This is a genomic window from Myroides guanonis, assembly GCF_900114085.1.
GTDB classification, from domain to species: domain Bacteria; phylum Bacteroidota; class Bacteroidia; order Flavobacteriales; family Flavobacteriaceae; genus Flavobacterium; species Flavobacterium guanonis.
This window is the reverse complement of record NZ_FORU01000002.1, coordinates 171,231-228,901: the sequence shown is the minus strand read 5'-3', so window position 1 is coordinate 228,901 and position 57,671 is coordinate 171,231. Positions and strand designations below refer to the sequence as shown.

Below are 57,671 nucleotides of genomic sequence, written 5' to 3'. Positions count from 1 at the left end.
CAATGATGTAACGAAACACTAAAATATTGTAACGAATATTCTAAACCTTGGTTAAAAAGTCTGATTTAAAGGCTACACCGAGTGTTAGTACGATAGGTTTTCCTTGTTCTCCTAACAGCGTTGTGGTAATCTCATCATGACTAAAGTAGTGGATGGTTTTAAGCGAGATTATTTCACTTTTATTGATTCTACAGAAATCTCTTTTAGGTAGGTCTTGGAGAAGTTTGTCTAAAGAGATATTCTTTAATATAATTGGGTTGCTATCTCCTATTAGATATACTAATTTATCTCTACTATCTAATTCGGAAGTTTTAATGTATTGTATTGCTTCAAAGTGTAATATTACTTTCCCTTTATTAGAGTTCGTCGTTATATAGTTGTTTTTCGGCTTAGCTTCCGTAAATCGTAAGGCTTTGTGGATTGCTTTTTGGAGGCGTTCTCTTTTAATTGGTTTCTGAATGTAATCTATTGCGTCAATTTCAAATGCTTCTACAGCAAACTCTTTGTAAGCGGTTGTGAAAATCACCGCCTTATCTGATAGCAATTGTGCTAAACTTAAACCATTTATTCCAGGCATTTCAATGTCTGTTATAATAGCATCGAAATCTAGTTGATTGATTTCCTCTAAAAAATCTGAGGGGTCATTAAATGATTTTACTACTTCGATTTCTGGTACTTGTTCACATAGCATTTTAAGGTATGTCAGTCCAGGTAGTTCGTCATCTAAGAGTATGCATCTTAGTTTTGAAATCATTGAGTTGAATTTTTAAATGCATTGAGAAAACGTCTTCATTTACGAAACGTTCTAATTTAAAATAAGGACCATATATTAGTTCTAATCTTTTAGAAAGGGCCTCTAATCCGAAACCACTATGTTCTTTTTTTAATGTTGTCTTTCCTGAAATTTTGTTGGTTACTATTAAATTAAAAGTTCCTTTTTTTATCTCAAACAATATCGATATGAAAGAATCTTTGTTTTGTAGATCTGCATGTTTGAATGCATTTTCTATTAACTCAACACAAAGTAATGGAGCAATTAGTGATTGATCGTATAAGGGGTCTCCATCGTCTATTAAAGATTTTACACGTAATTCAAATAATGGACTTAATTTTATTTTATTTATATCGATGAGTCGTAGAGAAAATTCGTGTTCTTCTCGAAGGCTTACTAATTTTTTCTGGCTGTCATATAGAATGTAATCTAAGACACCTGCCATTTTATCTAATGCATAATAGGTCTGATACGCATGAGATTGAATAGAATTTAATATGTTTTTAAATAAATGTGGGTCGAGTCTAGATTCTAAAGTTTCTAATTGCAGATATTTTAGTTTTGAATCAAATAGGTGTTTTTCTTTTTCATAAAGAACTCTTTGTCTATTGGAACCTATTAACAAATAAATTAAATATCCTATGATAATTAGTAGGATGATTACTGTTAATGCAAAATATATTCTAAGACTCACGGTGTTGCTAATTTTCAGATTTTACTTTTTCTTCTTCTTTTTTTTCCGTTGTAATCATGGAGCCTTTTACAGGGAAGAAAAACTCTGCAGGAAAGTTTTTAAAATGTATCCATATAGAACGGATCAATGGAAAAACTTCAGTCCATGGTATATTGCGAGATCTAAACGCTAGTCCTAAAGAAAGACTGAAACTTACAATGAAGTTAACAAATCCAAAAGACCAAAGTCCAATAAAAGCCCAAATCAACATAGAGTTGTTAACTGCAAAATCGGCACCATATAGTCCTAGAGCAATATTTCCGCTTACAAAAGTAATGTGACGAACATCTATATTTAAGCCTATAAATATACCAATTGAGCTAGCACTACCCATAAATATACCAAACCATATATTCGACATAAGTCCTGGCCATTTATTTTCGACCCAATTAGCTATATTTTTTGTTTTTCGAATTCCTAAGTTACGTTTAAGCCAAGGATGTTCTTGGATTCTATAGTAAACCCGGTTGTGTTTTTGTTTATTTGCTACGCTACCTGAAATTAATCCAGAAAGGAATAGAAATACACCAGCTATAGCGGCATGTAATAAACCAGGTGAGTGTATTGGACTTGAGTCTTCTAATAATGTATGCCACTTCGTATCGACGATATTAATTCCGGTAGCCATATCGATTAGCCATACAACTAATAACGCAATAGGAAATGCTAGGATAACGTTACCAATAAACGCAATGAACTGTGAGCGAAATAAACGAGCAAACAATTTAGCAAAGGCAATGTGTTTGTCCCCGTCGTTTACTTTTAAATGTTGTTTCATTCCATCTTCAATTGCTTTTATTAAAGCAGCTGCAGTCATTGCAGGTTGTTTGGTTGCAAGTGTGAATCCTAATAGGTATATTAAGACGAATCCAAATGCGTAGTTTAAACTGTATAAGAAAGCAAATCCTAAAGCACTTGTGTCAGCTTTTGATAGTAGAACTTTGAAAACACAAAGAAATCCTACTACTACTCCGGCACCCATTGCTGTTTTAAACATATCCCAATATTCTTTAGCAGTATTGGTTATGTAATGTTCTCCAGTTTTAGCAGTATGCTGTGTAATTTCATAAGATATCAATTGGGTGCTTTCTCCAATTAATTTTGTGACATTATTTTTATAGCAATTATATTCTATTAGCTTCAATACTAAATAGATTGAATTTTTCTTTTTGTCAAGCTCATTGGAAACGACCAATAATGATAAAAGAATCCTAACTCGTTGTAGCTGTTGTCTAATGCGGAGTAAACTTTGATTAACTTTTAAAGATATTCCATATTTGGAACTATTTTTGAAAGCTTGATTTACAAAGTCGATGCATTGTTTATGGAGTATTAGTAGTTGTTTGTAGTTTAAATCTTCAGGAGTTATGTAATGCATATTTCCTTGTCTGAGGTTGTGTTCTATCAGAAGGAACTCATTTTCAAATGCTAAAAAGGGACTTTCGAAGTGAGAGTATTCAGGTACCATTCGTATTAAATAACTTTCCATAGCTCTACCGCTCATACGTTGCGTAATAAGTCCCATAGAAGCCATTAGCTCAGCAAGTATTGATTCGTCCTTAGTGGAGCTAAAAATATCGTTGAATTGTAATATATCAAATAGACTTAATAGCTGTCCCTCTGGAATTTTATTAATCCATTCTGAATCAGTATGTTTATAAAACACTTGATTTAGGATATATTCAAAGGTGTCTTTATCTGGTTGAAAAGGTAGTATTTTTGCAGAGAGTCTTTTTTTAATCTCATATATAAAATCAGAATCTTGTAGAATACCTGCATCCGAAATCATTCTGCTAAACTTTCGGTTTACTAGTAATGATTTTAAATACTTTGTAAACGCTAATGAATCTGAAGGATTTTGAGTTAAGTAGGTTAGCAATTCCTCAATAGATATCCGTTTTATATTTTTAACTTTCTTTGGTCTAAAAATTTGAACGAGGTCTATTAAAAAGAGTAACTCATCTTGTGCATAAACTTCGCCATTTATTATATATTTTCTAAAAAGTTCCTCTACTGTTACTATAGGTTGTTGCTTTTGTCTTAATCTCATCCGAAATAGTATTGATAAACTCTTAATAGTTCGTATTAATTTGCTTATTTTGGATTAAAATTACACTATTATTTTAAAATCTATGATTGAAATCGAAAGAAAGTTTCTGATTGACAATACCAACATTACTAAACTGGCTACCAATCAATACCTTATAAAACAAGGGTATCTTAGTTCAGTTGCAGAACGAACGGTTCGTATTCGAACGAAAGATGATAAAGGGTACATTACTGTTAAAGGAAAGAGCAATGAATCAGGTACTTCGAGAATGGAATGGGAAAAAGAGATACCTTTTGAAGAAGCTTTGAAGCTTTTAAGTATATGCGAAGATTACATTATTGACAAGACTCGCTATCTTATTCCACATGGAAAGCATTGTTTTGAAATAGATGTATTTCACGGGGCTAATGAGGGCTTGCTAATCGCTGAAATTGAATTGAGTGCCGAGGATGAGGTTTTTGAAAAACCAATTTGGCTAGGTGAGGAGGTAACGGGTGACAACCGCTATTACAATTCGTTTATAGCTAAAAAGCCGTTTAAAAATTGGTAGTCTTATTTGATGATTTCTATTTTTACATCTAGAGCCCCCTTACTTTTACTGTCTGTTATCTCCATAAAAGCCTTTTTGCTTAGGTCGATGTCTCTCCCTTTGGTAAATGGTCCTCGATCATTTACCTTGACTTCTGTAGATTTTTGATTTACAAGATTGGTTACACGTAGTTTTGTGCCAAAAGGAAGTGTCTTGTGTGCTGCTGTGTATTTATTATTTGAGAATAATTCGCCAGAAGCGGTCGGTTTTCCATTGTATTTATCGTGATAATATACTGCAACGGCTTTCTTTTCGTAAATTTTGGAATTTGATATATGCTGTTTGGAGCTTGAGCAAGATGTTATTATGCAGAAAGCTGCTACTAGAGGCAGGATAAATATGAAAGTTTTGTGGGAAAGTGACTTAACTATCTTCATTAGTAATGCGTTCTACTTTTACATTAAGTGTACCGTGACCTCTGTTTTCTGCTAATTCCATAAAGGCTTTTTTGGTAATATCTATTTCTCTACCTTTAGTATATGGACCCCGGTCGGTAATCGTTAGTATGACTGATTTAAGGTTTTTTAAATTAGTTACTTTTACTTTTGTTCCGAATGGTAGAGTCTTATGAGCTGCGGTATATGCTTTGTTATCAAATACTAATCCACTAGCGGTTTTCTTGCCTATAAACTTGTCATGATAGTAAGAGGCTTTTGTTTCTGGTGCAATCAATTCTAATTCTTCGTTGATTTCTTCTACAGCTTGTATTGAATCTTCTATAGTATTGTTTGAATCAAATTGTTTATTCCCTACTGTAACAAGTCCCAAAGTATCTATTGCAATAGTGGGTGTAGTGTCCGATTTTCTCCATTGTTTATCGGTAGTGAAACTCGAAAATAACAAGAAACTCAGTATCCAAATTAGTGCTGTATATTCTTTCATTGATTTATTTTTAATTACTTACTTTCTACAAAATAAGTGCCAAAAAAAAGAGAGTCTAAAAACTAGACTCTCTTTTGTATATTATTATGGCCATACATTCCAAGGAATTCTCGATAAAATCAAGACTAAACCTAGGGTGTATAGGATAGCAAACAATTTGAATTTTTTAGAACTCTCTGTTGCTTTTTTATGTTTTGACCATGCAATTGTAATTAATATCACTGCGATGATATTCATTAAAGGATGCTCTAGTGCATAAAGTCTCAGTGTACTATCTTTCATCGCTACTCCAAAACCTTGTACTACTGGAGATACGAAATAAAGAATAATTCCTCCTAGTAATTGAAGGTGAGTGAAAATCAAAGCAAATAATGCTAGTTTGCGGTCACTTTCTTTAAATTCCCTTTTTGAAACAAGTCCAATGATAGCACTAATAGCTGCTACTGCTAACAAAATTAAAGCAAGGTAGGCGATACCTGAATGCGCCTGTTTTACAATGTTATACATATTGTTGTTTTTAGTTTGGAAACAAATATAACGATTAAGTCCAAAATATAAAGTGTAATCTGCATTATTTCTGTGTTTTATGAAAAACGATTATCTTACTTTATAAATACTTTCAGATTATTCACTTACAGTATAATTAATGAAAACTGAGTGAAAATATTGAGGTTTAAGATTCTCTGTAAATTAGCATTGTTAAAAAGACACGATAATCAGTGAATTTTTATAACTTCGTAACAATGCGTTAAATACACACAGAATAAAGAAGAATTTGGAAGTATCTATTTTATTCTTTTATCAACCCTGTAATAAAATGAAATTATGAGATTAAACTTTGTTACAACTGCCTCTTTGGTTGTGTTAGCTATTGTTGCCTTGAGTTTTTGGTGGTCACCTATACTTTGGACCTTACTTCTAGTATTGCCGCTAGTGGGGCTGGGAGTTTTTGATGTGTATCAATCTCCTAGAGCTATTAGGCGTAATTTCCCTATTTGGGGAAGACTTCGTTATGTGATGGAGGATTTAAGACCAAAGATCTATCAGTATTTTGTGGAGAGTGATACAGATGGAAAACCTTTTAGTCGTATCCATAGGAATGTGATCTATCAAAGGGCCAAGAGACAGATGGATACAGTTCCGTTTGGGACGCAGTTGGACGTGTATGAGAATAATTATGAATGGCTTAATCACAGTATTAAGGCGCTCTCAATGAAAACTATTGACACAGATCCTCGTGTTTTGGTTGGAGGTCCTGATTGTAAGCAGCCTTATTCAGCAAGTGTATATAATATTTCTGCAATGAGTTATGGTTCTTTGAGTAAAAACGCAATTATGGCATTTAACGAAGGAGCTTTGTTAGGTAATTTTGCTCATAATACTGGAGAAGGTTCAATAAGCGATCATCATCTTAGAGGTGGAGATTTAATATGGCAAATCGGAACTGGATATTTTGGTTGTCGTTACCCAGATGGTACTTTTAATCCAGATGCTTTTAGGGAGAAGGCAATATTGCCTACCGTGAAAATGATCGAAATAAAATTATCTCAAGGAGCCAAACCTGGGCACGGAGGTATGCTCCCAGGGTCTAAGGTTTCGGAAGAGATAGCGCGTATTCGGTTAGTAGAAGTTGGTAAGAATGTAGATTCACCATCTTATCATTCTGCTTTTACTACTCCTTTGGAGTTTGTTGCTTTTATTAAAAAATTAAGGGAGCTTTCTGATGGAAAACCAATAGGGTTTAAATTGTGTATTGGACATAAAAGTGAGTTTGTTGCTATTTGTAAAGCAATGGTTCAGACGAAAATATATCCTGACTTTATCACTGTTGATGGTGGTGAAGGTGGAACGGGAGCGGCACCTTTAGAATTCTCTAATCATGTAGGTATGCCACTTCGAAACGCTCTAGCTTTTGTATATGATGCTTTGACTGGTTTTGATTTGAAAAGGCATATTAAAATCATCGCTTCTGGAAAAGTTACAAACGGATTTGATTTAGTTAAAAACTTTGCTTTGGGTGCAGATATGTGTAACAGTGCTAGAGGTATGATGATTGCAATAGGTTGTATACAGGCTTTAGAGTGTAATAAAAACACTTGCCCTACTGGTGTGGCAACCCAAAACCCAAAATTAGTTCGTGGACTTGTGGTAGAGGATAAAAAGAAGAGGGTTGCTAATTTTCATAATGAAACAGTCAAAAGTGCTTCTGAATTATTGGCCGCAGCTGGATTGAAGCACCCAAGTGACATTCATCGAGTATACATTCAAAGACGTATTTCTCCTGACAAGGTGCTAACATATTTAGATAGTTATCCTTATATTCCTAATGGTAGTCTTCTGCAGGAACCCTATGCAAAACAGTTTGAGACTATTATGGCTATTAGTAGTGCAGAATCTTTCACTCCTAATTTTGACAATTTAGATTGGGATAACTTAGCTTGGGCTAGAAAACCTCTATCTAATTGAAACGTTTAAGAATTATTTAGTTTTTAAAGAATGACCTATTGTTTTTTGTTCACTGTAGGTCATTCTTGTTTTTATTGAATTGGAGATAATTATCTTAAAGCATAGCGGATTCCTAGAAAAACTCGCGAACCTTGCATTGGAGTGTAGCTGTAGTCATTGGGTTCAAAAATTACATCTGTTCTACCTTCTGGAGGTGTTATTCCGTTTCCTGGTTCTCCGAATGGATCCCACCAACGTGCTATTGCATCTGACTTTGGAAGTATATTAAAAATATTTTTGACCCCCCCATATACTTCTATACCATTGACAAAGGTCTTTGTTAGTTGTACGTTTGCTAAGAATATTGTTGGGGAGTATTCATTTCTGTAATCATTATCTACTCTCGGTAATCGCATTGGGCCTTTCCAATCTACTGTAAAGTCAGAATTCCATCCATTTTTAAAATGATAGCTAGCTAAGAAGGTACCTGACCATTTTGGCGCATGATATAAGGTTTTTCTGATATTTTCTTCTTGGCGATATACGTCCATGTAGCTTCCTCCAATTAATAGGCGTAAGGGGATGTCAAATTTAGCTTCTAAATTTATAGATATACCTTTAGAAACTGCATAACCGTCTAGGTTATTGTATACTATTTTTGTTTGGTCAGTATCTGTATCAGCATCAATTTTATTAGTAAAATAAGTGTAGAATCCGGTTATGTCAAAATTAAGCATCCCGAAAGAGAAGGGGGTAGTAAAAACATAATTTAGATTTGCATTGTAAGATTCTTCGGGTTTTAAATCTGAATTGATAATAACTTCTCTCGCACCGGTTAAGGCTCTGTGGTCTTCTGTAAAGACATTAACTACTCGAAAACCTGTCCCCATACTTAATCGGACTGTATTTTGAGGGTTTGGCATATATTTATATGCTAATCTAGGTGAGTGTATGAACTGATGTGTTTTGTCATAATCTAATCGGTAACCTAGTAATATTGTGTGATTTTTGTGTATTTCCCATTGGTCTTGAATAAATATTCCTATTATGGGTTTCTTCATTGGTTTATTTTTGACAATTCCATTTTCATCATATATCCCCGTGCCTCGAGTGTCATCATCGTAGTAGGTGTATTTAAATGAAGTTCCTAATAATAAACTATGGTTTTTATATTGAGAATCCCAATAAGCTTGTCCAAAAACAACTTGTTGATTAGCTTGGTATGATTCAGTTCCATAGAAAGAGTTTTGATTATGCCAATTATACGAGAATTGGGTCATTATCTTTTGAGAAATTGGTAGTTGATATTGACCTATTACTTCTACTCTATTAGTAAAAATGCTTTCAGCATATATTTCATCACTTCCTCGGTGTTCTTTTCTATCCCAATTTGTTTGTCCTCCCCAACGATCTTCATACAGATAACGCATTGCTAAATTTACAATTCTGTTTTGTTTTCTTTCAAAGTCCCATTTATTAAAAATAGAGATTCTGTTTTGTTGTGTAACATCTGTAAAGCCATCCTCGTTTTTGTCGTAGCGTTCTCCAAACTTGAAGTAGTTAATACCTAGAAGGCTTTGAGTTTTTTCTCCAGCATTAAATTTGGTTGTAAGGTCTAGATTGTGTTCTAGCCAAGAGGTTGAAAAAAGGTCCATACTGAATATAGGAGAAGTATCTGTTTTTTTTGTAATGATATTGATAATTCCTCCCATGGCTTCTGTACCATACAATGATGAGGCAGGTCCTTTAACAATTTCTACTCGTTCTATCATTGACATAGGAATTCCACTCATTCCATAGACAGAGGCAAGAGATGATATAATAGGCATTCCGTCAATGAGTATCATTGTATATGCGCCTTCCATTCCGTTGATATGGATATCTCCGGTATTGCAAACATTACAATTGAGTTGAGGTTGGACACCGTTAACTAGTTGAAGACCTTCGAATAGATTTGCAGATGGATTTTTTTGAAAAAACTTTTGTGTGTATATCTCTATAGGTATAGCAGAGTCAGATTTTAGTATTGGTTTTAGACTCGTTGAAATTACAATTTCATCCATGTTGTCGTCTTCTTGTAGTTGAAAATTTAAGTTTGAACTATTGATTTCTGTAAGTATTATTTTATGGAATTTTGCTTTGTAGCCTACATATTCGACTTTAATTATAATTGAATCGGTTTCAGGTTGGACTGTGTTCAAAGAGAGTTCATAAAAACCATTTTCATCTGTTAGGACTCCAATGTTAGTTTTCTCTACTGATATAGATGCGAATGGTAGAGGTTTTTCGTTCGAATACACATTGCCTTTTATTTGTTGTGCGACTCCGAAAGACGGAAACAAAAATAGACAGTAAGATAGGATAAGATAAATGTTTAGTTTGTTCATGTAATAATGTTTAGTCCTGTCTAAATATAAATGTATTGCAAACCTAAACATTATTTAGTTAATAAAAAAGAGTGTAACTTTGTATTTCAAATTTTGCTTATGCTTACTTATTCAGAAGAAAACTATCTCAAGACTATATATCATCTTTCCTTAAATAATAAGAAAGGGGTTAGTACTAATGCAATTGCTTCACGTATTGAAACTAAAGCCTCTTCGGTGACAGATATGATTAAAAAGTTGGATGATAAAGATTTAGTAGAGTATCAAAAATATCAAGGTGTTCGTTTAACAGCTTCAGGTATGATGGCAGCCAAAATGATTGTTAGAAAGCATCGTCTTTGGGAGGTTTTCTTAGTTGAAAAGCTTGGTTTTAATTGGGACGAGGTTCATGAAGTAGCTGAAGAGTTAGAGCATATTAAATCGGAGCAATTGGTGAATAAGCTAGATGCTTTTCTAGGTTTTCCTACAGAAGATCCTCACGGTGACCCAATTCCAAATTCAAAAGGTGAGATAATATCAGTAGAGAAAAAGTTGTTGTCAGAAATTGAAATTGGTACTGCTTGCGTATGTGTAGGAGTAAAAGATTCCTCAAGTGAGTTCCTTCAATATTTAGATAAGCAGAAGATTGCTTTAGGTAGTGACATAAAAATATTAAATATAGAACCTTTTGACCAATCATATACATTGGAGATTGACCAAAGGGAATTGACTATTACCAAGAAGATTGCAAGTAATTTGTATGTAAAATCTTGATTACTTTAATTTCGTTGAAAAATTGTTTTTACTTCTTTTATTGTCACTAGTACTATAATATCTTTTAATTTTTTAGGATTTATTTTCAGCGGGTTTTCATTGATGATAGTTAAGTCTGCAAATTTCCCGGCTTTTATAGACCTTTTTATCTTCTCCTCTTGTTATTGATATGTGGCTTTGACAGATATTGCTTTCAGAGCTTTAAGTGGAGATGTTTGTCGTCTTCACCAAGTATTCTTTCCATTTTTGTTTTTCTGTTTACAGCTACATATATAGTAGTCATTAGGTATGATGGGGTAGAAGGAGTATTGTGATGAATAGTAAATGGTATTTCTGCTTTGAGTACTGAATTTGCGGGACCTATAAAATCAGTAGGGACAGGACCGAAAACATTTTTGTTATGCCAATCTCTCTATAAATATGTATGAGTGGAAAACTTTAAGGAATTACACCTAAGTTTTTGATTTCATGATGCTGAGATCGTCAGATCTTCTTTTTAGTTTGTTTATACTTAATGGAAGTATGCTAGACCAAACCATAACGGATTTTAAAGTATTCTAGTATAAAATATTTGAGAGAATACTTTTACGCTTAATAAGATTTCTCGGATTAAGTTACATCTTTTTTACTCAAAAAAGATGTAACTTAATCTTATGAAAAAGACATTTAAAATAGTGTAAAATTCAGTTTTTAAGATATTTTATTCTTCAAGCGGGATTATAATATGATTATTTATCAAATCTTTTAGAACTTTAAGAGAATTATAGGCTCGGTATATTTTGATTGTCAAATAAAGCGTACTAAATTTGGAAGACAAATAATTCGAAATGAAATATTCTATGAAAAATGTCTTCCACTCTATTTCAATGTTGTTGCTTTTCATACTGTTAGTAGGGTGTAATTCTCAGAGATCAAGTATTGTAACTCCAATTGTTGTTTATAAATCTCAGGATTTAATAATTACAGAATTATCGAAAAACACTTTCTTACATACGTCTTTTTTAAAAACTAATGATTTTGGTCTTGTTCCATGTAATGGAATGATTGTAAAGAATAACGATGAGGTTGTTATTTTTGATACAACTACTGATAATAAATCTTCTCAAGAATTAATTAGCTGGATTAGATTTACTTTGGGCTGTACGGTTAAAGCTGTGATAACTACTCATTTTCATGAGGATAATTTAGGAGGGCTCTCCGCGTTTAAGCATCATAATATTCCTTCGTATGCTAATTCTAAAACTATTGAATTGGCTAAAAAACATGGTTATTCTGTCCCTACCAATGCTTTTGATAATGCACTGACTTTAAATGTTGGTGACAAGGTTGTAGTGGCGAAATATTTTGGTCCTGGACATACAGAGGATAATATTGTAGGCTACTTTCCAAGCGAGGATATTCTTTTTGGTGGATGTTTAATAAAAGAATTAAATGCTGACAAAGGTTATTTAGGGGATGCAAATGTTGTAGAATGGTCTAAAACTGTAGAAAGAATTAAGCATGAGTTTCCGAGTGTGAATTTAGTTATTCCAGGTCATGGGACGCCAGGCACTTCTGAACTCCTTGATTATACTATAGAATTGTTTAAACATGGAAAGTAATAACTTAAATGTTTTGATTAGAAAATAAAAAAAGGTCTGTAATTAACTTTATTACAGACCTTTTTTAGTTATAAAAATATATTAGTAAGATTCTTTATCATTGCTTTTGTCCTTTTCCTTTCGTTCTTTGAGATTTCTTTTTAACATTTCACTTTGTTCTTGAAATTCCATTCGTGATAGATTGAAATAGTCTTCTAAATTATGCGTGTGTTGAGATAGTTTTCTTAATGACTCTCTATCACTTTTTATAAATAATTCACTTTGTACACTAGCTTCTTCATGAGTAAAGCCTACTTTTTCTAACATCACACCGCCGACATACACTGCCGAAAAAAATGCTTCCCTATACACCTCAGTCAAACCATCTCTTAGGTATTCGTATGCGTAGTGTCTGTTTTTTGCTCTAACAATAATTTCGGTTTTAGGAAAGTGCTTCCTCATGATTGCGACCAATTGCTGGTTTAGTTCAGGAGGATCCATAGCCGCAATAATATAATCTGCATCGTCTGCATCGACGGATTTTAGTATGTTTATTTGTGTGGCATCTCCATAATAGACATTAAATCCCAGTTTCCTGAGGTTTTCTACTCGAATGGGGTCATTATCTAGAATTAATGTTGGTACTCCATTAGCTTGTAAAAGTCTTCCAATAGTGTTTCCGAAGTCACCAAATCCTGCAATAATTATTTTCTTTCTTGCAGTGATTGATGAATCAGATAAATCATCATAAGGTTTATCGGGAATAGAATTGGTGGTTAGTCCTAGGTATGGAGAAATCCATTTTTCATTTAATAGTAATAGAATAGGTGTAATTACCATTGATAGGGCAGTAGTTGCTAAGAGTAAGTCGTACCATTCTTGATTGATTATCTTTATGTTTTTACTCAATGCTAGTATTACGAATGCAAATTCCCCTATTTGTGAAAGTAATATTGCAAAAAGAAAGTTTTGATCTCGACTAAACTTTTTTAATTTACCAATTATGAATAAGACAGACGCTTTAATGAACATAAAGCCGAATACTAATCCTGCAATTTTAAGGGGTTGACCAATGATGATACCAAAATTAATAGTAGATCCAACTGCTACAAAAAAAACACCTAATAAGAGAGCTTTAAATGGTTCAATATCACTTTCTAATTGATGTTTAAAAGGATTGTTTGCCAATACAACACCTCCTATAAATGCCCCTAGTGCAGGGCTTAGTCCTACAAATTGCATTAAAAGTGATACTCCGATAACAAGCATAAGCGCTGAAGCTGTAAAAATCTCTCTTACTTGCAACCTTCCTATTGACTTGAATAGTGGGTTAACAATGAAGTTTCCACAGAAATATATGAGTCCTATTGCACCAATTATAACTAATGTCTTAGTAAAAACTGGAGATCCATCAAGTATCGTTTGATGACCTGTTGTTGTCTCAATTTTATTAGTAGCTGCTAATAATGGTATAATAGCTAAAATTGGAATTACCATTATATCTTGAAATAGCAAAACTGAAAAACTTGATTTTCCTGCACTTGTTTTAGTTAGCCCTCTTTCTGATATTGTTTGTAGTATAATAGCTGTTGAAGACATCGTTACAATAAAACCTATTGTAAGCGAGGTCGCAAAGCTTAAATCTAGAATAAAGAGTGCAACAATTGTTGTTATAAAGGTTGTACCTAAGATTTGTAACCCTCCTAATCCAATTATCTGGCTTTTCATTTTCCAAAACTCTCTGGGGTCTAATTCTAATCCCACTAGGAAAAGCATCATTACGACTCCAAATTCAGTAGCATGCATAATGTCTGCTCCGTCTTTTCCTACAAACCCTAGAACGAAAGGGCCAATTAAAATTCCAGCCAACAGATATCCTAATACGGATCCCATTCCAAGTTTCTTAGAAATGGGTACACAGATGACTGCTGAGAATAAGAATACAAATGCTTGAAGTAAGAAATCACTCATAATCGAAAATTATTAAAAGGGAATTTGAATCCAAAATATTGATTATAAATTATTTTCCATAGTAATAAAACAAATAATCTTTCCGGCAGGAAAAATTTACTTGAGTATGAAAAAATCTCCTGAATGTATATGTGGAAATCCATATTCTAGATGCGGCTTGTAAATACAAAGTTAAAAAGAATTGTTATTACAGTAACGTTTTAATTGAGGGTAAATTAGTATGTTTTATATTATTACTAAATCAATGAAATGATGGTAGTTTGACATATTTGTTACTTTTGTAATGTAACTAACCTTATGAGCCGTAAAATTATTCATATAGACATGGATGCATTCTATGCATCGGTAGAACAATTGGATTTTCCCGAATTAAGAGGGAAACCAATTGCTGTGGGTGGAAGTGAGTTAAGGGGTGTTGTTGCGGCAGCTAGTTACGAGGCGAGAAAGTATGGGGTTAGGAGTGCTATAAGTGGAGTTTTGGCGAAGAAGAGATGTCCTGAGTTGATTTTCATGCCTCCTCGGTTTGCTAGATATAAAGAAATATCAAGTCAAATTAGAAGTATATTTTTAGAATATACGGATTTAGTCGAACCATTATCGTTGGATGAAGCATTTTTAGATGTCACTGAAAACAAAAAGAATATGTTAAGTGCTACGTTGATAGCAAAAGAAATTCGTACTAAGATTTTTGAAACAACTGGTCTAACCGCTTCCGCGGGTATTTCAATTAATAAATTTTTAGCAAAAATTGCGAGTGATTATAATAAACCTAATGGTCAAAAAACTATTAATCCTGAAGAGGTAATTCCGTTTTTAGAAAATTTGGAAGTTAAGAGATTCTTCGGTGTAGGTAAAGTTACTGCAGATAAAATGTATAAGCTTGGAATCTTTACAGGAGGGGATTTAAAGGGGAAGACTGAAGAGTTCTTAGAGGCTCATTTTGGTAAATCAGGAAAACATTATTATCAGATAGTTAGAGGAATACACCTATCAGCCGTGAGACCTGATAGGAAGATAAAGTCAATTAGTACGGAACGGACATTTGAAGAAAATCTTTCTTCAGAAATTTTCATAATAGATAGATTGGAGAGCATTACTGGGGATTTAGAACGAAGACTTCAGAAACAGGACTTATCAGGAAAAACAATAACATTGAAAATTAAGTATTCTGACTTCTCGCAGCAAACGCGAAGTGTTACTCTGCCTTATTTTGTGTCACATAAGAGTATTTTATTAGAGAATACTAAGGCATTGCTTTTCCAAGAAAGATTAAAAGATTCCGTTAGACTTATTGGAGTGTCCGTTTCTAATTTAAATGATAAAGAGCATAAAAAGGTTGTTGGAGTGCAATTGCGTTTTGATTTTTAAGCTGGAGGATCTTTCAATATGTTTTAAATTTATAAGTTTGTAAAAATTCGAATTATGATACAACCTCCATTTTTAAAAATAGGAGATACAGTTGCAATAGTATGTACTGCTAGAAAGTTTAGTTTTGAAGAAGCAAAATCGGCTGCTTCCTTAATGGAAAGTTGGGGACTAAAAGTAATTTATGGAAAGACAATAGGTGAAGATAATCATCAGCTAGGTGGTAGTGATGAATTAAGGGCAGAGGATTTCAATGCTATGTTAGAGAACCGAGATGTTAAGGCAATTTGGTGCGCACGTGGTGGTTATGGTTCAGTCCGTATAGTAGATGTAATAGATTTCGAACTTCTAAAGACAAATCCAAAATGGATAATAGGTTTTAGTGATGTAACAGTTTTTCACAGTCAGATTCATAATGAAGGGGTTCAAAGTATTCATGGAATCATGGCATTTAGTGTCCCGAAGGCAACCGATAAGAGCAAAGACTCTCTAAGAGATGCTTTGTTTGGAGAGTCAATTTGTTATGAGCTAAGTCCAAATTGTAATAATCTATTAGGTATTTCAAAAGGGATTCTAGTTGGTGGGAATTTGTCTATTCTTTACAGTTTATTAGGTTCGAGGTCTTCATTAAATACTAGCGATAAGATATTGTTTATAGAGGATCTAGATGAATATTTGTATCACATTGATAGAATGATGTATAATTTGAAAAGGAATGGTTACTTCAAAGAATTGGGAGGGATGATTGTTGGAGGGATGACTGATATGCATGATAATAGTATTCCTTTTGGACAAAATGCAGTCGAAATTATTACTGCAATAAGTGAGGAATACGGTTTTCCTATTATTTTTGATTTTCCTGCTGGACACGGAATAGACAATTGGGCCTTAAGGTTCGGGTCTGTTGTGCAGCTTGATGTGAATAAGAATTCTGTTAAAATTAAATGGAGTTAAATGGCTGCCCATAACGATTTAGGTAAAGAGGGGGAGTTAAAAGCTGTAGAATATTTAATAGACAAGGGGTATAGTATACTTGATGTCAATTGGCGTGGACGTTTCGGAGAGTTAGATATAGTTGCACTTTTTAATTCTAGGTTGGTTATTGTTGAAGTAAAAACAAGAACCTCTTTAGAATATGGAGAACCAGAATTATTTGTGGATAGGAGAAAAATAAGAAAGATAGTTAAAGCGACAAACGAATACATTTGTTTTAAAAATCGAAGAGAAGAGGTTCGTTTTGATATTGTAGGAGTTTATAAAAACTTGAATTTATGGGAGTTAAACCATATTGAGGACGCCTTTTATTACTTTTAATTTCTTTAGTTAATTCAGACTAGAAAAGATAATGAATAGGAGTTTTTAGGGTGTTATTATTGAAAATAAAATATTTATTAAAAATATTATACCTTATAAAGCCACGGAATATACGGGTTCTAACATAAATTAATCATATTATTAAAAAATAAATAGAAAAACATTTTTGTAACAAAGTATTTTGATTATATTTGTGGAGTAGAAAGAAGATAATTAAGAGGGGAATTCAGATTAACCTGGTTTGAAATTTGAAATCTACTTAATGATTGAGATGTATTACAAAAATACACTTTTGATAAAGGAAATAAAGAAATTGAAGGTGTCTAAACCTTGAAAAAGAATAAGTTCTAGATAATATTCTTTTAATGATCTTTATGTTCTAGCGAAATTCCTAGAGTAATCTTAAATGCTTTTGGAATAATTGAAAATACTTTATTACTACAGAAGTATTTTATTGTGTGATATTTAAAGAAAGTGAAAGTTTAATTTTTAATGACGCATAGATTGTCCATTGTGCTTTCCAAAATAATTTTGAACATAATTTTATCTACGTTACTAATTTGTAGATGATTAAAATGAACAACTACTATTCACTATATTCTTCAGTGTTTTTGGTAGTTGGATGTATATAGCTGTACTTTCCACAGTATATGGTGATTGAAATAATTAAAACTCATTAAGTTTAGTTATTGTCATAAAGATCTATTTTCGAGTTGGTCTCGATTTTATTACAATCTAAAAGAGTAATATTCATAATATAAATATTTGATTAATTCTTGTGATGATTTCCTATAGGACTTGGAATCTTATTAGGTCATTCTAAAATATTAAAGTTATTAAGATGTGTTTTGTAAAGTCATTAATTCTTGATTTTATTATCTATCATATATAATTACACAATCCGCCAATCTGTAAACACCGAGTTCGTTTTAAGTTTTTTTCTTATTACAGTATAAATTCTGGTATTAGGACAGCGAATCCTTTTGCATGTTAATCTCTTCAATCTAATATCAGGGCGGATTTGTAAAAAGGGAATGTAAATAGTTGTTGGTTGTTTTGGGAGTTTTTAATAGTCCTCAATATTTATAACTTCATTTTAAACAATCAACACTTCATTCCTATTTTATGTTTATTTCTTGAATGATTTAATCACTACGCTCTTTGTAGTAATTGAATTCTAAATATTTGAAAAAGAAAATAATAACCAAACCCCAAAAACAAAAAATAATGAATTAAACTTGTTAGAGAGGGGCCCAATTAGTTTTAAATAGTTACCATATCCTCATAAAGATTTTGGGTCTCTCTTTTTCTATAGCCAATGTATTTTTTTGATAAATCATTTGATTTTGAATTTGTTAGTTAATAGTTATTAGACATTTGCTATTGAAACAAGTAGGTGGATACACATTAAAGCGTTGTGTTTAACGGGATGTTAAGCCACGTGCAGTAATTTCTTAATTTACATCCATTGTCAGAATGGTGCTTTTTTTTGGGAGACATTAAGCATTGTTATTGAAAAATGGGTGTGGGTTTAAAAAAGAGATGTTTAAAAACATTTTTTTCATTGACTTTTCGATGAAAGTAATGTCTAATAATTTAAATCGAGGATGCTTGTTAAGAGTTGATCGTCTTATATAGTCCTTGTGAAAAGTCAGCTCAAAGCTGGCTTTTTTTTTAAAATTAACTTGTCTTTTTTTCTAAGTATTAAGATTCATTGTGTTTAAAAAAGAAATATTACAATGCATATTAATAATTTATGTTGTCTATAAAGTGAGCTTAAGAGTTGAATTTGTTTGTTATGTTAGATTTTTATAGACTCTAAGTAGCGAATTAGGAGTAGAGTTGTGTTTTTTATTTAATTACTATTTTAAGATTAAAATCAATAGTTTGTATGTTTTAGATAAAATATGTTGTGTTTATTTATTTAAAACTTAAAAAGACTATTAATGATGTATAAATTGGTTTTATTTTGAATTTTGCTTATTTAAAAAAAGTCTTAATAAAGTTTGTGGTTAATTATCTGCTACTATATATTTGCCTTAATTTTAAATGAGTCTAAATAATACAGCAATATGAAATTATTACAAAGCATCTTATTGACCCTTTTTGTCATCAGCCTAGGTTTCGGACAAACAGGAATTGTTAAGGGAAAAGTAGTTGATGAAAACAATAAGCCTATAGGTTTTGTAACGGTGTATGTGAATGAAACTAATATTGGTGTTCATACTAATGATAAAGGAGAGTATAAACTTCAAAAAATTGGAAATGGCACACATACAATAAATGCTGTTTTAATTGGATATGAGTCTGTATCTAGAATATTGGTAGTTAAAGAAAATGAGACTATCCAGAATTTTACACTAAAGGCTTCTACTAATGAATTAGATGCAATTGAGCTTTATAGTAGAAGTAATAAAAACGAAAAGAAAGTTCAGAACTTAACTCGATTACCATTAAAAATAAAAGACCAAGTTCAGAGTATTTCAATAGTTTCTGATGCTGTTATTAAGGAACAAGGAGCTTTGAGTATTACTGATGCAGCACGTAACGTCGCGGGGGTAACACAGTTTGCTAGTTATGGTGGTGTACGTGAAAGTATGTCAATTCGTGGTTATAGAGGTACACCAGTATTAAGAAACGGGGTTGTGATGGACTCTGATTTTAGAACCGGAGCTGGAGTTGTCGATATGCAAGGTATTGAAAGTATTCAGGTGATTAAAGGATCTGCTGCAATTGGACAAGGGATTGGAAATGGTTTAGGTAGTGCAGGTGGAGTTATCAATATGGTGACTAAAACACCTAATTTCAGAAATCAAACAGAGGTCGCTTTCCGTACAGGAAGCTGGAATCAGATTCGTCCAACAATAGATTTCGAGCAAATATTAGATAAGGCAAAAACAGTTTCTTTTAGATTTAATGGAGCATACGAAAAAGGAGATGGGTTTAGAAAAAATGTAGAGCATGAGAAGTTTTATGTTAATCCATCTTTGGAATGGCGTCCAGATGATAAAACATCTATTATTTTGGAAATGGATTACTTAAATAGTGATGCTACTCCTGATAATGGTACAGTTAATTTAGGTCCTGATAGTCAAAATGGATTGTATAAAATGCCTAAGGATAATTTTTTAGGGTTTAAAGAGAATAATTATAATGTTAAAGCCATGACTTATACTGCACGTGTTCAAAGACAGTTGACAGATAAGTTGAGTTTGAACGTAACATCAGTAACTTCAAATGCAGAATCAGAAACATTAGGCTTAGGTTTAAGTATATTTAAAAATACACCTGAGTTAAGGGCTCGGAATGTTTCTAAAAGTTATAGAGATGATAAGAATTCTTTGTTTCAGATTGATTTAGTAGGAAGAGATATTCAAACAGGTTTTTTAAAGCATACTTTTCAAATTGGATTTGATTATCGAGAAGGAAGGCTAGGGACAGAAACTTTTAAAACTTTTAAAGATGGTGTTGAAATTGATAAGGGTAAGTACGTTGATGTTGTAGATGTTACGAAACCTATTGATAACGACCTACCTTCTGATGTTCGTTTTGAAGGACAAGGTGAGGTGGTTGAGGTCACTCCAACTATTGGGTTTATGGTGCAGGATTATCTACATTTCTCTGACCAATTAAAATTAATGCTAGGGATCCGTTATAGTAGAATGAATGGTAATATGAAAGAAAATGCAACTATTGATCGTTGGAATCCATTGGTAGGTATCATATTATCACCTACAGAAAATATTAATACATTTGTTTCTTATACAACTACAACAAATTTAAGAACTTCAAGTAATGCCTTGTTTGGTGGTGGTTTTGCAGGTGCTTCAGATACAAAACAATTAGAGTTTGGGTTTAAATCAGATTGGTTGAATGAGCGTTTGGGTGTGAATTTTACTTATTTCTTTATAAATAATTCTGGATTGTCAGCTCAATATTATGAAAATAACTTGCCCTTAGACAAGACATTTATACTTGCAGGGGATTTGAAAAGAAATGGTTTTGAGTTAGATGTGACGGGTAGAATTACGAATAATTTAGAAGTGATGCTGGGATATGCGAATCTTATTGCTAGATATACAGATAGTCCAGCATATGTGGAAGGTTCAGCGCCTATGAATGCTCCAGAGCATACAGCAAATGGATGGTTACATTATCGTTTTTTACAAGGAGCTTTAAAGGGGCTGTCGATAGGAGCTGGAGCTTATTTTGTTGGGGAAAGACCAGTTAATGAGCATCAGATGGTATCAGATGGACACGGTACTGAGCCAGGTGTGAAACCGTTTGATATGCCGGATTATACTACTGTTAATGCACAGATTGGTTATGCGTATAAAGGAGCTTCTCTTCGCGTTTTCTTCAATAATATTTTTGATAAAACAGGATATACTTCTTATTATAGAGGAGGATATATCAATGAAACAGACCCTAGAAATGTTGCAGTACAATTGTCATACAAGTTTTAAATATAGTTAGTTTTTACATTGCTTAAATACACGGTTTTCTGAGCCGTGTATTGTGCTTTTATAGATTCATACAATGGGGAATAAGAAGAGTTACACGTTTAGAAAGTTCATAAATGATGCGCATTTATGGTTGGGGATTGCAAGTGCTTTAGTGCTTTTTATAGTATGTCTAACAGGTACTATTTATACTTTTAAATCAGAGATTGAAGGATTCATAGAGCCAGACAAGTATTCTTTAAAGGAAGCTATAGTAGAGACTTATGATTTAGATGCGTTAACAGCGTTCGTAGCTCAAGAATCGGGTTTGAAAGTTCAACGTGTTACAGTAGGAAATAATCCTTTAGAACCAGTTCAGTTTTCTGTAGCTGCAAAAGAAAAAGGAAAAAGAGGTGAAACATTGTATGTAGATCCTTATAAGAAAGAAATACTGGGTTCTGGAAAAGGACCTGCGTCAGAATTTTTCATGACTGTATTTAAGTTACATAGATGGTTGTTGTTGGATTCTAGTATTGGTAGACCAATTGTAGGGTGGGCAACTATAATTTTTGTGATACTTTCTATTTCAGGACTTATACTTTGGCTTCCAAAGAAAATAAAAGGATGGAAAAGCTTTAAATCAGGATTCAAAATCAAGTTTAATGCTAAGTGGAAGCGAATTAATCATGATTTACACAATACACTTGGGTTTTATTCTTTGTTTTTGATATTGGTGATGTCTTTTTCAGGGTTATGTTGGTCGTTTGACTGGTATCGTAGTGGGTTGAGTGTAGTATTGGGTACTGAGGTTTTTGATAGATCAGAAACGAAATTAGAATCTGTTGAAGTTGAAGGAGAGGAAACGATAGATATAAAGGAAGCTTTAAATGTGGCAAATGAGATATTGAGTTATGATGCTAGAACGACAACCATATCATTTCCAAAAGAATCTAAAGGTGTAATTGAGGTTCATAAGAACGAATTAAGTCGTTTTAATGAAACTGTTTTTGACAAAGTATTCATTGACCAGTATTCAGGAGATATTATTAAGGTAGAGTATTTTGGTGATAAAACTCTAGGTGAGAAGATAGCTGCACAGATAAAACCTTTACACTTAGGGACTATTTATGGAACGTTTTCTAAAGTGTTGTATTTTATAGTGTGTTTAATAGCAACTAGTTTGCCTATAACTGGAATTTTTATCTGGTTAAATAAAATGAAGAAAAAGCCAAAAAACCGTAATAGTGTCATGGAATAACATTACTTTATGAAAGTGAATTATACATCTTAAACAAAATAACGTAACTTTGCTAAAGAACTTATTATAATTAAATATTATGTATCCAGAAGAAATAGTAAACCCAATGCGTCAAGAGTTAGTTGATGCAGGATTTAAGAATTTATATACCGCAGAAGAAGTAGAATCAGCAGTTAAAGCTACAGGTACTACTTTAGTAGTGGTTAATTCAGTTTGTGGCTGTGCTGCTAGAAATGCAAGACCAGGTGCTGTGATGAGTTTGGTGGGTGGTAAAAAACCAGATCACATTACAACAGTGTTTGCAGGAGTAGATAAGGATGCAGTAAATGCAGCTCGTGAGCTTATGTTCCCGTTTCCACCTTCTTCTCCATCTATGGCATTGTTCAAAGACGGTGAGTTAGTGCATATGTTAGAAAGACATCACATTGAGGGTAATCCAGCCGAAGCAATAGCGGAGAACTTAAAGGATGCTTATAACGAATATTGTTAAATAATTAAACCACCCTTAGGTGGTTTTTTTTTTAGATGTATATTTGCTGATTGGAAACCAAACAACATGCAATGCTAAAGATTATTTCTTATCCAATAAGTGTTCTTTTTTATTTGATTTTTATATTTTTCTTATTGGTTTTTCACCCAATACAATGGCTTTGTTTTAATCTATTTGGTTACCAGGCTCATAAGAAAAGCGTAGATTATCTAAACTTCTTTTTACTAAGATGTACGAATCTTTTAGGGACTACCTATAAGGTTGATTTTGAGGCTGAAATACCTAAAGATCAAGCGGTGATATTTGTTTCAAATCATCAGAGCATGTTTGATGTACCTGATATCATTTGGAATTTAAGACAATGGCATCCTAAGTTTGTTAGTAAGATGGAGTTGGGAAAAGGTATTCCAAGTATTTCTTACAATTTAAAGCATGGTGGTTCCGTTTTGATTGATCGGAAAGATGCGAAGCAAGCGTTATTAGCAATTAAGAGTCTCGGGCAATATATCACAGAATACAATAGGTCGGCTGTGATTTTTCCTGAAGGGACGAGAAGTAGGGATGGAAAACCTAAACGGTTTTCTGAAAATGGATTGAAGATGCTTTGTAAATACGCTCCGAACGCATTAGTAGTCCCAATAACGATCAATAATTCATGGAAGTTAACGAGATATGGAAACTTTCCGATGGGGTTAGGTAGTAAAGTCTCAGTTTTAGTACATGCACCATTAAAAGTAAAAGATTATAGCTTTGAGGAGTTGTTTATGAAAACAGAAGAATCTATTAAAGCATCAGTAAAATAAAAGTATAAATAAGCTACAGGCTGTGCAATCAGGAGACGTTGAGTTCGGAGAAAATTGTTTGTAGGAAAAACATCTAAATTATGTCAATTAAAAATGTTCGTCTTGAAGTTATGAACTTCTTAGAGAAAAATATCGATACTTTCGTAGACAACTATTTGATACCTGTTGAGAAAATATGGCAACCATCTGATTTACTTCCGGATTCGGAAAGTGAAACATTTATGGAAGACGTAAAAGAGTTACGTGAGTATGCAAAAGAACTACCGTACGACTTTTGGGTAGTTTTAGTAGGTGATACTGTAACAGAGGAAGCTCTTCCTACCTATGAATCTTGGTTGATGGACGTTGAAGGGGTAGATCAGAAAGAAGAAGGAAACGGTTGGGGAAAATGGATTCGTCATTGGACAGGGGAGGAGAATAGACATGGAGATTTATTAAATAAATATCTATATCTATCAGGAAGAGTTAATATGCGTGAAGTAGAGATTACTACACACCATTTATTGAATGATGGTTTTGATCCAGGTACAGATCGCGATCCTTATAAAAACTTTGTTTTCACTAGTTTTCAAGAGTTAGCAACTTACATTTCACATAATAGAGTTGCTCAATTGGCTAAAAAATATGGTGATCATAAGTTGTCAAAAATATGTAGATTGATTGCAGGGGATGAAATGCGTCATCACCATGCTTATACAGAGTTTGTGGATAGGATTTTTAAAGTTGATCCTAGTGAAATGTTATTGGCATTTCATTATATGATGAAAAGGAAGATTGTTATGCCTGCAAACCTTATTCGTGAATCAGGGGGTAAAATGGGAGATGCGTTTGAATTGTTTTCTGATTCGGCACAAAGAATAGGGGTTTACACAGCTCATGACTATATTGATATCATGAAGAAGTTGATTGATAAATGGCAAATTGAAAAGCTTAATAACCTTACGGATGAAGCAGAAAAGGCTAGAGATTATCTAATTAAGCTTCCTGATAGAATGACTCGTATTGCTGATAGAATGGTAATTCAATCGGAACCTCATATTTTCAAATGGGTAAGACCAGCGCTTATTAAGTAAGGTTGTTTATGGATTATATAGAAGATACTATTTTATTTGTAAAAGAAACCTTAGAAGGAGCGGAAGGTGGTCATGATTGGCATCATATACATAGGGTGTATGTTAATGCTAAGATGATTGCTAAAGGTGAGGAAGGGTGTGATGGGACTGTAGTTGAGTTAGCGGCTTTATTACATGATATTGCTGATAGTAAATTCAATGGAGGTGACGAGGCGATTGGTCCTAGCAAAGCTGAAGTGTTTTTAGTGGGTTTGGGAGTAGATGATGAGATTGTTGAGCATGTAGTTCAAATTATAAAAAACATATCTTACAAGGGCGGAAATTTCGAAAGAGACTTTAATTCTTTGGAACTTCAGATTGTTCAGGATGCTGATAGATTAGATGCGATTGGGGCAATTGGTATTGCTAGAGCTTTTAACTATGGGGGTTTTAAAAATCGAGCTATATATGATTCATCTATAGAGCCGAGAATGAATATGACGAAAGAAGAGTATAAGAACTATTCAGGACCGACAATTAATCATTTTTACGAAAAATTGTTGTTGTTAAAAGGTTTGATGAATACTGAAACCGGTAGGCAACTAGCGGAGAGTAGGCATAAATATATGGAAGGATTCTTAGCTCAGTTTTATGCCGAATGTGACGGTGTTGTATAGTTTCTGATTAAATCTGATTTAATAATAAAAAAGCGAGAGCTGTATCAAATGATGCAGCTCTCGCTTTTTTATTAAAGCTACTTTTGAATTGAAAGTAGCTGGTATTTTTATGAAATGTTACTCTATTGCAGAGATTCTCAAAGTGTTAACCATACCTCTTTCAATAATTGGCATTGCTGCAAGATTTATAACCATGTCTCCAGTTTGAGCAAAACCGTGTTCTTTAGCAAGATTGTTTATATCTTCTATGGTTTCATCTGTACTAACGAATTTATCGTAGTAAAAGGTAGTAACTCCCCAAAGAAGGCTTAACTGTGTTAAGATTCTTTTATTTGAGGTGAAAACCAATATGTTTGAGTTTGGTCTCCAAGATGAAATTTGAAAAGCTGTATAGCCACTATTTGTTAATGTACAAATTGCTTTAGCTTCGATGTCATTGGCCATTGTAGCAGCATGAAAACAAATAGATTTAGTGATATATCTAATAGTTTTTATCTGCGGTGGACTTTGAGGAACTTTAATCAAAGGTGAGTTTTCAACACTTTGTAAAATTTGACTCATTTTTTCTATTACTTCAACAGGGTAGCTACCAACAGAAGTTTCGCCAGAAAGCATTACTGCGTCTGCACCATCCATTACAGAGTTTGCAACGTCGTTTACTTCAGCTCTTGTAGGAGTCAGGCTTGAAATCATCGTTTCCATCATCTGGGTTGCTATGATTACAGGGATTCTAGCAGTTTTTGCAGCGCGAACTAATTGTTTTTGAATTAATGGAACTTCTTGTGCAGGTATTTCTACACCTAGGTCACCCCTTGCTACCATTAGTCCATCACAATATGCAATTATTTTGTTGATGTTTTTAACGGCTTCCGGCTTTTCTATTTTTGCAATAATAGGAATTTTGTGTTCAGAGTGTTGATTGATAAGGTTTCTCAGGTCTTCTAAATCGTCTGAGGTTCTCACAAATGATAGTGCTAACCAATCTACTTGATTCTTTATTGCAAATATTGCGTCTTGAATGTCTTTTTCTGTTAATGCAGGTAAAGAGACTTTAGTCATAGGTAGGTTTACTCCTTTTTTAGATTTTAAAGGACCTCCTTGAATGACTTTAGCTTTTACTTCATCCGATTTATTGGTTTCAATTACTTCGAAAATTAATTTACCATCATCTAAAAGTATTGTTTCACCTACGTTTACATCTGTAGGGAATTTCTTGTAGTTCATGTAAACTTTTGAAGCTGTTCCTTTGAATTCGCTCGCTGTTGAGAAAGTTATAATATCTCCTTTTGAAACAACTACGTCTTCACTCATGATACCTACTCGGAGCTTTGGTCCTTGTAAGTCTGCTAGAATTGAAGTCGCATAACCGAATTCATTATTTAAATCTCTGATGATTTTAATTTTTTCTTCTACATCGGCATAATCAGCGTGTGAGAAGTTAATCCTAAAAACATTTACACCTGCTTTAATCATGTTGTGAATAACTTCACGGCTACTTGAAGCGGGTCCTAATGTGGCTACGATCTTTGTTTTCTTTTGTGTTAACATATCTTAGAAAATTAGATTGTTTTTGTTTTTTATTTTGTTTTGTTGCAATTCATACACCAAGCTAACGAATCGTAATGTCTTAATTTTATCAATAACCAAGTCTATGTCGAAAGCTTCGTCAATATCATCTATTTTTAATAAGAAATCAACTGATTTTAATTCAGGTAATAAGTAGATATAAGACCTAAAGGCTGTGTCCTGCTCATTAAATAAAGAGGTACTTTCTTTTATTACTGATTGAAAATGAGTTTTATTAGGAATTAGATTCCATAAAACGTCATGATCTAAATCTGTATAACTGTAGTGATTGAATAAGGCGTATGTGTTTTCAACTTTAAGCTCTATTTGTTCAGGGCATATAGATAAACGCGTGTTTAAAATTTTGTTGATAAAGTAAGCTATTCTGAAATCTTCTAGTCCAGAATGAATTGCTATTACTTTATAATCAGAATCGTCAAAATCGTCTATGTTTATTTTGTGAGCAGTCATAAAGCCATTGATGAATGAGCAAATATACGACAATTATTGCTTTAATGAAGTGAATTGAATGTGCTTCGGTATTAAACTAATATTAATTAATTCCTTTTGCCTGTAAATTGATTTTGTAGAACAAAATAAGCTCTCTGTGAAGCTTTTTCTTCTGCTTTCTTTTTAGAAGTAGCTCTGGCTTTAGCAATTACCTTATTGTCGATGAATAATTTAACGCCAAAATACTTTATGTGTTCGGCGGTTTCTTCTTCATAGGTGTCGTATTTGAAACTATGTTTGTTTTTTTGACACCATTCAATTAGCAAGCTTTTGTAGCTTGTGATTTTGGTCTCTAATCTCTGAATGTCTGTTTCGTTAGCGAGTATTTTCTCCTGAATAAAATTTTCACAAGCAGGGTATCCCCGGTCTAGATAGATAGCGCCAATTAGTGCTTCTAAAATATTTCCGTGAATGTTTTCACCAAATTGTTGATTAGTCAATTTACTTTCAATTCGGTCAATAAGCTTTAAGTTTTTGCCAATGCGGTTTAGGTTTTCTCTATTTACTATTTTAGAGCGCATTTTGGTAAGGTAGCCTTCATCGCCAGTTGGAACTTGAAGATATAGATGTGAGGCAATTACGGATCCAAGCATTGCATCACCTAGAAATTCTAGGCGTTCGTAGTTAATTGCGTTGCCGTTTTCATCTGTCAGGTTCATAGAACGATGAGTGAAAGCGATTTCGTAATAACGAATACAAATTGGTTTGGCACCAATAATGGATTGTATTTCTTTCAAGAAGTTCCCGTTATCCTTAACGGTACGGGAACCTTTGAATATTTTTTTAAATAAGTTCACCTTAGCGAAAAAATTATTATAGATCTACTTTTTTTAGAAGTACACAAGCATTGTGACCGCCAAACCCAAAAGTATTACTCATAGCAACTTTTACATCGCGTTTTTGAGCCTTGTTAAATGTGAAATTTAATTTAGGGTCAATGTTTTCGTCTGGTGTAGAATGATTAATAGTTGGAGGGACAATTCCGTGCTTAATAGAAAGAATTGAAGCAATAGCTTCAATTGCTCCTGCTGCACCAAGTAGGTGTCCTGTCATCGATTTTGTCGAGTTTAGGTTCATTGTGTATGCGTGTTCTCCAAATACATGTTGAATAGCTTTTGATTCAGCGATATCTCCTAATGGGGTAGACGTTCCGTGTAGGTTAACACAGTCTACATCTGTAGGTTTTAAACCTGCATCTCTAAGGCAGTTAAGCATTACATTTTTAGCACCCAAACCTTCTGGGTGAGGAGCGGTAATGTGATGAGCATCAGCAGACATACCTCCACCGCCAATTTCGCAGTAAATTTTTGCTCCACGTGCTATAGCGTGCTCGTATTCTTCTAAAACTAGAGCGCCCGCACCTTCACCTAGAACAAAACCATCACGATTTTTATCCATTGGTCTAGAAGCTGTTTTCGGGTCGTCATTACGTGTAGAAAGAGCGTGCATTGCATTGAAACCTCCCATACCAGCTATAGTGATGGCAGCCTCAGAACCTCCTGTTAAGAATATATCTGCTTGTCCAAGTCTAATGTAATTGAATGCGTCAATGATGGCATTTGTTGAGGAAGCACAAGCAGAAACTGTTGTAAAGTTTGGTCCTCTAAAACCGTATTTTATAGAAATATGTCCACCAGCAATATCTGCAATCATTTTAGGTATAAAGAAAGGATTGAATCTTGGAATACCATTTCCATTAGCGAAGTTAGTTACTTCATTTTGAAAAGTATCTAATCCTCCAATACCTGATCCCCAGATTACACCAGCTCTATCTTTATCTAAAGTTTCTAGGTCTAGACCTGAATCTAGAATAGCTTCGTCAGCAGTTACCATTGCATATTGTGCGTAATGGTCCATCTTTCTAGCTTCCTTTCTATCTATAAAATCTTCAACATTAAAGTTTTTCAATTCACAAGCAAATTGAGTCTTGAAATTTGTAGCGTCAAAATATGTAATGGGTGCAGCTCCGCTTACTCCATTAATTAGGTTATTCCAATACTCTTGAATATTATTTCCAATAGGGGTAAGGGCACCTAAACCTGTTACAACAACTCGCTTTAATTCCATAAAAATATGTTTATAGTTTGTTTGTGATTATAAAAAAAAATCCCAATTTTCACTTTTATAACAAAAAGGAAACATTGGGTTGTTTGATTTTTTATTTTTTAGATTGTTTCCAATCCGTCCTTTTCCGTTTTTTAAAATCTGTCTGATTTAAAAAATAATAACACCCACGTGATAAGATTAACACGTGGGTTGTTTGTTATTATTTTTTAGCCTCTTCAATGTAAGAGATAGCTTGACCTACTGTAGCAATGTTTTCTGCTTGGTCATCTGGGATTTGAATATCAAATTCTTTTTCAAATTCCATGATAAGCTCAACAGTGTCTAGTGAATCAGCTCCTAAATCATTAGTGAAGCTTGCTTCTGCTACAACTTCGTTCTCGTCAACTCCTAATTTGTCAACGATAATCGCTTTAACTCTTGATGCAATGTCTGACATAATTTTTAATTTTAAATTTAATTTCTAAAGGCAAAAATAAAAAACTTTATTTTAAATCCTTTTTTTACATGTTAATTGTCGGTGCGAAATTATAAAAATAATTAATACTTCTACCTATTTTTCTGTTTATTGTCGGTTATTATTCTTTTTTTTGTAGTCAAATTGCACGAATCTAATATTTTTTATTCTTTTTTAAATGAAAAACATCGCTTTATTTGCTTCCGGCTCAGGGACTAACGTTGAGAATATTGTAAATTATTTTGAAGAAAAACATCAAAATAACAAATACATAGTTTTGGTAAACAAACCTAATGCTAAGATAATAGAAAAAGCGGAGAAAAGAGGACTTGAAGTTGTTATTTTTGACAAGAAAGACCTTCAAGAGGGTGTAATAGCGCATCGTTTAAGGGATTTTAATCCAGATTTAATTGTTTTAGCTGGGTTCTTATGGAAGTTTCCCGAGGAGTTGGTTAAGGCGTATCCTAATAAAATTATTAATATTCATCCAGCTTTGTTACCAAAATATGGAGGTAAGGGTATGTATGGGATGCATGTTCATGAATCTGTTGTGTCTAATAACGAAAAAGAAACGGGTATTACCATTCATTTTGTAAATGAAAATTATGATGAAGGGGCAGTGATTTTTCAGGCTCATACACCGGTGGAAAGTTTTTACACAGCAGAAGATGTTGCAAAAGCTGTTCAGGTATTAGAGCATCGATATTTTCCGGAGGTTATTGAGAAATTATTGAATTCGAAATAATGACAGATGTACAAGTTATTATATATACTGATGGGTCATCTAGGGGGAATCCTGGGCCAGGTGGTTATGGGTTAATATTAGAATGGGCTGGACGTCGTATTTTTAAAGAATTTTCTGAGGGGTATAGGAAGACCACTAATAATAGAATGGAGTTGCTGGCTGTCATAGTAGGATTAGAAAAATTGAAGAATACTGGTACTAAGGTATTGGTGGTGTCGGATTCAAAATATGTGATTGATTCTGTTGTTAAGGGTTGGGTATTTAATTGGGAGAAAAAGAATTATGCAGGTAAGAAGAATCCAGATTTATGGATGCGTTTTTTGAGAGCATATAGACAGCATCAGGTGAGTTTTAAATGGGTTAAAGGACATAATAATCATCCTATGAATGAACGTTGTGATCAATTAGCGGTTGCTGCGGCTCAGAAATCACGACTTTTGGTTGATGAGTATTATGAGAAAGAGGAACAAGGATAATTCTTTTTGAAACTTCTGTTTAATTTAGGAACGCCTTTTTTGTGTTCTATGTAGTTTGCAGTATATTTGCATCTTCATTTCTTAGTAATAAACATGAATAAATTATTGATAGTGGGTACTGTAGCTTTCGATGCTATTGAAACCCCTTTTGGAAAAACAGATAAGATTTTAGGTGGTGCAGCTACTTATATTGGCCTTGCGGCTTCTCATTTTAAAGTGCAGTCAGCAATAGTGTCAGTGGTAGGCGATGATTTTCCACAAGAATATTTGGATTTATTATCTAGTAGAAATATCGATTTAACAGGTGTTGAAAAAGTATCTGGAGGAAAGACGTTTTTTTGGAGTGGAAGATACCATAACGACTTGAATTCAAGAGATACTTTGGATACACAGCTGAATGTGTTGGCTGAATTTAATCCAGTAGTTCCTGAAAACTTCAAGGATGCAGATGTGGTGATGTTGGGGAATTTACATCCTAATACTCAAATTAGCGTACTTGATCAAATGACAGAGAAGCCAAAATTAGTGGTGTTAGATACTATGAATTTTTGGATGGACTGTGCTTTAGAAGAACTTAAAGAAGTTATGAAGCGCATAGATGTTATTACTATTAATGATGAAGAGGCAAGACAGTTATCTGGAGAATATTCTTTGGTTAAAGCGGCAGAGGTGATTCGTCAAATGGGGCCGAGATATGTAGTTATTAAAAAAGGAGAGCATGGAGCTTTGCTTTTTGATAAGCATGATGTCTTTTTTGCTCCTGCATTGCCTTTAAAGGAAGTATTTGATCCGACAGGAGCAGGGGATACATTTGCAGGTGGATTTGCAGGATATTTAGCGCAGAGTAGTAATATTTCATTTAAGAATATGAAGAATGCTATTATTTATGGGTCTAATTTAGCGTCCTTTTGCGTAGAAAAGTTTGGAACAAAACGAATGGAAGAGATTGCAAAAGTTGAAGTGAAGGATAGATTACAACAATTCAAAATGTTAACACAATTCGACATCGAATTATCAGAATAACGGATTTCCGAAGCCTCATTATGGGGCTTTTTTTATTTAAAATACAACAAACCACACAATATAGCTATGAGCGACGCGCTAAAACATGAATGCGGAATTGCCTTCTTAAGACTTAAAAAACCGCTATCTTTTTATAAAGAAAAATATGGATCGGCATTTTATGCGATTCAAAAAATGTATTTACTAATGGAAAAACAGCACAATCGCGGTCAAGATGGTGCAGGGTTAGCAAGTATAAAATTAGATATGAATCCGGGTGAGCGTTATATTAGTAGAGTTCGTTCGAATGATGCTCAACCTATTCAGGATATTTTTTCACAGTTGAATAATCGTGTTAATAAAGAACTTGAAGATCATCCAGAGTATGCTGATGATGTGGATTTGCAGAAGAAGCATATTCCATATGTTGGAGAAGTGTATTTAGGACATGTTCGCTATGGTACTTTTGGAAAGAATGGGATAGAGAGTGTTCATCCTTTTTTACGTCAAAACAACTGGATGCACAGAAATTTAATTGTTGCAGGGAACTTTAATTTAACGAATGTTAAAGAGCTTTTCAATGATTTAGTTCGCTTAGGGCAACATCCAAAAGAAATGGCGGATACGGTTACTGTTATGGAGAAAATCGGACATTTCTTGGATGATGAAATCAATGATTTGTATTATGATATTAAGAAAGAAGGTTTTTCTAAAAGAGATGCTTCTCCGTTAATTGGGGAACGTTTGAATGTTGGAAGAATCTTGCGCAGAGCTTCGAAGAACTGGGATGGAGGATTTGTGATGGCTGGAATGTTAGGGCATGGAGATGCTTTTGTGTTTCGTGATCCTGCGGGAATCAGGCCAGCTTTTTATTATGAAGATGATGAAATTGTTGTTGTGACTTCTGAGAGACCAGTAATTCAAACGGCTTTCAATGTGCCATATGAGTCTATTAAAGAGTTGAAGCCAGGGCAGGCTATCTTGATAAAGAAGGATGCTAGTGTTAGTTTTGAACAAATATTAGAGCCTCTACCAGAGTTGGCTTGTTCTTTTGAAAGAGTTTATTTTTCACGTGGTAATGATGCGGAGATTTATCAAGAGCGTAAAGACTTGGGGAAATTGATATTTCCAGAAGTATTGAAGGCAATCGATAATGATACGGATAATTCAGTGTTTTCATACATACCAAATACGTCTGAGACTTCTTTCTTTGGAATGGTAGAGGGAGCACAAGATTTTTTAAATCAGCGTAAGATTGCAGATATATTAGCTAATAAAGAGGGTTTAACAGAAGAGAAGTTGCAGGAGATTCTGTCTGTTAAGTTACGTTCAGAGAAAATAGCAGTAAAAGACGCTAAGTTGCGTACGTTTATAACGGATGATAGTAGTCGCGATGATTTGGTGGCTCATGTTTATGATGTGACTTATGGCGTTATAAAACCTACTGATAATTTGGTTATTATCGATGATAGTATTGTTCGTGGTACTACTTTAAAGAAAAGTATTATCAGAATGTTGGATCGTTTAAATCCAAAGCAAATTGTTGTGGTTTCTGCGGCACCTCAAGTTCGTTATCCAGATTGTTATGGTATTGACATGGCTCGTTTAGAGGGGTTGATTGCTTTTAGAGCTGCGATAGAGCTTTTACAAGATACTGATCAATATGATATAGTGGAAGAGGTTTATAAGAAGTCTAAAGCACAAGAAGGTTTAGCGAATGGGGATTTAGTGAATTATGTGAAAGAGATTTATGCTCCGTTCACTGATGAGCAGATTTCGGCCAAAATCGCAGAGATGGTGAAAGATGAGGGGATTAAGTCTGATGTGAAAATTATATTTCAAACAGTTGAAAATCTTCATGTTGCGTGTCCAAAGAATAAGGGTGATTGGTATTTTACAGGAAACTATCCAACAGATGGAGGTAAGCGTGTCGTAAATCAAGCTTTTGTAAATTACTACGAGGGTAATGATGCGAAACCATATTAGTTGAAAAGTAATAGATTGATATAATTTGAAGCCCACTTGTGAAAGTGGGCTTTTTTTTGTTTTTATAATTAGTTTTTTGTTCTTTATTTAAGTAGGATTGTTTTTTATTAGGTTGTTGGTATGTAAGTGGTTAGGTTGGTTGTAGGCATTTGTTTCGTATTGTGAAATCAGGTTGGAACTTGGTATTTAATCCTGTTTAGGCTCTTAGTGAAAGTTGTGATGAAGTGTAGGTAAAGCATGTAATATCTGTTCAAAGTCAATTCAAAGTCCATTCAAGGTATATTTAAATTCTATGAAATTAGTAGAGATTAAATGGACTTTGAGTAGAGGTTAAAAGGGGATTGGGTGTTCTTTTGTGGGAGTATCCGTGAAATGTGTAGGGTGATGAAAAGTGTTTGATAAAGGTTGAGGTTTTTGTGGATATGCTTTAAAGCTAAGATGGTTTGGTGGTTATTTGGTTAATTCTCTTTTTTGGATTTGTAATTGAAATTCTAAATAAAAGAGACTGGTAGAGGTGTGAGTATGTTGCTTAGGTCTTTGTAGAAGCTTGCTGTTTTGAGATTGATTTAAGGGGTAAAAAGTCCTGAGATGAGTGGGGCTTTGTTGTTTTATAGAGATGTTAAAAGAGGGTTGTGTTGCATTGAATTTATAGTGTTACTAAGAGGATTTTGCTCTTGTTTTCGAGTTTATTTGGGTTTGATTTACTAAGTTTTTGACTGTGTTTTCTGTTTGAGAAAAATCGCCTTTTGTGACTAAAAATCGAATTGGTTAAGAAATTTTTTGGGTTTTGTGAATGTGTGCTAAGTGTTGAATTATAGTGTTTTAAGTGGTTGTGGGGCTTTAAAACGTTAAAGTGCTAAAACTTATCAACAAAGTGGGTGAAAGTGGTAAAAAGTGGTGAAAAATAAGTACATTTGCTATTAAATAGTAAAATTGAGTTAAGTGACTTCTATCATCGGTACATACGAGTGTAAGATTGACGCCAAGGGAAGGGTGTTGGTTCCTGCTTTGTTGAAAAAGCAGTTGCCAACTCTTGCTGATGGGTTTGTTTTGAAGCGCTCTGTATTTGAACCTTGCTTAGAGCTTTGGCCGATGGAAGAATGGAATAAGATGATGGTGAAAATCAATTCGTTGAATCCTTTCGTAAAGAAGAATAACGATTTTATCAGACGTTTTATGGCGGGTGTTAAAATGGTGGAAATTGATGATGCAGGGCGATTGCTGATTGCTAAAGATTTGATAGATTTTGCATCTATTTCTAAAGAAATTGTTTTGTCTTCGAAGGTGAATGTAATTGAGATTTGGGATAAACAAGCGTATGAAAATACCTTGAATAATGATGATTTTGATTTCGGTGAGCTTGCAGAAGACGTAATGGGTAATTTGAATTTCGATGAGTAAAGAGTATGAATATCACAACCCAGTGTTGTTGAAGGAAAGCGTGGATGGTTTAAATATTAAACCGGATGGAATTTACGTAGATGTTACGTTTGGTGGTGGTGGACATTCTAGGGAGATTTTAAGTCGATTGGGGTCTGATGGGAAGTTGTTTTCGTTTGATCAGGATGAGGATGCTCTTAAGAATGCAATTGACGATCCAAGATTTACATTAATTCCTCAAAACTTCAGATTTCTGAAGAGATACTTGCGTTTTTACAATGTTAGATCGGTGGATGGGGTTTTGGGAGATTTGGGAGTTTCGTCTCATCAGTTTGATGTAGCTGAACGCGGGTTTTCTACTCGTTTTGATGCTGAGTTAGATATGAGAATGAACCAATCGGGCACTTTGTCTGCATTTCAAGTAGTGAATGAATATGATGAAAAGGATTTAAAAAGAGTGCTTTTTCAATATGGAGATTTGAAAAATGCTGGGGCAATGGCTAATACAATTGTGTTGGCAAGGGCTGAAAAACCTATAAAGAATACGGAGGAGTTAAAGCAAATTTTGAGTAGGTTTTTACCTGCTCATAAAAGCAATAAAATATTGGCTCAGATATATCAAGCGATACGCATTGAGGTAAATGAAGAGATCGAGGTGCTGAAGGAAATGTTGGAGCAGAGTTTAGATATTTTAAATAAAGGAGGGAGATTGAGCGTGATATCTTATCATTCATTAGAGGATAGGTTGGTGAAGCGTTTTATGAAGAATGGAATGTTTGAAGGGGAACCTGAAAAAGACTTCTTTGGAAGATTTGAAGTGCCGTTAAAACAATTAGGGAAATTGATTGTTCCTAGTGATGAAGAGATAAAGAGTAATAATAGAGCCCGTTCGGCTAAGTTGAGAATAGCAGAGAAGAATTAATGAAATTGAGTTTGTATGACATAGTAAAGGCGAAGTACTTAGTAGATGAGAATGCTACTAAGAACTGGTTGTTTATCATTTTTTTGATAGTACTGTGTTTGTTTATGATTGGAAATATCCATTTGTATGAAGGTAAAAACTTTATGATTGAGGATATGAATCATGAATTAAAGGAGTTGCGAACGGAATTCATTCAAACGCGTTCTGATTTGATGGAAATGAAGATGGAGTCTTCTATTTCGGTAAAAATGGAAGAGATTGGAATTTATCCTTCTGAGGTTCCGCCACAGAAGATAAAGGTAATAAAAGAAGTTAACGATAATTTTTGGACAAGACTATGGCAGTAGGTGGAAAAAATATTTACGCCAATATCTACATTGTTTCTAGTGTAATCTTTTTGATGGCATTGGGGGTGGTTTATCGTTTAGTTAAGATACAGTATTTTGATGGTGAGGAGTTGCGGGATAAAGTTCGTGAGCGAAATATTATAAGTCGTGATATTCCTGCAAATAGAGGAAATGTTTATTCGGCAGATGGAAGTCTTTTGGCTACTTCAATGCCTATGTATACAATTCGATTTGACTCGCAAGCTCCAAAAAAAGAAGATTTTGATAGCAATGTGAAAGCTTTGTCTGATTCTTTGTCTGTAATGTTACATAAGCCTGCTTCTCATTACGAGGTAGCGTTGCGTACCGCTCGTGCTGAAAAGAATCGATATTTATTGATTGTAAGAGGTTTGAATTATATGGAATATATGCGCTTGAAAAAGTTCCCGTTGTTTAAGATGGGACCTAATCGAGGGGGCATAATTGCGGAACAAAAAACGGTTCGACAACATCCAATAGGTAAAATAGCCCAACGTACCATTGGGTATGAAAGAGATAATGGGGATAATACAGTAACGCGCGTTGGAATTGAAGGTGCGTTTTCTAATTATTTGAAAGGTACAGATGGGAGACAGGTTCTGCAAAGAATGTCGAGAAGTCACTATAAACCTATTAGTGATGGAAATGAAGTGGAACCAATAGATGGGAAAGATGTTGTTTCAACTATAGATGTTTACATACAAGATATTGCTCATCATGCACTCTTAAAGCAATTAGAGTATTACGAAGCGGATCATGGGTGTGTGATAGTGATGGAGGCGAAAACAGGAGCTATTCGAGCTATTTCAAATTTGGGAAGAGCTGATGGGGGTGGTTATTATGAAACGGTAAATTATGCTGTGGGAGAAAAACATGAACCAGGTTCAACTTTTAAATTGGCGGGGTTATTAGCACTGTTAGAATCAGGAAAAGCTGATACTGCTACAACCTATGATACACAGGGAGGTTTGGTGAAGTTCTACAGAAGAAGTGTACGTGATTCTAAGAGAGGTGGTTATGGAGTTGTTTCTTTGGCTAGAGGTTTTGAGGTTTCTTCTAATACTGTGATAACACAAGGAATTAGTGAGGCATTCAAAGATAATCCATCTGAATTCATTGGATATCTTGAAAAATGGGGGTTAGATAAACCTTTGGGGATTTCCCTTGTTGGAGAAGCTAAACCTTATATTCCAAAACCAGGACAAAAAGGATGGAGTGGTGTTGCTTTGCCTTGGATGGCATTTGGTTATGGTTTGGCATTAACACCTTTACAAACTTTGACATTGTATAATGCGGTTGCTAATAATGGAGAGATGGTTAAACCTCAATTCGTTTCTGAGGTTAAAGAATATAACAATACAATAATTCGCTTTGAAAAAGAGGTGATAAACCCTCAAATAGCTTCACCGGAGGTTATTAAAAAGGTTCAAGCGGTTTTAGCAAATGTGGTAAAAAAGGGAACGGGAAGAAAATTGTATTCTCCTAATTTTTCCATGGCAGGGAAAACTGGAACTGCTCAAGTAAATTATGGTGGAGGAAAGGGAAGCGATATGTATTATTCATCTTCTTTTGCGGGTTATTTTCCGGCTGAGAATCCTGAGTACTCTTGTATAGTTGTAATTCACAAACCCAATCGTGCAAAAAGTTATTATGGAGCGGATGTGTCAGGACCCGTTTTTAAACGTATTGCGCAAAAGATTTATACAGATGTTCCTTCAACAGAAGAAGTAAAGAATATTGACCAAATTTCGGATAAAATAGAAAGTGGTTACGAGCAGTATTATGCTAAAGCGAATGCAGAGGTGGCAAGTATGCCGGATGTTTGTGGTATGGCTGTGATGGATGCTATTCCTTTATTAGAAAATATGGGGCTGGTTGTTAAGGCAAGTGGAGTAGGACGTGTTAAAAAACAATCTATCATAGCGGGAAGTGTTATACAAAGAGATCAAACTGTAATATTAGAATTATCGTGAAACAGCTGAAAGACATATTATATAAAATGACAATAGAATCCATAGTGGGTTCTACTATCGTATCTGTATCTTCTTTGGTTATTGATTCAAGAAAGATTGAGAAGAACTCATTATTTGTTGCCTTAAGGGGCACTCAGGTTGATGGACATGCTTATATTGATCAAGCTATAGAATCTGGTGCTGGAGCTGTTTTATGTGAGAAATTGCCTGCTGATTTGAGAGAAGGGGTTACTTATGTTGAAGTTTTGGACACTAATCAGGCATTAGCTATAGCGTCAACTAATTTTTTCGACAATCCTTCTTCAAAATTACATTTGGTTGGAGTTACTGGAACAAATGGTAAAACAACGATTGCAACTTTGTTGTATGACATGTTTACAGATATGGGGTATACAGTAGGTTTGTTATCTACTGTTAAGATAAAAGTGGGTGATGAGACTTTTGAAGCTACACATACTACGCCTGATTCAATTTCTATAAATAGATATTTGAATGAGATGGTTTTAGCGGGTTGTACTTATTGTTTTATGGAGGTTAGTTCTCATGGAATTGATCAAAAGAGGACATTTGGGTTACAATTTAAAGGTGGAGTTTTTACGAATTTGTCGCATGACCATTTAGATTACCACAAGACTTTTGCTGATTATAGAGATGCAAAGAAAACTTTTTTTGACCAATTACCTAAATCGGCTTTTGCGATAACAAACAAGGACGATAAAAATGGTATGGTGATGGTTCAGAATACCGTTGCTAAGATTAAAACTTACGGATTAAAGAATGTAGCAGATTATAAAGCTCAAGTTTTAGAGAATCAGTTTTCAGGAATGTTGATGAAAATCGGATTACACGAACTGTGGGTTCAGTTGATTGGTGCTTTTAATGCTTCTAATTTGTTGGCTGTTTATGCGGTTGCAATAGAATTAGGTGCAAACGAAGAGGAGGTACTTGTAGGGATTAGTAAGTTGAAGAGTGTGGATGGTCGTTTTCAATATATCGTTTCTAAAGATGAGATTACTGCCATTGTTGATTATGCACATACACCAGACGCATTGAAAAATGTTTTGGATACGATTAATTCAATAAGAACTTATAATGAACGATTGATTACAATTGTTGGTTGTGGAGGAAATAGAGATAAAACGAAGCGTCCTATAATGGCGCAGATTGCAACAGAATTGAGTTCTAAAGTGATTCTTACTTCAGATAATCCAAGATTCGAAGATCCATATGTGATTCTAGAAGAAATGGAAGCTGGTGTTGAGCCACAGAATGCGATGAAAACCTTGTTGATTGAAGATAGAAAACAGGCTATTAAAGCAGCCTGCCAAGAAGCTAAGCCAGGAGATATTATTTTGATTGCTGGTAAAGGGCATGAGACATACCAAGAAATTAAGGGAGTTCGAAGTGACTTCAATGATTTGGTGATTGTAAAAGAGTTTTTGGATAAAAGAAGTTAGAAGAAAAGAGACGGTATGCTATATTATTTATTTGAATATTTAGATCAACATTTTGCTATTCCAGGTACTGGGGTATTTCAATATATCACCTTTCGTTCGGGTATGGCTGTGATTTTTTCTTTGTTGATATCAATTATTTACGGAAAGCGAATTATCAATTATTTGAGAAAACTTCAAGTTGGAGAAACAGTTCGTGAGCTTGGTTTGGAAGGACAAAAGGAAAAATCTGGAACACCAACTATGGGAGGGGTTATTATAATTATAGCTACTCTAATTCCTGTTTTGTTATTCGCTAAGTTAGATAATATTTATATCGGATTATTGATACTTACTACACTTTGGATGGGAGTAATTGGTTTTTTAGACGATTATATTAAGGTTTTTAAAAAGGATAAAGAAGGGCTTAAAGGGAGATTCAAAGTTATTGGACAAGTTGGGCTTGGGCTTATAGTTGGTTCAGTATTGTATTTTCACCCAAGTGTTACGGTTAGAGAGGCTCCTTCTGTCGCTATGATGGTAGATGCAGAGGTAAGTCGTTTTGATATTAAATCTACAGCAACGACTATTCCTTTTTTTAAAGATAACGAATTTGATTATGGACAAATATTGGCGTGGTTAGGTGATGGTTATGAGAGTTATGCATGGCTTATATTTATTCCTATCGTAATATTTATTGTTACAGCAGTGTCTAATGGTGCTAATCTTACGGATGGTATTGATGGGTTAGCGGCTGGAACCTCGGCTATATCGGTCTTTGTGTTAGGGATTTTTGCGTTTGTTTCAGGTAACGTTATTTTGTCGGGTTATCTCAACATAATGTATATACCTAATTCCGGTGAAATGACCATTTTTATTGCCTCTTTCGCAGGGGCTCTGATTGGGTTTTTGTGGTATAATACATTCCCTGCTCAGGTTTTTATGGGAGATACGGGAAGTTTGACTATAGGCGGGATTATTGCAGTTCTTGCAATCGCAGTTCGTAAAGAGCTTTTGATACCGGTGTTATGTGGTGTGTTTTTAGCAGAGAATTTATCGGTGGTTTTGCAAGTTTCATATTTCAAGCTCACGAAGAAGAAATATGGTGAAGGGAGGCGTATTTTTTTAATGGCTCCTTTGCATCATCACTTTCAAAAGAAAGGGTATCACGAAAGTAAAATAGTGACACGTTTTTGGATTATTGCCATATTATTAGGTGTTTTTTGTTTGGTATCACTAAAATTGAGATAGAGGATGAAGTTAGTTGTTTTAGGTGCAGGTGAAAGTGGTGTTGGTTCAGCTATATTGGCTAAAGCACATGATTATGAGGTCTTTGTTTCCGATTTTGGAAAGATTGCTTCTAAGTTTAAAAATATGTTGGATGAGCAAGAAATTGCTTGGGAGGAAGAGAAACATACAGAGGAGTTGATTCTAAATGCTTCTTTGATTGTTAAGAGTCCTGGAATTCCTGATAAGGTTGCTATTATAAAAAAAGCGAAAGAGAAAGGGATTCGCATTATTTCAGAAATTGAGTTTGCGTTTACTTTTAATAGTGATTTGCCAATTGCAATTACGGGTAGTAATGGAAAAACAACTACGACTATGCTAACGCACTACTTATTGAAAGAAGGTGGGTTAGATGTTGGATTGGCGGGAAATATCGGAGATAGTTATGCTGGTCAAGTTGCTATAGATCCTGATAAGAGATATGTTTTAGAGTTAAGTAGCTTTCAGTTAGATGGCATTGAGACTTTTAGACCTCATATTGCGGTTATAACAAACATTAGTCCAGACCATTTAGATCGCTACGAATATAAATACGAGAATTACATAGACGCAAAGTTTCGAATTACGATGAATCAGACTTCTGAAGATTATTTGATTTATGATGCGGATGATGTTGAAATAGAAAAGTGGCTTGATAGTCATGAGATTAGTGCTCAAAAGATACCTTTTTCTTTGACTAAGAAATTTGATATTGGAGCTTATGTGGAAGACCAAAAAATAATAATAAATATGAATAGTGAAAAAGTAGCAGTGTCGGTTGAAGATATTGCTTTAGAAGGAAAACACAATGTAAAGAACGCTATGGCTGCAACAACAGTAGCTCAATTAATGAAAATTAGAAAGCAGACGATTCGCGAGAGTTTATCAAGTTTTCAAGGAGTTGAGCATCGTTTAGAACAAGTATCTAAAATTAATAACGTTCAATATATCAATGATTCTAAAGCGACTAATATCAATGCGACTTTTTATGCGTTGGATAGTATGAAAAATGCTACGGTTTGGATTGTTGGTGGTGTTGATAAAGGAAATGATTATGATGAATTAATGCCTTTAGTTCGTGAGAAAGTAAAAGGTATTATCTGTCTTGGTGTAGATAACCATAAGATTCAAGCAGCTTATTCGGGAGTAGTAGATACAATTATTGAAACTCAGAGCATGGTTGAGGCAGTTAAAATTGCAGAAAAAATGGCTGAACAAGGAGATAATGTATTACTTTCGCCGGCCTGCGCAAGTTTTGACTTGTTTGAAAGCTATGAAGACCGTGGTCGTCAATTTAAAGATGCTGTTAGAAATTTATAAAAGAATATGAAAGAGATACTTTCACACTTAAAAGGGGATAAGTTAATCTGGGCAATGGTTTTTCTATTGGCTCTGTTTTCGTTTATGCCTGTTTATAGTGCGAGTACTAACTTGGTTTATACAGTAGGTGCAGGAAGTTCTACTTTCGGGTATTTAATTAAACATTTTACGCATTTGACGATTGGGTTGATTATGATGTATTTTACTCATAAAATACCCTATCAGCGTTTTAGAGTTATTTCTGTGTTAGCCATATTTGTGGTTGTTATATTGCTTGTTTTTACAGCTTTTCAAGGTAATACTATTGGAGGAGCTAATGCAAACAGATGGATATATATACCTTTTGTTAATGTTGGTTTTCAGCCTTCTTCTATTGCTTCGGTGGTATTGTTGGTTTATGTTGCTCAATATTTAGCTAGTATACGAGATACGGTTGTTGATTTTAAGGAATCTTTGATTTGGTTATGGTTGCCTGTGTTTGTTATTACAGGTTTAATTTTGCCTGCCAACTTATCGACGGCCGCTCTTATTTTTATGATGGTTTGTATGTTGGTATTTGTTGGGAAATATCCTTTTAAATATTTGTTGAGAATAGGTGGAATATCTATAGCGATGGCAGGTTTGTTTTTCTTGACAGCAAAAGCTTTCCCTTCAATGATGCCAAATCGGGTGGATACTTGGATTAGTAGAATTGATCGTTTTACTGCTACTGATGAAGAGGATGCTGATTTGTATCAAGTTGAAAATGCTCAGATAGCAATCGCTACGGGTAGTGTTTTTGGATTAGGACCAGGGAAAAGTGTACAGAAGAATTTTTTACCTCAATCGTCTTCCGATTTTATTTATGCAATCATAGTTGAAGAGTATGGTTTGTTAGGTGGATTGGCTGTATTGTCAGTTTATTTGTTCTTGTTTTTTAGGTTTGTTCGTGCAGCTCATAAGGCTCCAACTTTATTCGGGAAATTATTGGTAGTTGGATTGGGTTTTTATATAATATTTCAAGCCATGATTAATATGGGGGTAGCAGTTTCACTATTGCCTACTACGGGGCAAACTTTGCCATTGATTAGCAGTGGGGGTACTTCTATTTGGATGACTTGTGTGTCATTGGGTATTATTATTAGTGTTACTAAAAAAGAAGAGGAAATTAGAGAGGAAGAGCGTATACGCATGGAAAGAGAAGACGCTTTACAAGCCCTGATTGATAGAAGCTTGTTAGAGAAAGAACAAGAAATAATGGCAGAGGGAGGAAATCCTATGGATGCTGTTCGAAATAAATAATGATTATGAAAGAGAATCCTAGATTTATAATTAGTGGTGGTGGTACAGGTGGACATATCTATCCTGCAATTGCTATTGCAAATGAATTAAAATCAAGGTTTTCAAATGCCGAAATATTGTTTGTTGGTGCGGCAGATAAGATGGAGATGCAAAAGGTGCCTCAAGCAGGTTATAAAATTGAAGGACTTTGGATTGCAGGTATTCAACGAAAGTTGACTGTTGAGAATTTAAAATTTCCTTTTAAGTTGGTTTCTAGTTTGTGGAAATCTAGAAAAATAATTAAGCAGTTTAAACCAGATGTGGTTATTGGTACTGGAGGATTTGCTAGTGGAGCGGTTGTTAAAGTAGCTGCGTCTATGGGAATTCCAACAGTTATCCAAGAACAAAATTCATATCCAGGAATAACCAATAAATTGTTGGCTTCTAAGGCAAAGAAAATATGCGTGGCTTATGATGGCCTTGAGTCTTATTTTCCGAAAGAAAGATTAGTGAAGACGGGTAATCCTGTTAGGCAAGATTTGTTGGAGATTGATTCTAAGAGATTCAAAGCTCTTGCAAGTTTTGGTTTGTCTACTGATAATAAAATCTTGCTTGTTTTGGGAGGTAGTTTAGGAGCTAGAAAAATCAATCAATTGATTGTTTCTCAATTAGATTATTTCAAAGATGAGAACATTCAGGTTTTATGGCAATGTGGAAAATTATATTATGAAGATTATAAGAAGTATCATGGTGATAACATCCGTGTGCTTCCATTTATAGACCGTATGGATTATGCTTATGCTGTGGCTGATTTTATAGTTTCTAGAGCAGGAGCTTCATCGGTGTCAGAATTGGCTATTGTTGGGAAACCGGTTGTGTTTATACCTTCTCCTAATGTAGCAGAAGACCATCAAAAGAAAAATGCTTTAAGCATAGTGAATGGTGGAGGTGCATTAATGATAGAGGAAAAAGATGTTGATGTTACCTTTCAGGAAGTTTTTGGCAAGTTGCTTAGAGATGAAATGAAACAGAAAGATTTGGGTATTACTATTAAAAAAATGGGAATGCCTGATGCAACAAAGAATATAGTTAACGAGATAGTGACTTTGATAAAGTAAAGGGTTATGAGAATAGAGGACATTAAAGCTGTGTATTTTATTGGAATTGGAGGTATTGGAATGAGTGCTTTGGCCCGATATTTCAAGTTTCTAGGCAAAGAGGTTGCGGGTTACGATCGTACATCTACTCAATTAACTCGAGAATTGGAAGCGGCTGGTATTGTTATACATTTTGATGATGCTGTTGAGAATATCAATGAAGTTTTTAGGGATGTTTCCTCTACTTTGGTGGTGGTTACTCCTGCTGTTCCAAAGACACATTTGGAATGGAATTATTTTATTGATAATGGTTTTGAGATTAAGAAACGTGCGGAAGTATTAGGGATAATAACTAAAGATACCTATTGTTTTGCTGTTGCTGGAACTCATGGAAAGACAACAACGACGAGTATTTTGGGACATGTTCTTTATGAAAGTGGTGTTGATGTTACGGCATTTGTTGGTGGTGTTGTTGAAAATTATCAGACTAATTTAATTGGTAGTGGTAAAACAGTAACAGTGGTAGAGGCAGATGAGTTTGATCGTTCTTTTTTAAAATTGTATCCGAATATGGCTTGTGTGACTTCTACAGAAGCTGATCACTTGGATATTTTTGGAACTGCCGAAGAAATGCTTGTCGCATTCAAGGATTTTGCTGCAAAAGTTGAAGATAAAACACATTTTTTTAAAACACCTGCTGTTGATTTAGAGGGTGTGGAGGTTGCTGTTCGATTGGGAGAAGATTGCGGAAACACTGCTTTTTCAATTTGTAATATTGAGATTGAAAATGGATGGTATGTTTTTGATATTCAAACTCCAAATGAACGTATTGCAGGAGTGCGTTTTGCATTGCCTGGACATCACAATCTTTCGAATGCACTTTTGGCGTTTGCAATGGCTTATACATACGGAGTAGAAAGTGATAAGATAGTAGCGGCTCTTGAAAGTTTTCAAGGGGTTCGCAGAAGGTTTTCATATAAGTTAAGAGATGAAAAACTTATATATATAGATGATTATGCACATCATCCTACCGAGATTCGTGCTGTGGCACAAGCTGTACATGAGTTGTATAGTGATAAAAAAATAGTGGCTGTTTTTCAACCTCACTTGTTTTCTAGAACGAGGGATTTTATGGATGAATTTGCTGCAAGTTTATCTGAATTTGATAATGTAGTATTGATGGATATTTATCCTGCTAGAGAATTGCCTATCGAAGGAGTGACTTCAAAAAGGTTGTTAGAGAGAATAACATCTGATTCTAAGGATATAGTTTCTATGGATGATATAGTGTCGTATTTGCAGGAATCAGATGCCGATATTATATTGACTTTAGGTGCTGGAGATATTGGTGAAAAAGTAGAAGAAATAAAAGAAGGATTGATAGAAAAGCTTAAAAATTCGAAAAAAGCGTGAAGATTCTAAGAAAAATAAAATGGAGCGACTTACGATTGATTTTGATTTTTATAGTTATAATCGGGCTGTATTCCTTTGCAAATAAGCGAAGTGAGGTTAGGGCGATAGAAAATGTAGAAGTTAGGTTTTATGGAAATGGCGACCATTTTATTACTAGTCAAAATGTTAATAACTTGTTGATACAAAGTTTTCCTAAGCCTTTTAATATTAATAAATCTAGTCTAGATTTGAATAGTTTGGAGGCAGGTGTACAGGAAAATGAGATGGTTAAAAGCGCTGATGTTTTCGTGACTGTTGATGGGAAATTGGTTGCAGATGTTTGGCAAAGACGTGCTATTGGACGTGTTTTGAATGAAGGAGAGTCATTTTACATTGATTCAGAGGGAACTATAATGCCGTTGTCGTCTAATTACACTGCACGCGTACCGATTGTTGTTGGAAGAGTGGATAAGTCAAATAGTAAAGCGTTAGCAGGTTTATTAAAACAGATTGACGAAGATGCTTTTTTGAAGAAGAATATAACTGGAATTACCATTGGTGTAGATCAAAAAATGGAGATGAGAAGTCGTGATCAAGATTTTAAGATTCTATTTGGTGGTTTTGATCAGATTACAAAGAAGTTCGAAAATTATAAAGCTTTTATAAACTTCGCGTCTAAAGATAGCGTGTTGATTGGGCAGTATAAAACAATAAATCTAAAATTTACCCAGCAAGTGGTGTGTACCAAATAAATGAATATGGAAAGAGAAAATATAGCTGTTGGATTGGATATCGGAACGACTAAAATAGTTGCGATGATAGGCAAGAGAAACGAGTATGGCAAACTCGAAATTTTAGGGCTTGGTAAAGCAAAAAGCTTAGGTGTAAAGCGCGGTGTTGTTAACAATATCACGCAGACTATTCAGTCTATACAGAATGCTGTTGTGGAAGCTGAGGCATCTTCTGGATATAAAATAAAGAATGTTGTGGTTGGAATAGCTGGGCAACACATCCGCAGTATACAGCACAGTGACTATATAAGTAGAGAGAATCCGGATAAGGTTATTGACGATATGGATATAGAGCAGTTAATTGCTCAAGTTCAGAAGTTGAGTATGTTACCGGGTGAAGAAATAATTCACGTATTACCTCAGGAGTTTAAGATTGATGGCGAGCCAGGAGTGAAAGAACCTATTGGTATGTATGGTGGGCGCTTAGAGGCTACTTTTCATGTGGTAGTTGGTCAGGCTGCCTTAATAAAGAATGCTGGTAGATGTATAAAGGATGCTGGTTTAGAGCTTTCTGGTATTACGTTAGAGCCATTGGCGTCAGCAGAAGCTGTGCTAAGTTTTGAAGAGAAAGAAGCTGGTGTTGCTTTGATTGATATAGGTGGTGGTACAACAGATTTGGCCATTTTTAAAGATGGAATTATTCGTCACACAGCTGTAGTTCCTTTTGGAGGTAATGTTATAACAGATGATATTAAAGAAGGGTGTTCTATTATTGGAAAACAAGCTGAATTGTTAAAGGTGAAATTTGGTTCTGCTTGGCCTGGTGAAAATAAAGACAATGAAATTGTTTCTATTCCTGGTTTAAGAGGTAAAGATCCAAAGGAGATTTCTCTTAAGAATTTGTCGAAAATAATTCATGCTCGTGTTGAGGAGATTATAGAGCTTGTGTTTTCAGAAATCAAAACATATGGTTATGAGAATCCTCAGAAAAAATTAATTGCCGGTATTGTATTGACAGGTGGTGGTGCAGAGTTGAAACACATTAAGCAATTGGTAGAATATAAGACAGGTATTGATACTCGTATAGGATATCCAAATGAGCATTTAGCAGGAGATTCTGAGAAAGAAATTTCTAGTCCTTTGTTTGCTACGGCTGTTGGATTGGTTATGGAAAGTGACCGCAATCGTACACGTGGAGCAGTTTCTTTAGAGTCATTAAAAGAAGAAGCGAGATTACAAGAGGTTAAGCAAGTTGTTGAAATTAAAAGAGAGAATCCTTTTGATTTTAGTGATAGTCAAGCGCCTCATACGCCTAATAGGGCGGTTTATACAGAAGAGAAACTGAGACAATCAGAGACTCGTTCTGAGGAAGAACAACTTTCTACAGCCGATAGATTTGAGACAGGCTTCTTAGGAAAGTTTTATAAAAAGATTAAAGAATTCATTGAAAAGTCAGAATAAAAAGCGATACGTATGGAGACTACAGATTTTGGAAACATCAAGTTTGATTTGCCTAAAAACCAATCAAACGTTATTAAAGTAATTGGAGTAGGAGGAGGAGGAAGTAATGCAATTAACCACATGTTTAAGCAAGGGATTAAAGGGGTGGATTTTGTGGTATGTAATACTGACTCTCAGGCCTTAGAAAACAGTACAGTTCCTAATAAAATTCAGTTGGGTATTAACCTAACGGAAGGTTTAGGAGCAGGGGCTAACCCTGAGGTAGGACAACAATCTGCCTTAGAAAGTATCGAGGAAATTGAAAAAATGTTGGATACCAATACAAAGATGGTGTTTATTACTGCAGGAATGGGGGGAGGAACAGGTACAGGTGCTGCACCAGTCATCGCTCAACTTTCTAAAGAAAGAGACATTTTAACTGTTGGTATTGTGACTATTCCTTTTCAGTTCGAGGGTAAAGTTCGTCAAGAACAAGCCTTGAAAGGAGTGGAACGACTTAGAAAAAATGTTGACTCGCTTATCGTGATTAATAATAACAAGCTTCGTGAAGTTTATGGAAATCTTGGCTTTAAGGCTGGGTTCTCTAAAGCAGATGAAGTTTTAGCTACTGCTTCTCGAGGGATTGCAGAAGTTATTACACATCACTATACGCAAAATATTGACTTAAAAGATGCTAAAACAGTACTTTCAGACAGTGGTACTGCTATTATGGGATCTTCTGTAGCTTCAGGTGAAACGAGAGCTAAGGAAGCGATTGTTGAAGCATTGGATTCTCCATTATTGAATGATAATAAGATTAGCGGAGCTAAAAACGTATTGCTGTTAATTGTTTCAGGTACTAATGAAATTACTATTGATGAGATTGGTGAAATAAATGATCATATTCAGACAGAAGCAGGACATAATGCTAATATCATTATGGGGGTTGGTGAAGATGAATCTTTAGGTGAATCTATTTCTGTTACAATCATTGCTACTGGTTTCAATGTAGAGCAACAAATGAATATTGTGAATTCTTCTGAGCCTAGAGTGATTATTCATGCTTTAGAAGAAGAACAAAAAGTAGTTCGTGATTTAACACAAACTCATACTCCAACTATTGGTTTTACATCTCCTCAAGAGCCTTTAGCTCATAAAGAACCTGAAGTTCATGTAGAACAAGAAATTGTTGAAGAAAGAAAAGTATACAATTTAGATGATGACGCTCCTATAGGGGGATTGGGAAACGACGGTAATGGTGGTTTTCAAGTTGAAAAAAAAACTACTAGCGAAGGAGTAAATCATGAGGTTGCTTCTGGTTTAGATGTGTTTTTTGAAATCGTTGAGCCAACTGTGAAAACTACAGCTACAGATTCTCCTATTGAGAATACTATTGCGAAGGTTAGAGATATTAGAGAGATTCAGGTTGTTGAACCTGAGTTTGTAATTGTAGAGCCAAAAGTTCAACAGCAAGAGATAGCTAAGCCTTTTTATCAAGTTCATGAGCCAATTATAGCTCATAAAGTTGAAGAGCCAGTTTTGTTTCAATTAGAGGAAGTGCAATCAGTTGTTTCTTCGGAGCAGTCTAGATTTGAACAGCCAAAACAATCTGTATTTTCAAATGAATCCATTACTTCAAATAATGATGTAGTTCGCTATTCATTGGAAGATTATATGGAAGTTGAGAATGAGTTAATGAATTCAAAACCTAAAACTGTTCATACTGAAGCGATAGAAGAGGAGTTTAAGTTTAGTATTCGCACAAGTGAAGAAGAAATTCCAACCACCCATATAATCCATGAGGAAGTGAATCCTATGGAAATGAGTATTGAAGAGGTTTTGAGAAATAGAACAGAAGAACGCAAAAGAAAAATGAAGGACTTTAATTATAAGTTCAATACTTCTAATGCGCAGTTGGATGATCTTGATCGAGAACCTGCTTATAAAAGAATGGGAGTTGATTTAGAATCTACTAATTCTGATGTCAACAGGTCTAGAATGACAGTTGGATTAGATAGTAATAACGATTCTAAGTTGCGTTCTAACAATTCTTTTTTACATGATAATGTAGATTAGTGAGAACATGAAAGATTTAAAATAACCCGAAAGCAGTTTTGTTTTCGGGTTATTTTTTATATTTGTGAAAATTAAAAAATCAAGACTATGAGTTTGCAAAAACAAATTATGGATGCATTGAAGGAAGCAATGAAATCGAAAGATACTACAGCTCTAGAAGCGTTGCGTGCTATTAAATCTGAATTGTTATTAGCACAAACTCAGTCGGGTGCTAAGGAAGAACTTAGTGCTGAAGATGAGATTAAGATACTTCAGAAATTAGTGAAGCAAAGAAAAGATAGTGCGGCTATATTCAGTGAGCAGAATCGTTTAGATTTAGCTGATCCTGAAATAGCACAAGCTAAAATTATTGAACAGTTTTTACCAGAACAGTTAAGCGTAGAAGAAGTTGAAGCTGTAGTGGCTTCGATAATTGAGAATGGTTCATTTTCTGGAATGGCTTCTATGGGACAAGTAATGGGATTGGCTTCTAAGGAATTAGCAGGAAAGATAGACGGTAAAACAATATCTACTGTTGTTAAGGCTTTACTTTCTAAATAATATTGGGGCCGCGTAGTTCAACTGGATAGAATATCAGATTTCGGCTCTGAGGGTTGGGGGTTCGAAACCTCCCGCGGTCACTTTTTAATAGAAACCGTTTCAATTTATTTTGAAACGGTTTTTTTATTCTTATAAGTTGTGTGTTTTATTCTTTGGTTAAAGATTTTATTTTAACTTAAAAAACGTTAAGTTTACTAGGGTTTCTTAGATGTAAGATTGTTTAAGTACTGAATAATGTAATTTTTAAAATTAAAATATACTTCATATGATAAGAATCGGTGTTAGCGTTATTTGTTTGCTTTCTTTATGTATTGTTAGTGCACAAGAATTAACGATTAAAGGGACTTTAAGGGGGTTTGATGAGGGAGCTCAGGTTGTATTGAGGGATCTGGAATCGATGGAGGTTGTTGGTACCACTGAACTTCTAAATAATGAATTTAGTCTATCTCGATTTGAAAAAATTGATTTTCCTAGAACAATACATTTATCAATTGGAGGGGAAACAGAAAGACGTTCAGATGTGTTTTTATTTGTAGAGAATGGAGAAAACATTGCTATTCATTCTCAGTTTGAAAATTTCGAGGATAACCTCAGAGTTGAAAATTCTAAGTATTATGCTGTTCAGCAAGATTTTAATAGTCTGACAAAAGAGCTTTCTGATAAAAGAAATGAATTGATGCAGGAATATATGCAAAAGTATTATGGAAAACCTGTGGATGAATCAGTTTCGGAATCAGTTTCGGAATCTTATTGGGGGAAGGATGGATCTATTGGGAAGATAGATTCTGAAGTTGATAATATAAACAAAGCTTATTTACTGGAAAATGCTAATAATTATTTTTCGTTATCTTATATCGTACGAAGTTTTACTAGGATAGAAAAGCCTGTTTTGAGTGAAATGTATGAAAAGTTAGATGAGAACTTGAGGGTTTCTAAATATGGAGTTTTTCTTAAAACTTATATTGATTCACGTCAAATGGAAGAGGGAATGGAGTATGCTGATTTTAATTTTGAGAATAAAAATGATGAAAAGCAGAAGCTATCAAATTATTTTGACGGACGTTATTTGCTTGTAGATTTCTCTACTCTTTATTGTGGGGCTAGTCAAATGTCAAGACCCGGTTTAGAAAAGTTGAGTAATATGAATAAAGAAAAAATAAATGTCTTGACTTACTATATAGATCAAGACGAAGAGGGATTTAGGAATTATATTGTTGACGGGGTGGATAATTGGAATATCATACGCAATTCTGATGGTAGGATGAATGATGCTTTAGCACAATACATTATAAGTGGTACTCCAACTTATTTTTTGTTTAATCCTGAGGGAGTATTAATTAAAAAATGGAGCGGTTATGGTGAGGGTACTGTAGATGAGATTGAAGGGTTAATTAAGTAATATATTTTCTAACATGACAAATGTCATAATGTTAGCCAAAATATCAATGTATTTTTGTCCTGTAATTTAATAGCATGTTCACTATGAAGGAGAGAATACCTGTATCTATTGTAATGACAGAGAATGTTGTTAAATTGAATTTGAAAGACACTTTAAGTAAAGCGGAAGAGTTATTCCTAAAGCACAATATTCGTCATTTACCTGTAGTTGATGGGGATCGTATCGTTGGAATTCTTAGCTATACTGATTTATTACGAGTTGGAGTTGCTGAAGGATTAGATGAAGAGGATAGAGTGATTAGTGCTACTATTTATGATATGTATTGTCTAGAGCAGGTTATGACAAAAGACGTAGTTACAATTGAATCTCATACAAATGTGAGGGAAGCTGCGGAAATATTGGTAAAAAGTGGGTTTAGGGCTTTACCTATTATGAAAGATGAGAATTTGGTTGGGATGTTAACTACTACTGACCTTATTTTATACTTATTAAAGCAATATGATTAAAATAGCTGTGAAAAAGAAAATTTTTGATTTTGTAGTTTTGAGTTTGCTACAAGATTACATATTGTAGTTTGAGTTTAAAAAAGCCCTAATTATTTAAATTAGGGCTTTTTGTTTGTTATTTACGTTCATATTTACAGCAAGAGTGAAGGCTGTTGTATTCTTCTTCTGTTGCTTTTACATGCTTGGTGTCATGTCCTACTTTTGCGATTGCTTTTTCAACTTCCAATACGTCTACTTTTTTTGGATTTAAAAAGAGTTCCAATTGTTTGTTATCTACTGACCATTCTGCGGCTCTAACTCCTTTTACAGATAACGCTGCTTTTTCAATTCGTTTTTTACACATTCCACATTGACCGTTTACTTCAACGATTTCTTTGTTCTTTGGTTTCTCCTGTGCGTTTATAGCTATTGAGAAGAAACTTGCTAATGCAATAAGGATGTAATTTTTCATTTGATTGTTTTTTAGTTATTTAATTTTATATCTAAGTCCTGCATAATACATTTGACCAAATATTGGTGCATACACTATAGAGCTGTCAAAGTCTGTTCCAAACGGTTGGTCTGCTCCTAAAATAATACGGTCTTGTGTGTAATTAGTCATATTTTCTCCTCCTATGTAAATTTCAAATCTGTCAGAGAATACTTTTGTGATTTGCGCATTTACGGTAGAGAAAGGGTTGGTGTATGGTTTTAATTGGTTTTCTACAGCATTTTGACTTGTATTTGGTAAACGTTGTTTTCCAATCCAATTATAGGTTGCATCAAACTTCCAGCTTCCTCCTTTTTCTGTAGTTTGGGTTTCATATTCTAAATTAGCGAATAGTCTGTGTTTAGATTGTAATGGGCGTTCTTTTCTGCCACTCTGATAATCGGTTTGTATGTCGTAATATTTATATGCGCCTCGTAAGTTTAGGTTGTGCGCTAAATTGTAGTTCAAATCTATTTGAAGGCTGTTTGCAAATGATTTTCCGTCTAAGTTGTAGAAGTTAACTTCATGTGAGTTTTGGTCTATGTCTACAATTATTTGGTTTTCAAAATCGGTTCTATAAAAGTCGACTGTTATGTTTCCTTGTTTGCTGAGCAAATTAAAGTCCTGGGAAAAGCTTAATCCATAATTCCATGCAATTTCTGGGTCAAGCCCGTAGATGTCACCTTGTACGTTATGAATTATGAACTGACGGTTACTAGCGAAGAAACTTTGATTCTCTGCAAAAATATTAGCTAATCGCTTTCCTCTTCCTGCTGATAATCTAAATGTTCCTGTACTCCAAGGGCTGTATTTTAAATGAAAACGCGGTGTCATAAAAACCCCCATTCGATTGTGGTAATCGACTCTTAGGCCCGCTATGAAACTTAAATTCTCTGTGTTGTTATAAGTGTATTCGAAAAATCCACCTACAGAGTTGTCCATACGGTCAAAATTTTGATTTAGTGAGAAGGCTACATATTCATTGTAGTTGTCCATAGTAAAACTTACTCCGGTAGAGAAGTTATTCATTGTGTTACTGATTATAGAGCCAAAAATAAAATTCGTATATAGACTATTGTGTTGAATGTTGTATGGGTTTAGCCCAAAATAGGAGTCTTGTTTGTGGTAATTATAGGATACTTGCAATCCCATATTTTGAAAAGGCATGTCTGGAAATACATATCCCACCTTTGCACTTAGATCGACTTTTTCTGTGTTTATTTCAGAACCCCATATTGTAGGTTTAAGTTTGTCTGTTTTTTTGTCAAAATCAACTTCTCCCATTTGCTTGTTATCTTTCATATAACGCAAGGTCAAAAAGCTTACGACTCCTTTTTCGAGATTGGTATATTGCCAACGATTCATTACGTTGATCTGTTCTCCTATCGGGGAGTCAAGAAAGTTGTCATGATTCATATCGTTTTTATTCTGACGTAGATTTCCGTGTAGAAATAGAGAAGTACTCCATTTGTCAGAAACTTTCTGATTGAGATGGATGTTTGCTTCAAAGCGGGCGTCGGTGGAACCATATAAGTTTACAAAGAGTGGAATATCGTTTAATGGTTTTATCAATTCCGTGTTGATTTGGCCAGAGATACTTTCGTATCCATTAACGACACTTCCTGCTCCTTTGGTTACTTGGATACTCTCTACCCAAGTTCCTGGTGTAAAAGATAGTCCATAGGCTTGTGAAGCACCACGTACGGATGGAATGTTTTCTTCTGCAATAAGAATGTAAGGACTAGTTAGTCCAAGCATTTTAATTTGCTTAGTTCCTGTTATTGCATCAGCGAAGTTTACATCAATTGCAGGGTTGGTTTCAAAGGCTTCTGCAATGTTGCAACAAGCTGCTTTTAGAAGTTCTCCACTGCTCATGGTGATCGTATTGGCTGTTCCGCTAACTGAGCGTGTAGTATTTCTCTTTTTTGTTTTTAAAAGTACTTCTCCTAAAATGTTGTCTGGTTTGAGGATAATTGTTTTTAATGATTTTGTATTGGATATAGGGAGCTTTCTCTCTTCATATCCAACATATGAAATGATGAGAACTCCGTTTTCGTGCAAGGGAATTTTAAAAGTTCCATTTGCTTCTGATGTGGTTCCAATTGTTGTGTTTTCCCAAAAGATTGACGCGCCAAGTATCGGGCTATTGGTTTCGTCTACAATAGTTCCGTTGAGTTGTTCTTGTGACCATAAGGATAGACTTAAGGCGCACAATACAACAGTAATAAAATGTTTCATTTATAGGTGTTTAGATGTATTAACTTTTTTTGTAGCTTTTCTACTTATATAAAAAAGTTATATCACCCGTAAAATTGAAATTTACAATAGAGTTTAAAAAGAGGGGGTGCGTGAGTGTCTGTGTAGAACTCAGGAATGACTGGAGATATCTCTCCTAGAATAATATTGCTAAAAATGGGATAAAACCAATCTGTGTCCGGTGATATTAACTCTAGCTGTAGAGGTAATACCTTGACAAAGGAAGATATATCTAAGTTTGGTTGAGTGATTTCATTTTTACAACAACTATCTTCTTTTGTTTCGGAATCTGTATGTTCTGTAGAGCAGCAACTAGGTTTGTCTTGTGTTTCAGTACAGCTACCTTTTTCATGTTTACCTGCAATAGAAAATAGTGTTTTCTGCAATTGTCCTTGACAAGAGTGTGCATTGATAGACCACCCTATGTTTGAGAAAATTAGGATGGCTAAGAAAAGATAACTAAAATGTTTTCTATTAGACATGTAACAAAAGTATTTAAATTGAAGTGAATTAAATGTTAAAATTTTAAAAATTTATGGAGTTGTTCTTTTTTGATAGAAGAGAGCACCAATAAATATCAATAATAAAATAGGGTGAATTAAGAATCTTCTAGTATATATCAGTATTTGTAAATTGTCCGCTTTGAAGTGTAGGCTATAGCATAAAAGCAATAGTAAGACTATGTAAAAAGTTAGATAGATTATAGATATAATTTTAAGATGTGCTTGCTTTTGAAATATGTTCCATAGTATTGCTATAGAAAAGAAGCTGTTTAGCAGAAATCTTACAGTATAGGATATGTATAGTAACGTGTAGTCGGTATTTGGAAAAGGCAGATTATGGTAGTTCTGTTTGAAATAGGAAATTAGTGGGTCATAAAACAATTCGGTTTCGAAATTTCGAATCAATATAAGTGCTATTAGTGATAGTAGTCCAATTACTAATCTTTTTATGTTTGTTTGCTTCATGGTTTTTTATTTAGTTTAAAAATCCATATTAACCATAGTAGTAAAACATATCCATAGATGCTTAAAGGAAATAATATGTCGTGTAGAAAGTCTTTGTGTTGAGGATAATGATGCAACCCTAGGATGAACAAATCAATTCGAAGAATGTTTAGCGTGAAAATAGAGAGACTACCTAATAATATGAACAAAAAGGTTCTGAATAATCCTGAGTAAAAGGCAAATATAAATGAGGCGAAAAGAATGATAATGCTTATGCTGTTGCAGCCTTCTATAATTTTCACAATGGCTTTATCTGGGTTTATAAAAACGAGTACTGCGGGTTCTAGATTTGATTTTAGAAGAGAGACTTTTAAATCAAATAATTGGAGACTTTTTTGTGTGATTTTTGCAACATAATTTGAAATAGGGTCTAGTTGAAGATTCTTTGCTTCAAATTGTTTTAGGTATTTGTAATATACTGCGCTTAAGGAAGTGTATATTGCAGTAAAGCGTAATATGAAAAAAACAAA

General features: G+C 34.2%; 51 protein-coding genes and 1 tRNA gene (1 of these 52 only partly in view). 34 read left to right on the top strand and 18 right to left on the bottom strand.

Annotated features, from left to right (window positions below):
• Nucleotides 1-40: 40 nt before the first annotated feature.
• Genes BM024_RS03055 through BM024_RS03045 form a run of 3 tightly spaced genes read right to left on the bottom strand, consistent with a single transcriptional unit; the run spans nt 41 to nt 3,555 of the window.
• Nucleotides 41-754, bottom strand: coding sequence for a LytR/AlgR family response regulator transcription factor (locus tag BM024_RS03055; protein WP_090677982.1), 714 nt, complete (start codon nt 752-754; stop codon nt 41-43).
• The gene (locus BM024_RS03050) at nt 720-1,466 is read right to left on the bottom strand and encodes a sensor histidine kinase (RefSeq protein ID WP_245753850.1); all 747 of its coding nucleotides are present in this window, start codon (nt 1,464-1,466) and stop codon (nt 720-722) included. The genes BM024_RS03055 and BM024_RS03050 overlap by 35 nt, the downstream gene beginning before the upstream one ends.
• Before the next feature lie 7 nt (nt 1,467-1,473).
• Nucleotides 1,474-3,555, bottom strand: a complete 2,082-nt coding sequence (locus tag BM024_RS03045) for a recombinase (protein WP_090677980.1) — start codon at nt 3,553-3,555, stop codon at nt 1,474-1,476.
• Between the two features lie 82 nt (nt 3,556-3,637).
• Between BM024_RS03045 and BM024_RS03040 the strand changes: the two genes are divergently transcribed.
• Entirely contained in the window at nt 3,638-4,105 is a 468-nt protein-coding gene (locus BM024_RS03040; RefSeq protein ID WP_090677979.1) for a CYTH domain-containing protein, read from the top strand.
• A gap of 2 nt (nt 4,106-4,107) precedes the next feature.
• Here BM024_RS03040 and BM024_RS03035 read toward each other — a convergent pair whose 3' ends face one another.
• From BM024_RS03035 to BM024_RS03025, 3 genes are all read right to left on the bottom strand, one after another.
• A complete protein-coding gene (locus tag BM024_RS03035) occupies nt 4,108-4,521 on the bottom strand; it encodes a septal ring lytic transglycosylase RlpA family protein (protein WP_090677978.1) in 414 nt (137 codons plus the stop codon).
• Nucleotides 4,508-5,026: a septal ring lytic transglycosylase RlpA family protein gene (locus BM024_RS03030; RefSeq protein ID WP_090677977.1), complete on the bottom strand. Its 519-nt coding sequence runs from the start codon at nt 5,024-5,026 to the stop codon at nt 4,508-4,510. Before BM024_RS03030 ends, BM024_RS03035 begins: the two co-directional genes overlap by 14 nt.
• Before the next feature lie 84 nt (nt 5,027-5,110).
• Entirely contained in the window at nt 5,111-5,533 is a 423-nt protein-coding gene (locus BM024_RS03025) for a hypothetical protein (protein WP_090677976.1), read from the bottom strand.
• A 318-nt stretch (nt 5,534-5,851) separates the two neighbouring features.
• On the opposite strand from BM024_RS03025, the gene BM024_RS03020 reads away from it, so the two are divergent.
• Nucleotides 5,852-7,492 (top strand): FMN-binding glutamate synthase family protein, encoded by a 1,641-nt coding sequence (locus BM024_RS03020; protein ID WP_090677975.1) that lies wholly within the window; start codon nt 5,852-5,854, stop codon nt 7,490-7,492.
• A gap of 89 nt (nt 7,493-7,581) precedes the next feature.
• On the opposite strand, the gene BM024_RS03015 is transcribed toward BM024_RS03020, so the two are convergent.
• Nucleotides 7,582-9,858 (bottom strand): TonB-dependent receptor, encoded by a 2,277-nt coding sequence (locus tag BM024_RS03015; RefSeq protein ID WP_090677974.1) that lies wholly within the window; start codon nt 9,856-9,858, stop codon nt 7,582-7,584.
• A gap of 99 nt (nt 9,859-9,957) precedes the next feature.
• Here BM024_RS03015 and BM024_RS03010 point away from each other — a divergent pair, with 99 nt between their 5' ends.
• Nucleotides 9,958-10,611, top strand: a complete 654-nt coding sequence (locus BM024_RS03010; RefSeq protein WP_090678093.1) for a metal-dependent transcriptional regulator — start codon at nt 9,958-9,960, stop codon at nt 10,609-10,611.
• Between the two features lie 839 nt (nt 10,612-11,450).
• Entirely contained in the window at nt 11,451-12,212 is a 762-nt protein-coding gene (bla, locus tag BM024_RS03005) for a subclass B1 metallo-beta-lactamase (RefSeq protein WP_090678092.1), read from the top strand.
• An 81-nt stretch (nt 12,213-12,293) separates the two neighbouring features.
• On the opposite strand, the gene BM024_RS03000 is transcribed toward bla, so the two are convergent.
• Entirely contained in the window at nt 12,294-14,162 is a 1,869-nt protein-coding gene (locus tag BM024_RS03000; protein ID WP_090677973.1) for a monovalent cation:proton antiporter-2 (CPA2) family protein, read from the bottom strand.
• A 297-nt stretch (nt 14,163-14,459) separates the two neighbouring features.
• On the opposite strand from BM024_RS03000, the gene dinB reads away from it, so the two are divergent.
• From dinB to BM024_RS02955, 9 genes are all read left to right on the top strand, one after another.
• Nucleotides 14,460-15,530, top strand: a complete 1,071-nt coding sequence (gene dinB, locus BM024_RS02995) for a DNA polymerase IV (RefSeq protein WP_090677972.1) — start codon at nt 14,460-14,462, stop codon at nt 15,528-15,530.
• Nucleotides 15,531-15,584: 54 nt separating this feature from the next.
• A complete protein-coding gene (locus tag BM024_RS02990) occupies nt 15,585-16,481 on the top strand; it encodes a S66 peptidase family protein (protein ID WP_090677971.1) in 897 nt (298 codons plus the stop codon).
• Nucleotides 16,482-16,841, top strand: a complete 360-nt coding sequence (locus tag BM024_RS02985; protein ID WP_090677970.1) for a YraN family protein — start codon at nt 16,482-16,484, stop codon at nt 16,839-16,841.
• A gap of 2,072 nt (nt 16,842-18,913) precedes the next feature.
• Nucleotides 18,914-21,307 (top strand): TonB-dependent receptor, encoded by a 2,394-nt coding sequence (locus BM024_RS02980; RefSeq protein ID WP_090677969.1) that lies wholly within the window; start codon nt 18,914-18,916, stop codon nt 21,305-21,307.
• A 73-nt stretch (nt 21,308-21,380) separates the two neighbouring features.
• Nucleotides 21,381-22,541 carry a PepSY-associated TM helix domain-containing protein gene (locus tag BM024_RS02975; protein WP_090677968.1) on the top strand — a complete coding sequence of 387 codons (1,161 nt, stop codon included), beginning with the start codon at nt 21,381-21,383 and terminating at the stop codon, nt 22,539-22,541.
• A gap of 79 nt (nt 22,542-22,620) precedes the next feature.
• On the top strand, nt 22,621-23,031 hold the full coding sequence (locus BM024_RS02970; protein WP_090677967.1) for a BrxA/BrxB family bacilliredoxin: 411 nt from the start codon (nt 22,621-22,623) through the stop codon (nt 23,029-23,031).
• 71 nt (nt 23,032-23,102) lie between these two features.
• Complete coding sequence (locus tag BM024_RS02965) at nt 23,103-23,834, top strand: lysophospholipid acyltransferase family protein (protein WP_090677966.1); 732 nt, start codon at nt 23,103-23,105, stop codon at nt 23,832-23,834.
• A gap of 80 nt (nt 23,835-23,914) precedes the next feature.
• Nucleotides 23,915-24,907, top strand: coding sequence for an acyl-ACP desaturase (locus BM024_RS02960; RefSeq protein ID WP_090677965.1), 993 nt, complete (start codon nt 23,915-23,917; stop codon nt 24,905-24,907).
• Nucleotides 24,908-24,915: 8 nt separating this feature from the next.
• Nucleotides 24,916-25,563 (top strand): HD domain-containing protein, encoded by a 648-nt coding sequence (locus BM024_RS02955; RefSeq protein WP_090678091.1) that lies wholly within the window; start codon nt 24,916-24,918, stop codon nt 25,561-25,563.
• A gap of 117 nt (nt 25,564-25,680) precedes the next feature.
• On the opposite strand, the gene pyk is transcribed toward BM024_RS02955, so the two are convergent.
• The 5 genes from pyk to BM024_RS02930 form a co-directional block, all read right to left on the bottom strand.
• The gene (gene pyk / locus BM024_RS02950; protein WP_090677964.1) at nt 25,681-27,111 is read right to left on the bottom strand and encodes a pyruvate kinase; all 1,431 of its coding nucleotides are present in this window, start codon (nt 27,109-27,111) and stop codon (nt 25,681-25,683) included.
• Between the two features lie 3 nt (nt 27,112-27,114).
• Entirely contained in the window at nt 27,115-27,600 is a 486-nt protein-coding gene (locus BM024_RS02945) for an IPExxxVDY family protein (RefSeq protein WP_090677963.1), read from the bottom strand.
• 86 nt (nt 27,601-27,686) lie between these two features.
• Nucleotides 27,687-28,436 (bottom strand): ribonuclease III, encoded by a 750-nt coding sequence (gene rnc, locus BM024_RS02940; RefSeq protein ID WP_090677962.1) that lies wholly within the window; start codon nt 28,434-28,436, stop codon nt 27,687-27,689.
• Between the two features lie 16 nt (nt 28,437-28,452).
• Entirely contained in the window at nt 28,453-29,706 is a 1,254-nt protein-coding gene (fabF, locus tag BM024_RS02935) for a beta-ketoacyl-ACP synthase II (RefSeq protein WP_090677961.1), read from the bottom strand.
• 199 nt (nt 29,707-29,905) lie between these two features.
• Nucleotides 29,906-30,142: an acyl carrier protein gene (locus BM024_RS02930; RefSeq protein ID WP_002988156.1), complete on the bottom strand. Its 237-nt coding sequence runs from the start codon at nt 30,140-30,142 to the stop codon at nt 29,906-29,908.
• 196 nt (nt 30,143-30,338) lie between these two features.
• On the opposite strand from BM024_RS02930, the gene purN reads away from it, so the two are divergent.
• The 21 genes from purN to BM024_RS02825 all read left to right on the top strand — a co-directional run bounded on the left by purN (nt 30,339) and on the right by BM024_RS02825 (nt 53,469).
• Nucleotides 30,339-30,905, top strand: coding sequence for a phosphoribosylglycinamide formyltransferase (gene purN / locus BM024_RS02925; protein WP_090677960.1), 567 nt, complete (start codon nt 30,339-30,341; stop codon nt 30,903-30,905).
• The gene (gene rnhA, locus BM024_RS02920; protein WP_090677959.1) at nt 30,905-31,381 is read left to right on the top strand and encodes a ribonuclease HI; all 477 of its coding nucleotides are present in this window, start codon (nt 30,905-30,907) and stop codon (nt 31,379-31,381) included. The genes purN and rnhA overlap by 1 nt, the downstream gene beginning before the upstream one ends.
• 93 nt (nt 31,382-31,474) lie before the next feature.
• On the top strand, nt 31,475-32,404 hold the full coding sequence (locus BM024_RS02915; RefSeq protein ID WP_090677958.1) for a PfkB family carbohydrate kinase: 930 nt from the start codon (nt 31,475-31,477) through the stop codon (nt 32,402-32,404).
• A 66-nt stretch (nt 32,405-32,470) separates the two neighbouring features.
• On the top strand, nt 32,471-34,369 hold the full coding sequence (locus tag BM024_RS02910) for an amidophosphoribosyltransferase (protein ID WP_090677957.1): 1,899 nt from the start codon (nt 32,471-32,473) through the stop codon (nt 34,367-34,369).
• A gap of 942 nt (nt 34,370-35,311) precedes the next feature.
• Entirely contained in the window at nt 35,312-35,770 is a 459-nt protein-coding gene (mraZ, locus tag BM024_RS02905; RefSeq protein WP_090677956.1) for a division/cell wall cluster transcriptional repressor MraZ, read from the top strand.
• Nucleotides 35,763-36,671 (top strand): 16S rRNA (cytosine(1402)-N(4))-methyltransferase RsmH, encoded by a 909-nt coding sequence (gene rsmH / locus BM024_RS02900; protein WP_090677955.1) that lies wholly within the window; start codon nt 35,763-35,765, stop codon nt 36,669-36,671. The genes mraZ and rsmH overlap by 8 nt, the downstream gene beginning before the upstream one ends.
• An 11-nt stretch (nt 36,672-36,682) precedes the next feature.
• Entirely contained in the window at nt 36,683-37,018 is a 336-nt protein-coding gene (locus BM024_RS02895) for an FtsL-like putative cell division protein (protein ID WP_394333262.1), read from the top strand.
• The gene (locus BM024_RS02890; protein ID WP_090677953.1) at nt 37,009-39,009 is read left to right on the top strand and encodes a penicillin-binding protein; all 2,001 of its coding nucleotides are present in this window, start codon (nt 37,009-37,011) and stop codon (nt 39,007-39,009) included. The genes BM024_RS02895 and BM024_RS02890 overlap by 10 nt, the downstream gene beginning before the upstream one ends.
• Nucleotides 39,006-40,466, top strand: a complete 1,461-nt coding sequence (locus BM024_RS02885; RefSeq protein ID WP_090677952.1) for a UDP-N-acetylmuramoyl-L-alanyl-D-glutamate--2,6-diaminopimelate ligase — start codon at nt 39,006-39,008, stop codon at nt 40,464-40,466. Before BM024_RS02890 ends, BM024_RS02885 begins: the two co-directional genes overlap by 4 nt.
• Nucleotides 40,467-40,481: 15 nt before the next feature.
• Nucleotides 40,482-41,693, top strand: a complete 1,212-nt coding sequence (gene mraY, locus BM024_RS02880) for a phospho-N-acetylmuramoyl-pentapeptide-transferase (RefSeq protein WP_090677951.1) — start codon at nt 40,482-40,484, stop codon at nt 41,691-41,693.
• Between the two features lie 3 nt (nt 41,694-41,696).
• Nucleotides 41,697-43,028, top strand: a complete 1,332-nt coding sequence (gene murD / locus BM024_RS02875; protein WP_090677950.1) for a UDP-N-acetylmuramoyl-L-alanine--D-glutamate ligase — start codon at nt 41,697-41,699, stop codon at nt 43,026-43,028.
• A 6-nt stretch (nt 43,029-43,034) separates the two neighbouring features.
• Entirely contained in the window at nt 43,035-44,309 is a 1,275-nt protein-coding gene (locus BM024_RS02870; RefSeq protein WP_090677949.1) for an FtsW/RodA/SpoVE family cell cycle protein, read from the top strand.
• A gap of 5 nt (nt 44,310-44,314) precedes the next feature.
• Entirely contained in the window at nt 44,315-45,406 is a 1,092-nt protein-coding gene (murG, locus tag BM024_RS02865) for an undecaprenyldiphospho-muramoylpentapeptide beta-N-acetylglucosaminyltransferase (RefSeq protein ID WP_090678090.1), read from the top strand.
• A gap of 6 nt (nt 45,407-45,412) precedes the next feature.
• Entirely contained in the window at nt 45,413-46,798 is a 1,386-nt protein-coding gene (murC, locus tag BM024_RS02860; RefSeq protein ID WP_090677948.1) for a UDP-N-acetylmuramate--L-alanine ligase, read from the top strand.
• On the top strand, nt 46,795-47,529 hold the full coding sequence (locus tag BM024_RS02855; RefSeq protein ID WP_090677947.1) for a cell division protein FtsQ/DivIB: 735 nt from the start codon (nt 46,795-46,797) through the stop codon (nt 47,527-47,529). The genes murC and BM024_RS02855 overlap by 4 nt, the downstream gene beginning before the upstream one ends.
• A 6-nt stretch (nt 47,530-47,535) precedes the next feature.
• Nucleotides 47,536-48,969 carry a cell division protein FtsA gene (ftsA, locus tag BM024_RS02850; protein WP_090678089.1) on the top strand — a complete coding sequence of 478 codons (1,434 nt, stop codon included), beginning with the start codon at nt 47,536-47,538 and terminating at the stop codon, nt 48,967-48,969.
• Nucleotides 48,970-48,981: 12 nt separating this feature from the next.
• On the top strand, nt 48,982-51,024 hold the full coding sequence (gene ftsZ, locus BM024_RS02845; RefSeq protein WP_090677946.1) for a cell division protein FtsZ: 2,043 nt from the start codon (nt 48,982-48,984) through the stop codon (nt 51,022-51,024).
• A gap of 87 nt (nt 51,025-51,111) precedes the next feature.
• Nucleotides 51,112-51,564, top strand: a complete 453-nt coding sequence (locus BM024_RS02840; RefSeq protein ID WP_090677945.1) for a GatB/YqeY domain-containing protein — start codon at nt 51,112-51,114, stop codon at nt 51,562-51,564.
• Nucleotides 51,565-51,570: 6 nt separating this feature from the next.
• Nucleotides 51,571-51,644, top strand: a tRNA-Arg gene (locus tag BM024_RS02835).
• A 185-nt stretch (nt 51,645-51,829) separates the two neighbouring features.
• Nucleotides 51,830-52,963 (top strand): TlpA family protein disulfide reductase, encoded by a 1,134-nt coding sequence (locus BM024_RS02830; protein ID WP_090677944.1) that lies wholly within the window; start codon nt 51,830-51,832, stop codon nt 52,961-52,963.
• 83 nt (nt 52,964-53,046) lie between these two features.
• Nucleotides 53,047-53,469, top strand: coding sequence for a CBS domain-containing protein (locus BM024_RS02825; RefSeq protein ID WP_090677943.1), 423 nt, complete (start codon nt 53,047-53,049; stop codon nt 53,467-53,469).
• 115 nt (nt 53,470-53,584) lie between these two features.
• Here BM024_RS02825 and BM024_RS02820 read toward each other — a convergent pair whose 3' ends face one another.
• The 5 genes from BM024_RS02820 to xrtF form a co-directional block, all read right to left on the bottom strand.
• Nucleotides 53,585-53,920, bottom strand: a complete 336-nt coding sequence (locus BM024_RS02820; protein WP_090677942.1) for a heavy-metal-associated domain-containing protein — start codon at nt 53,918-53,920, stop codon at nt 53,585-53,587.
• A gap of 15 nt (nt 53,921-53,935) precedes the next feature.
• On the bottom strand, nt 53,936-56,176 hold the full coding sequence (locus BM024_RS02815; protein WP_090677941.1) for a TonB-dependent receptor: 2,241 nt from the start codon (nt 56,174-56,176) through the stop codon (nt 53,936-53,938).
• A gap of 62 nt (nt 56,177-56,238) precedes the next feature.
• Nucleotides 56,239-56,676: an HYC_CC_PP family protein gene (locus BM024_RS02810; protein WP_090677940.1), complete on the bottom strand. Its 438-nt coding sequence runs from the start codon at nt 56,674-56,676 to the stop codon at nt 56,239-56,241.
• A gap of 51 nt (nt 56,677-56,727) precedes the next feature.
• Nucleotides 56,728-57,162 (bottom strand): exosortase F system-associated membrane protein, encoded by a 435-nt coding sequence (locus BM024_RS13890; protein ID WP_090677939.1) that lies wholly within the window; start codon nt 57,160-57,162, stop codon nt 56,728-56,730.
• Nucleotides 57,159-57,671, bottom strand: the 3' portion of a protein-coding gene (gene xrtF / locus BM024_RS02800; RefSeq protein ID WP_090677938.1) for an exosortase family protein XrtF. 18 nt of this gene lie beyond the right edge of the window; the window shows 513 of its 531 coding nt (coding positions 19-531); its start codon lies off the right edge, out of view — the gene reads right to left on this strand; the stop codon is at nt 57,159-57,161. Before xrtF ends, BM024_RS13890 begins: the two co-directional genes overlap by 4 nt.

Bases quoted from the DNA above. Each gene is read 5' to 3' on its own strand.
- BM024_RS03055 (WP_090677982.1), bottom strand. From the start codon at position 754: ATGATTTCAAAACTAAGATGCATACTCTTAGATGACGAACTACCTGGA.
- BM024_RS03045 (WP_090677980.1), bottom strand. From the start codon at position 3,555: ATGAGATTAAGACAAAAGCAACAACCTATAGTAACAGTAGAGGAACTT.
- BM024_RS03040 (WP_090677979.1), top strand. From the start codon at position 3,638: ATGATTGAAATCGAAAGAAAGTTTCTGATTGACAATACCAACATTACT.
- BM024_RS03035 (WP_090677978.1), bottom strand. From the start codon at position 4,521: ATGAAGATAGTTAAGTCACTTTCCCACAAAACTTTCATATTTATCCTG.
- BM024_RS03030 (WP_090677977.1), bottom strand. From the start codon at position 5,026: ATGAAAGAATATACAGCACTAATTTGGATACTGAGTTTCTTGTTATTT.
- BM024_RS03025 (WP_090677976.1), bottom strand. From the start codon at position 5,533: ATGTATAACATTGTAAAACAGGCGCATTCAGGTATCGCCTACCTTGCT.
- BM024_RS03020 (WP_090677975.1), top strand. From the start codon at position 5,852: ATGAGATTAAACTTTGTTACAACTGCCTCTTTGGTTGTGTTAGCTATT.
- BM024_RS03015 (WP_090677974.1), bottom strand. From the start codon at position 9,858: ATGAACAAACTAAACATTTATCTTATCCTATCTTACTGTCTATTTTTG.
- BM024_RS03010 (WP_090678093.1), top strand. From the start codon at position 9,958: ATGCTTACTTATTCAGAAGAAAACTATCTCAAGACTATATATCATCTT.
- bla (WP_090678092.1), top strand. From the start codon at position 11,451: ATGAAAAATGTCTTCCACTCTATTTCAATGTTGTTGCTTTTCATACTG.
- BM024_RS03000 (WP_090677973.1), bottom strand. From the start codon at position 14,162: ATGAGTGATTTCTTACTTCAAGCATTTGTATTCTTATTCTCAGCAGTC.
- dinB (WP_090677972.1), top strand. From the start codon at position 14,460: ATGAGCCGTAAAATTATTCATATAGACATGGATGCATTCTATGCATCG.
- BM024_RS02990 (WP_090677971.1), top strand. From the start codon at position 15,585: ATGATACAACCTCCATTTTTAAAAATAGGAGATACAGTTGCAATAGTA.
- BM024_RS02985 (WP_090677970.1), top strand. From the start codon at position 16,482: ATGGCTGCCCATAACGATTTAGGTAAAGAGGGGGAGTTAAAAGCTGTA.
- BM024_RS02980 (WP_090677969.1), top strand. From the start codon at position 18,914: ATGAAATTATTACAAAGCATCTTATTGACCCTTTTTGTCATCAGCCTA.
- BM024_RS02975 (WP_090677968.1), top strand. From the start codon at position 21,381: ATGGGGAATAAGAAGAGTTACACGTTTAGAAAGTTCATAAATGATGCG.
- BM024_RS02970 (WP_090677967.1), top strand. From the start codon at position 22,621: ATGTATCCAGAAGAAATAGTAAACCCAATGCGTCAAGAGTTAGTTGAT.
- BM024_RS02965 (WP_090677966.1), top strand. From the start codon at position 23,103: ATGCTAAAGATTATTTCTTATCCAATAAGTGTTCTTTTTTATTTGATT.
- BM024_RS02960 (WP_090677965.1), top strand. From the start codon at position 23,915: ATGTCAATTAAAAATGTTCGTCTTGAAGTTATGAACTTCTTAGAGAAA.
- BM024_RS02955 (WP_090678091.1), top strand. From the start codon at position 24,916: ATGGATTATATAGAAGATACTATTTTATTTGTAAAAGAAACCTTAGAA.
- pyk (WP_090677964.1), bottom strand. From the start codon at position 27,111: ATGTTAACACAAAAGAAAACAAAGATCGTAGCCACATTAGGACCCGCT.
- BM024_RS02945 (WP_090677963.1), bottom strand. From the start codon at position 27,600: ATGACTGCTCACAAAATAAACATAGACGATTTTGACGATTCTGATTAT.
- fabF (WP_090677961.1), bottom strand. From the start codon at position 29,706: ATGGAATTAAAGCGAGTTGTTGTAACAGGTTTAGGTGCCCTTACCCCT.
- BM024_RS02930 (WP_002988156.1), bottom strand. From the start codon at position 30,142: ATGTCAGACATTGCATCAAGAGTTAAAGCGATTATCGTTGACAAATTA.
- purN (WP_090677960.1), top strand. From the start codon at position 30,339: ATGAAAAACATCGCTTTATTTGCTTCCGGCTCAGGGACTAACGTTGAG.
- rnhA (WP_090677959.1), top strand. From the start codon at position 30,905: ATGACAGATGTACAAGTTATTATATATACTGATGGGTCATCTAGGGGG.
- BM024_RS02915 (WP_090677958.1), top strand. From the start codon at position 31,475: ATGAATAAATTATTGATAGTGGGTACTGTAGCTTTCGATGCTATTGAA.
- BM024_RS02910 (WP_090677957.1), top strand. From the start codon at position 32,471: ATGAGCGACGCGCTAAAACATGAATGCGGAATTGCCTTCTTAAGACTT.
- rsmH (WP_090677955.1), top strand. From the start codon at position 35,763: ATGAGTAAAGAGTATGAATATCACAACCCAGTGTTGTTGAAGGAAAGC.
- BM024_RS02890 (WP_090677953.1), top strand. From the start codon at position 37,009: ATGGCAGTAGGTGGAAAAAATATTTACGCCAATATCTACATTGTTTCT.
- mraY (WP_090677951.1), top strand. From the start codon at position 40,482: ATGCTATATTATTTATTTGAATATTTAGATCAACATTTTGCTATTCCA.
- murD (WP_090677950.1), top strand. From the start codon at position 41,697: ATGAAGTTAGTTGTTTTAGGTGCAGGTGAAAGTGGTGTTGGTTCAGCT.
- BM024_RS02870 (WP_090677949.1), top strand. From the start codon at position 43,035: ATGAAAGAGATACTTTCACACTTAAAAGGGGATAAGTTAATCTGGGCA.
- murG (WP_090678090.1), top strand. From the start codon at position 44,315: ATGAAAGAGAATCCTAGATTTATAATTAGTGGTGGTGGTACAGGTGGA.
- murC (WP_090677948.1), top strand. From the start codon at position 45,413: ATGAGAATAGAGGACATTAAAGCTGTGTATTTTATTGGAATTGGAGGT.
- ftsA (WP_090678089.1), top strand. From the start codon at position 47,536: ATGGAAAGAGAAAATATAGCTGTTGGATTGGATATCGGAACGACTAAA.
- ftsZ (WP_090677946.1), top strand. From the start codon at position 48,982: ATGGAGACTACAGATTTTGGAAACATCAAGTTTGATTTGCCTAAAAAC.
- BM024_RS02840 (WP_090677945.1), top strand. From the start codon at position 51,112: ATGAGTTTGCAAAAACAAATTATGGATGCATTGAAGGAAGCAATGAAA.
- BM024_RS02830 (WP_090677944.1), top strand. From the start codon at position 51,830: ATGATAAGAATCGGTGTTAGCGTTATTTGTTTGCTTTCTTTATGTATT.
- BM024_RS02825 (WP_090677943.1), top strand. From the start codon at position 53,047: ATGAAGGAGAGAATACCTGTATCTATTGTAATGACAGAGAATGTTGTT.
- BM024_RS02820 (WP_090677942.1), bottom strand. From the start codon at position 53,920: ATGAAAAATTACATCCTTATTGCATTAGCAAGTTTCTTCTCAATAGCT.
- BM024_RS02815 (WP_090677941.1), bottom strand. From the start codon at position 56,176: ATGAAACATTTTATTACTGTTGTATTGTGCGCCTTAAGTCTATCCTTA.
- BM024_RS02810 (WP_090677940.1), bottom strand. From the start codon at position 56,676: ATGTCTAATAGAAAACATTTTAGTTATCTTTTCTTAGCCATCCTAATT.
- BM024_RS13890 (WP_090677939.1), bottom strand. From the start codon at position 57,162: ATGAAGCAAACAAACATAAAAAGATTAGTAATTGGACTACTATCACTA.